This is a genomic window from Psychrobacter luti, from assembly GCF_014192115.1.
Lineage (GTDB): Bacteria > Pseudomonadota > Gammaproteobacteria > Pseudomonadales > Moraxellaceae > Psychrobacter > Psychrobacter luti.
The window spans coordinates 461,372-510,518 of sequence record NZ_JACHXL010000003.1; the positions used below are offsets into that span (position 1 = coordinate 461,372).

Consider the following 49,147-nt stretch of genomic DNA (forward strand, 5'->3'; position numbering starts at 1 on the left):
GGCAGACGCTCTACCAACTGAGCTAATCACCCTGAGAGGCATATCAAAAAGCAGTGCTTTTTTTAGCTTCACAAATGAAACCTCTTAAAAAGGATTTCCTAAAAGTTTTAACATTCAAAGTTGTCACCCTTCGAATAACTTTCAACAGAAGAGAACTAACTAAAGCCTCGCTCTGTGGGTGTGTATTATATACATTTACGCATGGCTGTCAAATATTATTTCAAGTATTTTTGAAATTAGGGTTAATAACCGTTATTAACGGTCAAATAAAGGTGCTAGTAGGGTGATTTTCAGACGATAGAGTCATGATACAGTTAGCTATTGCGTGCTTGCTAAAAGCTACTATACTGATAATGCTTTTAGTATCTAGTTAACAAATTGTCTACTTAATAAACCATCTAGCTAATAGATAGATAAGTAGTTTGAGTGATATAAGGTCATGGAGGCGAGCATAGATAATCTTAATATAGAAGCCCTCTCTATTGAAGACTACTTTACGACATGGTCGTTAGGAGACTTTGCGGGATTGGGTCTGATATTGCACGTGATTCTCATGATAGTCATGACACTGCGTATCGTCTCGGTACAGCGTAATATCGGCGTGTCGATTGCTTGGGTTGCTGTACTCTATACTTTGCCTGTGGTTGGTTTTATCGCTTACATACTCCTAGGTGAGCCAATGATTGGGCGGCGTTATCGTGCACGTATGAATCAGGCACGGCTACTGATGAATGATATGGCTAAGCGTGAGCAGTTGGTGTTTGACCAAGGACAAGAGCTACTGCCTGATAATTATCGCGGTGTCAGTAAAATAGGCACGCGCTGGACAGGTTTTGGGGTTTTTCCCGACCACCAAATGCAGCTGTTGACCACACCGAGTGCTATTTTTGGGCATTTGATTGAAGACATCAATGCTGCCCAGCGCATCATCCTGATGGAGTTTTATATTATTTATCCAAAAGGTCAGATACTTGAGGTCATGGATGCGTTAATTGCAGCAGCGCAGCGTGGTGTAGAGTGTCATATATTGGCAGACAGTGTAGGAAGTTTTAGCTTTTTTAATAGCAAGCAGCATCGGATGTTAGAAGAGGCTGGAGTCTTTGTGCATCAGTCGCTACCGGTGGGATTGTTTAAAACCTTGTTTAAGCGCTCCGATTTGCGTAATCATCGGAAAATTATCGTTATTGACGAACATATAGGCTATATCGGTAGCTTTAACTTGGTTGACCCGAAGTTTTTTAAACAGAATAAAAATGTTGGACAGTGGATTGATGTGGCGATACGTAGTGTCAGCCAAGAGCCGATGAGTATTGCCACGGCGATGGCGAAGGTGGTGGTGACCGATATCGGTGCGGAAAATAAAGATAATCTAGACGCGCTCAATCACCGCGTGAATACCTATACCCGTAAACTCTATGTTATGCACCCGACCATTAATGATATCAACAGCCGCGTCAAAGTTTTAGACGAGCTTGTTGATTCTGATGAGTCGCCAGAGATTGGGTCGACATCGATTTTGATACCGCGTATGCCAGTCGTCGAGGATGTGCTGGCGCAGCTGATACCTTCGGCGCCGCAAGTGACGGCGCATGTGATTTATAATACGTTGGTGACGGTGATACATCGCGCCAACAAACGTATTAGCATTACCACGCCGTATTTTGTCCCCGATGAAGCGTTATCAGGGGCGCTGACTACCGCCGCCAAACGCGGGGTCGAGGTAACGATTATTGTCCCCGAAAAGGTGGATTCATTTTTGGTGCAGCACGCCTCCCAAGCGTATTACCAAGAACTACTTGAAGCAGGAGTAACCATTGCTTTATTTAAAGGTGGGCTGCTACACGCTAAGACGGTGGTCATTGACGATGATTATTGTCTGTTTGGTACGGTGAATATTGATATGCGCAGTTTTTATTTGAATATGGAAGTAAGCTTAGCCATTTATACCCCAGAGATGGTTGCGCAGGTTGCTGATTGTCAAGAAGTCTACTTGCAAAGCTGCCATTTTTTGACTTTAGAAGAGTGGCAAGAGCGGCAAGGGGCAGAGCGCTTATTTGATAATGTGGTGCGCTTATTTAGTCCTTTATTGTAGCGCTTTCGCTTTTAAGTTAAGGTAAACTACTTATTTTTATTATCATCTCACTTATACAGTTACTTATATAACCACTTCTATGATTGTTTTTTGAAATCTTAGTTTTTAAAAGCACTCAATTTTTAAAGGATAGGCTTGCCTTATGTCTGCATCGCCCTTAACGCCCCTTGATTATATTGCAGCAGGCTATTGGCAAGATTTCTTAGCTGGCCGTCCTATTGCTGGCGGCATGGCTTATGAAGCTGAATTGCATCAATGCACACTCGATGAATCGCTGGCAAGTTTACAGCGCGTAGATACTTTGCTGTCGCAGATACGCCGCGACATGATAAAGTCTGGCACGTGGGATGAGGCAACGCTATTAACAGATGAGCGCTATCGTAATTTTATGGTATTTTTAGCGTTTTATGCAGGGCGCGTATTGGCACAGCAATGGCAGTATACGCCGCATTGGTTCGGTGAGTTTGAGCTACGGAAGCGTTATCCTGCCTTGCCACTGTTGACCGATGAGTTTTATCAGCATATGGCCGTGTTCTATCGCGATGATATTGAGGCTACTGATAAGCCTAATTCGACTGTCTCGCTATTTTTTGCCTTAGAGCCAATAGGGTTGCGGCTGTTTGGTCACATTGATCGACCGTTCCAAGCGGCGCAAGGTGGTCAAGTGGCAAGCGGGCTATATCAAGCGGTTAGTGAAAGACTGCCAAACGCCGTTGATAACAACCATGCATTACCGATATTTGCCGTTATGAAATCGGCGACTGAAGAAGTAGCTGAAAAAATAGTACCTCAACATAGCCGCCAAGATATTCAAACAAATACTGTTAATAATACTTTTTACGATGAGCTTAAAACAACACATGAACCTGTTAAAACAGACGAGCCGTTAGCAAAAACTGCTTCATTAACTGTTCCATTAGAAGCACCCTCAGTACAAACTGCGCCAGTAGCATCTTCACAAGCAGGATTAAAAGAAGTAGCGATAAAACCAACAATAAAACTAGTAGTAAAACCACTGATAAAAGAGGCGCCAACCCCAGAGATTTTTACCCAGTTGTTCACAGAGCTTGATGAAATAGACGTACCACAAACTGCTGGCAAAACAGAATATGAGCAAGCTTCTAAAGTTTTAGCTCAATTTGAGCAGCATATTGCTAAGCAAGATAAACCACGCACGCAAGTTATATTTTCACAGCAGCATTTGGCAGCAAAGCAGCAAGCCTTGGTAAAAATGCAAGACGCTGCTCATGCGGGTCATAGCGCTGCGATGCTACGTTTAGCGATGTATGAGCTTCTTGGTGAAGGGGTAAATACGGATAAAGTGGCTGGTATGGAAGCAGGCGTTGAATGGGTGAAGCAAGCTGCTAGCAGAAACGACAGCCGTGCCCAGCGATTATTAAGTAGGCTCTACTATCAAGGCTTTGGCGTGCCGCAAGATATGACCAATGGCAAATATTGGCTTGAGCAAGCGGCGCAAAACGGTCATGAAGAAGCGGCTAGTTTGGTTAGTCAATGGCAGCAAGCGCAAACGTTAATCAGCACACAAAAGCAAGAGCAGCATAGCCTTAAACGTTATCAGCTATTGTTTGTGGTGATTATTGTCGTCGCTATATTAATCTTCATTATTGTCTAAGCGATTATTTTAAATTCTGGTTTTAAATTCTCGTTTTTAAATTCTTGTTTCTAATAACGAGTGCTTAAAAACTATTGTTTAGCATTAAATTCAGGTAGAATTGGCGCGCTTTTTATCGCCACTTCTTATCGTCCGATCCATTACTAATCTGGGCTTCTTCATGCCATCTTCTGATAATTCCTTACCCTCTTTTGATAAGTCGACTCAGCCAAGCCGAGCCGTTTATAAGCCACCTGTATATTATCAGGTGACGATTGGTTTGCTGAAACCGCTATACCGCCTACAGGTATGGCATCGCTCGCATAAGCGCGATAATTATCAGCAAGAAGTGGAGCAGCGTTTTGGTAAGCGCTATCCTGCGCCGCCCGTGCCTGATGCAAATATTCAAGGTAGGACAGCAGATTATCAATCTGCTGCGAAAACTGAAGATAATGCCAATAATCAAAATGGCAATGGCAAAAAAGTCATCTGGTGCCATGCGGTGTCTTTAGGCGAGACCAATACCGTCGCGCCTTTGCTCGACGTGCTATTAGCAAAAGGCTATCAGATATGGTTGACCAATACCACGCAGACGGGGTTTGCACGTGGTGCCAGTCGCTTTGCCGATGATATTGCGCAAGGCCGTTTGAGTCATAGCTACGTTCCTGTCGACAGCCCTGCGGTGATTGAAAAATTTTTAGCACATGTGCAACCGGTTGCGGCAATGTTTATAGAGACAGAGCTTTGGGCGAATATCTTGACCAAGTTGTCCGAGCATCATATCCCAAGTATTTTGGTCAATGCTCGGTTATCTGCTGCTTCTTTTAAAAGTTATCAAAAAATTGGCGCGGTCAGTGCCAGTATGATGAAAAACTTGAGTCTTATCATTGCGCAGGATAATGAATCGGCAAAACGCTTTCGGCAATTGGGCGCTCATAGTGCACAAATCCGCGTGGCAGGCTCGCTGAAATGGGTGATTAATACCCCGAAGCTGAATAGTAATGATGCCAAAGAAGCTGAAATATCAAATGATGCCGAAGATTTAGGCGTAGCAGGTCGTCCGATGTGGGTGGCAGCAAGCACTCATAGCGGTGAAGAAAAGACAGTATTATCATGGCAACAGCAAATACTATCTAATCCTTTATTAGCGGATACGTTATTAATTATCGTTCCAAGACACCCAGAACGCTTCGATGAGGTGGCAGAACTAATTGAAAAATCAGGCTTGGTCATGACGCGTCGTAGTGATGATGATGCAATCAGTCCAAATACCCAAGTTTATTTGGCTGATAGTATGGGTGAATTGATGAAATGGTATTCGCTTGCAGATGTGGCATTGGTGGGTGGCTCATTAGTCGATATTGGCGGGCATAATCCCGTTGAGCCGTCAAGTGTGGCAACGCCGGTATTGATGGGCAGTTATACCCAATCTTGCCAAAGCGTGGTTGATAAATTGGCGAGCGTCGGGGCGTTATACCAACCACATAATGCATTTTATAGTGCTCTTGGTACTGACGAGCAGCTATCTCAGCAGCAGAAAATTGCGAGCAATCAGCCATCTAGCGATGACGATAATCTTCTTTATCAGCAGCTACAGTTCTGGCTTAGCCATTTGGAATTGGCAAAAAAAGCAGGGCAAGCGGGTGCAGAAATGACCGAGCAGCAGCAAGCGGTCTTGCATCGGCAGTTATCAATGATTGAAGATGTGATTCAGCAATACGCAAAACCGTCTTTCAATCAAGAACTGGATCAAGACGTGAATCAAGAGCTGACATAAGTGATGCTATGAACTGTATATTATTGCCAGATACCAGCTTTCAAAATGGCTCTGCCTACATTAATGATTTAACGCAAATTGCCCATGTTAATAAAGTACTGGATGCCAAGGTGGGCGATACGTTAAAAATCGGTCAATTGGGTGGCAAACTTGGCAGCGCTATTATTAAAGATATTGCGCCCGATAGTATTGAACTGGGTGAGATAAAGCTAACCATCAATCCGCCACTAAAGCTCAATCTTACAGTGGTGCTGGCATTGCCACGGCCAAAAGTGTTACGCCGCCTAATCATGGATATGACCGCGCTTGGCGTCAACGATATTATTCTTATCAATAGCTACCGTACGCAAAAAAGCTATTGGCAAAGCCCAATGTTAGATCGCCTTGACGAGTTTGTACTAGAGGGGCTGCAGCAAGGTATTGATACAGTTGCGCCGCGCATCAGTCTACAAAAACGCTTTAAACCCTTTGTTGAAGACGAGCTTGCAAGCTTAATAACCAATCGCGCCATCGTTGCTCATCCTTATAGCGCGCTGTCTTTTGCGCAATATGTACAACAACAACGAGAAAATCCTGAACTACTTCATAACTCAGCGCTGCCGAGCATGGTATTTATCGGTGCTGAAGGCGGCTGGATTGATTATGAGATTGATTTACTTGCCGAGCAAGGTTGCACGGCAGTCAATATAGGTCCACGTATATTGCGTACGGAAGCAGCGGTTAATGTCATTTTGGGGCAGTGGCTTCTCTCAGATGCTAAGATGCGGCTGCTTTAGAATATGGGTGCTCTAATGTCAAAGCAAACCCGTAAAAGTTAGTTAGAATTCTGCTTAAATATGGCTGTTTAAAGGTGTTTATTAGACGATAATTTTGCTGCACGGTTGCACTAAATAAATGTATTGATAATTAATCTCATTTCGATTAGTATATTGTCTCTCAGACATTAATGTCTTATTAATCCCGCTATTCAATCATTTTCTAATGATTTTAATGTCTTTTTATCTCACTTATCCGTAGCACCATTATGGGGAAATCCATGTCATTAACTGCTATCAGTGCAAATCTATCTTCTACTAAGCTTATTTTACCCGTTGCTGTATTTGGTCTGATGTTAGGGCTGACTGGCTGTAATAATGCCTCGGCACCAGAAGAAGGTGCTGAAGCTGTGACAGCTGATGCTGAACAATCTAGCACTGAGCAAGAAGTGGCTACAAATGATGATGCGACGGCAGCTGGTGGGCAAACGGTCACCATCTACTCATCACGTAATGAGCAGTTAATCAAACCATTATTAGATCGTTATACTGAGCAGACAGGCGTTAAAATTGAGCTGGTCACTGATAAAACTGGCCCATTGATGGCGCGCTTACAAGCGGAAGGTAAAAATACCCCTGCTGATATGCTATTAACTGTCGATGCCGGTAACTTATGGCAAGCAGCTGAGCAAGGTTTATTGCAACCGGTTGCCTCTAGCGTGCTAGAAAAAAATGTCCCTGCTAAATATCGTGATCCAGAAGGTCAGTGGACAGGTCTGTCATTACGCGCCCGTACGATTTTTTATGACCCAAGTAAAGTCAGTGCCGACCAATTATCTACCTATGCCGATTTGGCCGATCCAAAATGGAAAGGCAAATTGTGTCTACGTACTTCTAAGAAAGTTTATAACCAGTCATTGGTTGCAAGCATGATGGAGCACTTGGGCGAAGAGAAAACCGAGCAAGTTATTCGTGGTTGGGTAGATAATTTAGCGACCGACGTATTCAGCGATGATACCAATTTGTTAGAGGCGATTGCTGCCGGTCAGTGTGAAGTGGGTATTGCCAATAGCTACTACTATGGTCGTATGCTTGATGAGAAACCAAACTTCCCTGTAAAAATATTTTGGGCAAACCAAGGTACGACTGGTACCCACGTTAATATCTCTGGAGCTGGGGTAGTAACAGGTTCAGACAATCCAGATGGCGCGCTTAAATTGATGGAGTGGTTGTCTTCTGATGAGGCGCAAGGTTTATATGCCAGTGCTGATAAAGAATTCCCAGTCAAAGCGGGTATTGATGAATCAGAGATGCTCAAATCATGGGGTCCATTTAAACAAGACGATATCAACGTCCAGAAATTTGGTGAGCTACAAACCAAAGCCATTCAAATGATGGATAAAGCGGGTTATAAATAATAGACTGGCAGTAGCTGAGCGGTTGATTTTTAGCTATTAGGTGTTTATTAATTCAGCATCTAATAGCGTCATTATGCGTATGACACGGTAACAATCTATGATAACAATGCCAGAAGCGTCTGCTAAGCAAGACAATACTGTCAATGAAGCCAGTAATGACAAAAATAGCCCATCTATTAGTCACGACCATGTCGTCCGCAAACGTATCCTCTCAAAATCAGTCTTAGGACTGATTTCGTTGTTTATGCTAGTACCGATTTTAATCGTACTATTATCGTGGACGCAGCCGGTCGCCGATATTTGGACACACATGCGCGAATATGTACTGCCGCAAGTGTTAAAAAATACCGTCATTTTATTGATGATGGTGACGGTGATTTCTGGCGTTATCGGGACGGGGCTTGCCTGGGTGACCAGTATGTACCGCTTCCCTGGACAGCGGTTTTTTGCGTGGGCGCTCATGTTGCCATTAGCAATGCCAGCTTATGTCTTAGCATTTGTTACTGTCGGTATCGTTGACTTTAGTGGGCCGCTGCAAACTGCCTTAAGGGAGTTTGGTTTTACTACTGCTATCCCATCGGTTCGTAATGTTTGGGGTGCAGGTTTAGTATTGTCGTTGGCATTTTATCCTTATGTCTATTTGCTTGCACGCCAAGCGTTTTTATCACAAGGCAGGCGGGCGATTGAAGCCGGACAGATGCTTGGGTTAAGTCGTAGCAAGGTGTTCTTTCGGCTAGCGTTACCACAAGCACTACCGTGGGTCATTGGTGGTTTGCTACTTGCTAGTATGGAGACACTGGCAGATTTTGGCGCAGTGTCAGTATTTAATGTCGATACTTTTACGACAGCGATTTATAAAGCGTGGTTTGGATTTTTTAGTTTAACCACGGCCGCGCAGCTGGCAGCATTATTAATTGGCGTGGTTTTTATCGTCGTTTTGTTTGAGCAGTACTGGCAAGCAAAGCGCGGCAATACCATAACTCAGGGTAGCAGTAAGCGATTTGAAGCCAGTAAACCGGCAAGGTGGGGCATGGCGCTACTTTGCACGTTGGTGTTTTTAGTGGCGTTTTTGGTTCCGTTTTTACAGCTGCTTTATTGGACTGCAGAAAATTTCCAGCAAGATTTTGATGCGCGTTATATTGATTTTGTCACCAATAGCCTTATGATTGCTAGTATGACCACGATATTTATCGCATTTTTGGCGATTATTATTGCGTGGGTCAAGCGACAATATCCAGATAAATCTACCAAGCTGATGACCACCTTAGCTAATTTGGGTTATGTGGTGCCGGGTACGGTATTAGCCGTTGGGATATTTATTCCGATTGCATGGCTTGATAATCAGCTGATAGCTTTTGGTATTACCTCAACGCAGTTTTTTTCTGGTAGTGTCATCGTCATGCTACTTGCTTTATCGACGCGCTTTATGACCGTGAGCTTTCAGCCGGTAGATCGTCAGCTACAGCGCTTGACGGTCAATCAAGAAGCAGCCGCTAAATTACTCAGTGATAGTCCGTATCAGCGCTGGCGGCAAGTGATGCTGCCCGTCCTTAGTCCAGGGGTGTTGACCGGATTATTAATGGGCTTTGTCGAAGTCATGAAAGAGATGCCGATTACATTGATGACGCGGAGACAGGGCTGGGATACGCTGGCAGTAAGAGTGTTTGAGATGACCAGTGAAGGTATGTGGGGACGCGCCGCCTTGCCTAGTTTATTGATTGTGCTGGTTGGGCTTATTCCTGTTTGGGTATTGCTGCGTCAAAGCGATAAGCAAGGTTAAGCGTGTTTATCATTAAAGAGCAAGTTTAAAAAACAACCATACTGAAAAAAGCCATATTAAAAACCGCGTTAATGATGGGTTTTATTCACTAATAGCTTACTGGTACCGTCTATGTATACTGACTTGATGAACGATTCAACCAATCCAGCAGCGTCTAAATCTTTAAAGCCTGAATCCTTAAAGATAGGCGGCAAGCCAAGACCGGAGTATGTGAAAAAACCGCCCGTCACGCTATTAACCAAAGCTCAGGTAGCACAGCTGCAAGCGGATAAAATTTTGCCTCACAGCTCATCAACACAAGATACTTTAAATCAAAGCATATTAAATCAAACTACCTTAAATAAAGAAACAGCAGGACAAATTCACTTGCAAGATAACCATGTTTTTAATTCCTCTAAAAAGAACACTAGCGTTGATGATGCTTATTTTAGCGTGCAAGATTTAATAGTTGGTTATGACGATACGATTATCGTTAATGGCTTATCGCTTGATTTGCAACAAGGTGAAATCGGCTGCTTTTTGGGTTATAGCGGCTGCGGTAAAACCACGGCCTTAAGGGCGATTGCAGGCTTAGAGCAAAGCCGTGGCGGCAAGATTCGCTTAAGCAATCAGCGTTTAACGGAACAAACCGCACGTACTACCTTTGCGGTCGCGCCAGCCAAGCGCGGCATGGGCATGGTGTTTCAGGATTATGCCTTATTCGGACATTTAAGCGTGGCAAAAAACATCGCTTTCGGCCTTAATAAATGGTCGGCTGCTGACAAAAAAGCCCGTGTTAAAGAGATGCTAGAGCTTGTCGAATTATCTGAACACGCGGATAAGCGTCCTAGCGAGCTATCAGGCGGACAGCAGCAGCGGGTAGCGTTGGCACGTGCATTGGCACCAAAACCCAAACTTTTGCTACTTGATGAACCTTTTTCTAACTTAGATGTGGTGCTACGTGAATCACTGGCAATGAACGTCCGTGATATCCTTAAACGCACCAATACCACCGCTATTTTGGTCACTCATGATCAGAACGAAGCCTTTGCGTTAGCCGATAAAGTCGGGGTAATGGATAAAGGTAAGTTGGTTCAATGGGCAACGCCAAGTGAGCTATATCATGAGCCAGTCAGTCCGTTTGTCGCTGAATTTGTCGGTGAAGGGGCAATGATAGACGGTATTATCAAAGAAGGTCATGTTGAAACTGCACTTGGTGATATTTATCGGCGTATGGAAGTTTATGATGCGTCAGGTCATCCGCAGTATTGCGAGTATGACTATCCGAATGGTACGCCGATTAAGGTGTTAGTACGTCCTGATGATATCATTCATGATGATGAAAGCACGCAGACCGCCTTAGTCGTTGGACGTGTATTTCGCGGGGCAAACTATCTTTATCGCTTGCAATTAGCGGATGGTCAAACCGTACTATCTCTCGTTGCCAGCCATCATAACCATGAGATTGGTTCACAAATTGGTATCTTACCTATCCTAGAGCACGTGGTGGTGTTTGATGAAAAAGACATCAATGCCACCACATGGTCAGAGTATGATAGGTCTGAGCGCGTGGAAGAAATTAGATAATTGTTATAATTAGATAATTGTTATTTTTAAGCTTGGCGAGTGGCCAGTATATGTAAATAACGTCCCAGCCATTTATAGGGCTCGAGTTGTGAATAGCGCAGCTCCATGCGTATGACTGCTTCAGGATCATTATGACCACCCCGTTTCAACGGCGAATAATCATGAAATACGCGCAAGCCACTGGCAAGTATCGTTTGATAATGATGAGCTTCTAACCAAGATTCAACTTCTTCTTTAGCTACCGGATGATTGGGCGTGAGGCTTTTTTTATTGTCCGCTTTATACTCGGTATTATCCAATAAATTAAAGTTACCCATAATAAGATTGCGATAATCAAAACTCGCCGGATTATAAAAGCACAGCGAGAGCGCGCCATTTTCAGTCAAATGCTGATTAAAAAAATCCATCACTGCTACAGGCTCTGCTAACCATTCAAGCAGCGCATGGCACATAATCAAATCAAACTTTTCTGTGTTACTTGCTAACTTCTCTTCAAGCTCTTGATACGGGCATACATACCAATTGATAGCCAATTTTGCATTGTCTTGATTGCTTTCACCGCATTGTGCAGCATTTGCTTGAGCTTTCTCTAACATATTGGATGAGATATCATTAATAATCAGTTCATGCCCTTGGATAGCAAGCTCAATCGCAATTTGCGCCAGCCCTGCGCCTACATCCAAAATCCGTAACGGTCGCCCAATTATTTCCCTCATCTGCGTGCAATAGGCAAAAATATCACGGCGCAATACTGCCAGACGAATGTCACCCTTTAAGCCACCGTAAACCTTTTTTTCAAAGTGGTCAGCAATCGCATCAAAGCTACGATCCGTACGCGTATCGGGTTGGTTTATTGACGGCGTGATTGCTTGGTTCACTGACTGGCTGCTTTCGTGATTCATAATAGGCTCTGTTTTATCTAAAGTATTTGAAATGCTTTTTCATCACTTTTTATTGGATTTTAATAGGGTTTTAGCGTATAAATAGTAAAGCTTAAGTATTGGTATTCATTGATTGTCACATTGATTGTCACTAAGTCATCTGGTTTAGAAGTTTGATTTAAAAAAGCGAGTTATAAAAAGTATTTATTAAAAATGTCAGCTAGGTCTGATTTATCTATTGCCAAGGATTTTAGGCAATTTTTTTGTTTTACTACTGCTAAGGATAGCAATCATGGTCTTACCCCATTCATCCATTATAAACAAACCCATCATGACACGCGGTATATTATCGCTAGCGATTGCCAGTAGCTTATTGCTTGTTGGTTGTGGTGATGATAATGAGCGTTTCGTTGAATCACCTTCGTCTTCTGCCAGCGCTGTATTTGTAAAAACCTTTACGGCAAACGAGGTCAATAGTAGTTTTGGTCTAGCAAATACTGCAACGCCTGTGGCTAAGTGCGGCGTTACCATAGAAAAAGTCAGCTATGATACCAAAGGTGCCGCTGACGAAGATACCAATGCTACGGCCGCTTTGATGTTACCAACTGGCGATGCGGCTGAATGCAAAGGTGATCGCCCAGTATTATTATACGCGCATGGCACAACGACTGATAAAGGCTATGATTTTGCCCAAGTGGGCAATATCGAAAACCCTGCGGTGGGGGAAGCAAACTTAATTGCCGCAAACTTTGCTGCACAAGGCTATATCGTTGTCGCACCCAACTATGCGGGCTATGATACCTCAAAACTTGATTACCATCCTTATTTGGTTGCCCAGCAGCAGTCGACCGACATGGTCGACGCTCTAGATAGCGCGCGCAGCATTATCGAACACAAAAAACGTGCCAATGATGCCAATTACAGTAAAATTGATGATTCAGGTAAGCTATTTATCGCTGGTTACTCGCAAGGTGGTTATGTCACTATGGCAACGGCGAGATTACTAGAATCACAAAAAAAACCAGTGACGGCGATTGCACCATCATCTGGTCCTTATGCATTGGCGGCTTTTGGTGATGAAATCTTTATGGGCAATGTCAATATTGGGGCGTCGCGCTTTGCGCCCTTACTTGGTATTGGCTTACAAGAAAAATACGGCAATATTTACAATAAAAAATCAGATATTTTCTTAGATAAGTATGCCGACGCACAGCTACCTAGTAATATCCCATTTGGTGAGTTAGTTCAAGCAGGAAAACTGCCTAATAATGCTTTATTCCAAAAGAATCCTAGCGATCCAAGGCTGGCAGGTCTATTACCAGGTAAGCTGTTTTCTAGTTTTGCTGGTTATGATGACAATGATTATCTGATTAAAACGGATTTCCGAGCGACTTATGTAGCGGATACGCAAAAAAATCCTGATGGTCTATGGGCAGAAAATGGCAATGGGCTTACAGCAGTTACTCCTGAGAATAATCTGCGTAAAGCGCTCAAGGATAATGATTTACGTGGTTATGTGCCTACTATGCCAACGTTTATTTGTGGTGGTAACCAAGATCCGACTGTATATTTTGATACTAATACCGGCTCAATGGTAAAACTGCTACAGGCGGAAGTGGCCAAAAATCCCACCAAAAAACTTAATATTACGGTTTTAGATGTGGATGCAGATAATAAAGCAGATCGTCCCGACAAGCAGGACTTTACTATGATTGGACAGGCGTCAATGAACAAATGGGATGCAGTTGCTGTCAAAAATAGCGTGCAAACCAATTTTAGTAATAGCGTTAAAAAAGTCAAAGATGATGCAGATCCAAACGGTGGTGTAGCGTCATTATTAGCGTTTTATACCAATTATCACGGCGGTTTGGTCAGTCCAGCCTGTACTGAAGCTACGCGTGAATTCTTTAATCAGGAATTCAAACCTGTTTAAAATGTTTTATCATTAAACATATAAGTAGTTTCAATCTTACTCGCGAAAAAAACTGTGTCCATCGGATGCAGTTTTTTTATACAACAGCCTTTAAAAACGGCAAAGGCAACACTCTGTTGTTAAAGTCGTTTTTATCCTTATTGCCATATCCAAAAATCAACGCTAATGAGCTGTTTTGCTTGATTTTAATAGCACCTAGAACCCCCTAAATCGACAAAAATGTGCTAAAATAGCTTCTTTAATTAAACATTACTTTTAACAAAAACCGTATCGCCATTTTCCTATGGTTTTGCTCGTTTGATAGTGCTTTTTAGTGTTGATATAGCAATCATAGTTGCGCGTTTGTGCAGCTATATTTTTATATTAGCTTAAGTGCTTTTAAGGCGGTCAACCCTTAGAGAAAGTATGTGAGTGAAGGAGTGTATATGAGCGACTCGATCAGTCCTATTGCCATCGTGGATGAATTAAAGCAGTCCTATTTGGATTATGCGATGAGCGTGATCGTCTCGCGCGCGCTGCCTGATGTGCGTGATGGGTTCAAACCGGTACACCGCCGCGTGATGTACGCGATGCATGTGCTGTCTAACGATTATAATAAAGCTTATAAGAAGTCGGCGCGTGTGGTCGGTGACGTCATCGGTAAATATCACCCGCATGGCGATAGTGCTGTTTATGATGCGATTGTACGTATGGCGCAGGACTTTAGTCTGCGTTACCCTATGGTCGATGGTCAAGGTAACTTTGGTTCGATTGATGATGATCCACCGGCAGCGATGCGTTATACCGAAGTCCGTATGACCAAGCTGACTCATCAAATGCTTGCGGACTTGGATAAAGACACCGTCGACTGGGAAGACAACTACGATGGCTCTGAGCGTATGCCAAGCGTGTTGCCTGCGCGTATTCCAAACTTATTGGTCAACGGTGCCACCGGTATTGCAGTTGGTATGGCAACCAATATGGCGCCGCACAACCTGACTGAAGTGATTAATGCTTGCCTAGCTTATGCTGAAAACCCGCAAATATCTGCCGAAGAGTTGATGTCGCATATTTCAGGTCCTGACTTTCCAACAGGCGGTATTATTTACGGTCGCGCGGGTATCTTAGATGCTTATCGCACCGGTAAAGGTCGCTTGCACGTACGTGGTCGTTATATCATCGAGCCGATGAGTGATACCGGTGTCAACCGTGACCGTGAGCGCATTGTCTTTACCGAAGTGCCTTACCAAACCAATAAAGCTAAGTTGATTGAGCGTATCGCTGAACTGGTACGTGACAAAAAAATCGAAGGTATTACCGAAATTCGTGATGAGTCTGATAAAGACGGTATGCGTATCGCTATTGATTTACGTCGCGGTGAGACGGCAGAAGTGATCGTTAATAACTTGTTCCTACAAACGCCACTCGAATCTAGCTTTAGTATCAATATGGTGGCGCTAGATAACGGTCAGCCAAAACTATTGACTTTACGCCAGCTGATTGCGGCCTTTGTCCGTCACCGTCAAGAAGTGGTTACGCGCCGTACGATTTATGAGCTTAATAAAGCCCGTGTTCGTGGTCATTTGCTCGAAGGTTTGGCCGTGGCACTTGCCAATATTGACGATATTATTGCGACGATTAAAGCGTCTGCTAACCGCGGCTTGGCACGTGAAAGCTTATTAAGTAACACTTGGGGTTCAGGTAGCGTCGTTGCGATGCTAACCGCTGCAGGTAGCCAGTCAGTACGTCCAGATTTTATCGAAGGTGAAGATCCAAAAGCGCCGTTTGGCTTAATTGATGGTTCAGTTGAAGGTGAGCAACGCTATCGGTTATCACTTGAGCAGGTCAATGCTATTTTGGACATGCAGCTGCATCGTCTAACCGGTCTTGAGCAAGACAAATTGACCGAAGAATACCAAGACTTGCTGCGTGAAATTGCAAATTTAGAGTCCATCCTTGGTGATTTTGATAAGCTAATGACCATTATCTCAAACGAGATGATTGAGATTCGTGAAAACTTCGGTGATGAGCGCCGTACCGATATCATTGATTCACGCATGGACTTCAACCGTGAAGACCTTATCCCAGAGCAAACTGTGGTAATGACAGTTTCTCGTACGGGTTACGCAAAAACGCAGCCGATTGATGACTATGTCGCGCAAAAACGTGGTGGTAAAGGCAAATCTGCGACTGCGATGAAAGAAGATGATGTGATTGATCACTTGGTTGTGACATCTACGCATGCCACTGTATTATGTTTCACTGATACGGGTCGTGTGTTTAGCTTACGTGGTTTTGAAGTACCGATTGCCAGTCGCGGCGCCCGTGGTCGTCCATTGGTGAATTTAATTGGCTTAAATCCTGATGAAACGGTCACCACGATACTGCCTATTCCAAAAATCGTAGAAGATTTATATAGTAAAGGTGAGACATCAGCAGATGCCTTAGTAGATGGCGATGACAGCTTATCAGAAGATAATAATTTAGATGATAGCACGCAAGCAGAGCCGCCTTTTGTATTCTTTGCAACCGCCAATGGTACCGTGAAGCGTGTCGAGCTGAAACAGTTTGCCAATATTCGCTCGAATGGCCTGATTGCAGTTGGTTTGGAAGAAGGCGATAAATTGGTCAGCGCTCGTATCACCAATGGTAGCCAAGAAGTTATGCTATTTGCTTCAAGTGGTAAAGCGATTCGTTTTGATGAAAATGATGCGCGTGCAATGGGTCGTACTGCTAAAGGCGTTCGTGGTATGCGTTTGGCGGCTGATGAGTTTATTAAATCATTGGTGGTTATCGAAGATGACGTACACGAGATTCTGATTGCTTGTGAAAACGGCTTTGGCAAACGTACCTTTATCGATGAATTTAATACACAAAATCGTGGCGGTGGCGGTGTGATTGCGATTAAAACAAGCGCACGTAATGGTGCGCTGGTACGTGCGACTAAGGTTGACTCTACAGACGATATTATTTTAATCTCAGACAAAGGTACTTTAGTGCGTACCCCAGTTGAGCATGTTGCTAGCTCTGGTCGTAATACGCAAGGTGTGACGCTGATTCGTCTTTCAAAAGATGAGAAGCTGGTTGCTATGGCGCGTGTTGAGCACGAAGAAAGCGACGATGAGCTCATTGATGCCATGAGAGAAGATGGAACGTTTGCAGTAGAAGGTCAAGAGCAAATCGATATTGATGCCGAAACTGGCAACACAGCGACGACCGATATCAATGACGTTGTTGATGGTGCAAACGACGACTTAGTAGATAACGAAAAATCGAATGATGAAGCAGATGAAAACACAGACGATGAAGAGTAAATATCTCAGTTGTTAGCTTTTTAGTTTAGTTAGCAATACTGCTGTAGAAAAAGCCTCTGACGATATCGTTGGAGGCTTTTTTTCTGAGTGCTGTTTATTTTTAAAGTCTGTTTTTTAGCTTTTAATCTATACATCTTAGCTTTTGTCTTCTAACCTTTATAAACTGGTTATAAATTATAAAAAATACTCATTAAGCGTTATTTTTAAGGCTGTTGTTATGCTTACGACCAATCAAACTTTTCAGGGAACCTTAGCAGCCGTATCATCTAGTTTTTTATTTTCATTGATGTTCTTGTTTGGGTTATTTATGTTGCCCTTAACGGGTACACAAGTGGCGTCATGGCGGGTGCTGATGATGTTATTGAGCTTACTGATATTGGTCAGTTTTACTAAGCAATGGCAACACGTTTTTGATTATCTAAAAACCTTAAAAACCCTGAAAGAATGGCTGATATTTATATTGCCCACACCTATATTGGGTGGACAGATTTGGCTGTTTATGTGGGGGCCAGTCAATGGTTTTGGTCTTGATGTCACCTTGGGTTATTTTTTATTGCCGCTGGTGATGATAGTGCTGGGGCGCTTTTTTTATCATGAGAATATGAGTGCATTGCAGTGGATGGCAGCGCTACTTGCAGCACTGGGGATTGGCTATGATATATTTCAATATGGGACGGTATCATGGGTGACGTTATTTGTATGCTTGGGTTATCCGCCTTATTATCTCCTGCGGCGTAAGCTTGCCGTACCGCCGATTACCGGTTTGCTTTCAGATTTGACCTTGCTGACGCCGGTGGTACTCATCATGCTCTATAGCAGCGGCGGCTTTAGCGTGGCGGCAGAAAACATAAAGTTTTGGTATTTATTGCCACTGCTCGGTGCTTTTAGTGCGCTCGCAATGTCGCTGACCATGGTTGCCAGTAGTAAGCTGCCAGTGTCGTTATTTGGTGCATTAAGTTATGTAGAACCGATGCTGCTGTTTGTTTTATCCATTACCGTTTTAAACCAAAGCCTCGATGAAGGCGGCTCGTTATTTATGTACGGCATGATTACTTCGGCGTTATTTATCATGATTGCTGATAGTGTGATGGGTTATCTTCGTCGTCGCCGTGACAATCATTTGCATGGCTACCGCGAGCCACAAGTGGGCGGCTTTCCACCGCGCCGCCGTTTGATAAATCGCCGTATCGATGGGGTGTTAGCTGCCCATCGTTTCCGTAAGATACGTCGTTATCAAAAAAAGATGGATAGAATACAGCGTAAAATCGAGCAGCTAGATACTAAGTAAGCAGAGCGATGGATATGAGTTAAATAGGTAGAGTTAATAAGCCAAATATCAAAATGAATAGACGGGTTAAGTCAATGTATTGCTTATCTATTCTGACTTTGACATAATGTAAACCTTGATATAAACACTCAGTATTTACAGCGTTTATCTCAACATTATACGATTGATTTATCAGCAAAAAATTCTATAGATAGAAACTTATAGACAGAAGGCCTCCGACGTTCGCGTCTGAGGCTTTTGTTTTTTTTCAAAATTGCCAAGGACGTGCGCTTATCTCTAAAGGCTGTTGTTATGTTCCCCACCAATCAAACGTCGCAGGGCACCATCGTTGCAGTAGCAGCAAATTTTCTTTATGCATTGCTATTTTTATTTGGTCTATTGATGCAGCCATTATCGGGGACGCAGGTCGCTTCTTGGCGCGTGCTGATGATGCTATTGAGCTTGGTGCTACTGGTCAGTGTCCTTAAACAATGGCAGCATATTTTTGATTATCTCAAAACCTTAAAGACTGCAAAAGAGTGGTTTTTATTTATCATACCCACACCGATTTTGGGCGCACAAATTTGGATATTTATGTGGGCACCCGTCAATGATTTGGGTCTAGAGGTGACCTTGGGTTATTTCTTATACCCTATGATTATGATTATCGTGGGACGCTTTTTTTATAATGAAGACATGACGCTGCTACAGTGGTTGGCTACCATCTGTGCCGCGCTCGGTATTGCCTATGATATCTTGCAATATGGCGCTATTTCTTGGGCGACTTTATTTGTTTGTTTGGGATATCCGCCTTATTACCTGTTGCGTCGTAAACTTGCCGTACCACCGATTACAGGGCTTATTTCGGATTTGGTTTTATTAACGCCGGTGGTTATCATCGCCTTGTATATGAGCGGTGGTTTTGAGCTTGCGATAGCGACGGATAAATTTTGGTATCTGTTACCGCTACTGGGTATCATCAGTACGGCGGCGATGGCTTTAACCATGGTCGCTAGTCAAAAGCTGCCCGTCTCGTTATTTGGTACTTTATGCTATCTTGAGCCGATATTTTTATTTATATTTTCCATCACTATCTTGCATCAAAGCATCGATGAAGGTGGCTCGTTATTCATGTACGGCATGATTTTTATCGCGCTGCTGATTATGATTGCCGATAGTGCGCTTGGTTATGTGACTCGTAAGCGTGACGACCGCTTGCATGGGTATAACGAGCCACAAGTCGGTAGTTTTCCGCCACGCCGCCGTTTAAAAAATCGCCGTATCAAAGGCGTATTGACCGCGCATCGTTTCCGTAAGATTATAAAGTATCAGCAAAAAATAGATAAAATGACACGTAAAATTGAAGAGTTACATGCTAAATAACACTGGCAGATTAAGGGCGATAAGTTTGACTTGCTAGGCATGGTTTTGTAGCCGTGCTCTACACAGTTTCTGTGTTAAAGGCTGGTTAATTGCGCTATTATCGACAGCAGTGCTGCTACGCTCAAAACAATGTCTAATCATGCCTAATGCTGCTCAAAAGGCTTAGCAATGGAATGCGGGCGCTACCTATCATTATTATCGCTTATTCATACTATAACTAGGATGGTTTATGTTACACCTTCATCATTTAGCAAACTCACGCTCGTTTCGTATCATCTGGCTATTAGAAGAGCTTGAAGTTGATTATAAACTGACCTGCTATGAGCGTAACAAAGCTTACCGCGCGCCTGACAGTTTAAAACAAATACATCCGCTCGGTCATGCGCCGATGTTAGAAGTAAATGAGCGTGTGCTCATTGAGTCAGGATTTATCATTGAGTATTTGCTTAAGCATTATGATAGCGAGAAACAGTTCAAGCCTGCGGATGACAATGAAGCAGCGTGGGAAGCGTATACGTTTTGGCTGCATTTTGCCGAAGCATCAGTGATGCCGCCATTGGTCATGCGTTTGGTGTTCACCAAGGTGGTTGAGCAGTCGCCCATGCTTATCAAACCTGTGAGTAAAAGCATTCGTAATCAAGTCGAAAAAAGCATGATCAGCAAAAGCTTAGATACCATATTGACCATGATGGAGCAGCATCTGCAAGACAATCATTGGTTTGCCGGTAGCGAATTCAGTGCCGCTGATATCCAAATGCATCTTGCTGTTGTCGGTGCCAATGCTGGTGCCGGTTTAGATAGCAGTAAATATGCCAATATCTTAAACTGGCTGAAACGCTGTGAAGAGCGCGATGCCTTTAAGCGTGCAGAGGAAAAGGGCGGTCGTTTAAAGTTCTAAATGAAGCACATTTAATCGTTAATCAATGACTAATTTAATATGATAATAAAAGGTTTTGTTTATTTATAGACAAAACCTTTTTTAGGATAAAAAATGACAGACTTGAATAAATCAAATAAAGAAAATAATGATGTTGATCATGATATTAATACTGGCATTGCTGCTAAACGGTCGCTGAATACTGCTGATGGTAGCGTGCATAGCCAGCAAGTATCTATCAAAGCATGGTCACAAAAATTGTTGGTAGTGATTTTATGTGTTGCCAGCTTTTATGGTGGCTGGAAATCTTATGAGTCCAATATGGTCAATGAATGCACAGCCAATGGCGGGCAAATGATTGAAGGTCAAAGAACCATGCTATGCCAGTCGTTATAGCAAGTAAGGATTTAGATAAAAGAGGGCGTCTATGTTAAAGCTCACCTTTTTGGGTACTTCCGCAGGGGTACCAACCAAGCAGCGTAACGTCACAGCACTTGCTATTGAGTGCCTAAATCCTTATAGCTCGGGGGCAAGTCGACAGCAAAACAAAAAATCGCGCCCTTGGGTTTTAATTGATTGCGGTGAAGGCACACAGCAGCAACTGTTACATACCAAGCTATCTTTACATCAGCTCCAAGCGATTTGTATTACACATGTGCATGGCGACCATTGCTATGGTTTGCCAGGACTGCTGGCGAGTGCAGCCATGTCAGGACGTACTGCAGCACTGACGATTATTGCGCCAAAAGCGATAGCAATGCTGCTTGAGGCCATTACGGTAACGACTGAGCTATACTTTCCATTTGCCATTAATTTTATGGCGATAGAAGACTTGTTGTCTGAGCCAAGTGATGAACATAAAGGTGAAATAACTATCAATTTAGACCACCAGCATCAGCTGGTCATAGATATTCATCCTTTATCGCATCGTGTTGCCTCTTATGGATTTGCTATGACTGAAACTATCAGCCGTCGCACGCTCAACACAGAAAAATTAACAGCAGCAGGTATTCCAGCAAGCGCCCTGTGGGGCAGACTGCAACAGGGCGAGGATGTTATGACCAAAGACGGACGCAAGCTTTACTCAGCAGATTATGTCGATAATGATAGCCAATGTACTCGGGTAGTGATTGCAGGCGATAACGATACACCAGAATGCCTAAGTGCTGCGGTAGACGATGCAGACTTACTGGTGCATGAAGCCACTTATACCCATGAGGTTTTAAATAAAATTCAGGCAAAAAATCCAGATTTTGATCCGATGCATAGCAGCGCACAGCTGGTAGGTAGGTTCGCTCAAAACAATGAGGTTAAAAATCTAATTTTGACCCATTTTAGTGCTCGCTATCAGAGTTTTGATAACCTGCAGAGTAGTACACCGAACATGGCGCATATTCGTTTGGATGCCCAAAGTGCTTATACAGGCAATCTATGGTTGGCAGCAGATTTCGACCAATATATGGTGAATGGCTCAACTGATTTGATAGACGAAGAAGAAAGTAGCGGCGTGCAGTATCTAGGCTCTGCACGCTCTCATAAAAAATGACTTGTAGGCAGTATTTAAGATTGACTGTCCTCAACTGCCAGTCGTGTCTGTCCTATCCAGTAACGGCTAAACTGATACGCCACTCGTCCCGAACGTCCGCCGCGCTCTGATGCCCAACGTAAGGCCGCTGCTCTTATATTATCAGTTAGCGTCTTATTTTCTTCTTCATTATTACTTTCTTCGTCATTCGCATTATCTAGGCTGCGATTTGATGAAAGTGATAAATAATGACGCACGATGTGTAAGTAAGTATTTTGATCCATTGGATGAAAGGACAGCCATAGACCAAAGCGATCAGATAACGATACTGTCTCATCAATGGTTTCATAAGGATTGACTTCATCGGTTTGACCATTATAAATATTGACATTGTCTTTCATTAGCTGTGGCAACAGATGACGGCGATTACTGGTGGCATAGACCAGTATTTTGTCTTGCTCTGAATCCAGCGAGCCGTCCAGCACACTTTTTAACGTCCGATAACTCTCATCTTGCCCGTTAAATGCCAAATCATCACAGTACACCACATAGTGGCAGCCACAATCCGCTGGCAGCGCATTAATGGCGGCACGTATCTTATCAAGCACCCGTAGGTCATCACGGGCAATTTCAATAATACGCAATCCTTCGCTATGATAGGCTTGTAGCAACGCCCGAATTAACGATGATTTACCGGCACCGCGTGTGCCTGTCATCAAGACGTGATTGGCAGGATAGCCTTTTAGGAATTGTCGCGTGTTCTGTACCAGTTTTGCCTTTTGCGTATCGATACCATGCAAGTCATCTAAACTTAAAAACAAGTTAACAGCAAGCGGCTCTAGATGACCCTGATGACCGCCAACCCAGCGATAGGCCAACTTTTCAGGATCAATCTCGATAGTTGGTGTGACATGCTCTTGCAGATACTGCCCAAGTAAATCCAATAAATGATCGGGCAGGGCATAATTCATAACGGTCTTGGTGGATTGGGGCATGATACTTGGTCGCTCATATAAATTAAAATGTCGTTTGGCATACTAGACGTATAAAGGTTTCACTTTACCATGAAAAATAGTGCCAGTAATCCATCTACAATACAAGCCGGTACAAAACAAGCGTTAAAAATGCAAGCGCAGCAAATTCTACCACTGCTGACCACTTTATTCTTAAGCTTGCATTATAGAGAGATAGCACACCAGCGTATCAGCCAGCAAGATCATAATAGCAAGAATGACTGCCAAGGTTTAACACGCGCCCAGCATGCACAATTTGGTCAGGTGATGATTAAATGGCAGTTAAGCGCTGACACTAATAAAAACTCGGCTGATTTAGCTTATGAGGCTGAGGTTTTACAATCTATAAATAGCTTATCAACCAGTAAAAACAACCTTAAAAGCCGTCTTCCCGTTATTGCTCCACCAATACTAGCCTACGATAACTTCACGATTAAAATACTAAAACCGTCTTCGCAGCTGACGATAGTTGTCATGCCTTCTTATCCAAATGGCAGCTTGGCAACTCATCTAAACTGTCGAAGTCACTCGCTATTGACCGCTCAAAAAAAGCATCATTTTATCATGCAGTCTGCTCATCTCATCGCTAATTTACATAACATTGGCTGGCTACATAATGATATTAAGCCTAGTAATATTTTGCTAGATGGTTTCATGCCAAATCAGGCGGATAATAGCAGTATCACACCTGATTTATTATTGATTGACTTTGCTTTGGCAGAAGCAATTAATGACATTGCTCAAAACAGCGATACAAATACTACGGAAAATAGTGCTGGTACGCCAGCCTATCTTGCCCCTGAACGATGGCAAGGGAAGGGTGCAAAGCTGCAAAGTGATATTTATGCGTTTGGGATAATGCTGTATGAAATATTAACGGGCGAGCGACCCTTTAATATAGACTCACTAAATGATGAGCCGTTAAGAGAGTGGGCGACTCAGCATTGCCAACAGCCAATTCCAAAATTGCCATTAGAATATAGTTGCTATCAAAGTATCGTTAATAAGGCATTGGCGAAGCGGGTAGAGAATAGGTATCAAAGTATGGCTGAGATACTTTGGGATTTAGAAAGGACTAGAAAGTAGCTGAGTTCAACAACTGAGGTTGAGAACACAAAGTAATTAAATGACAGACACAAAAAAACCTGCTCAAAGGCAGGTTTTAATATTTGGTCTAAGATGTACTATCCGAAAATGGTGGGGCTGGAGAGACTCGAACTCTCACACCTTGCGGCGCCAGAACCTAAATCTGGTGCGTCTACCAATTCCGCCACAGCCCCATTTTCGTTACTCTATCATCAAAAGTGTTGAAACTCAAACACCATCTAGATAAATAACTGATTCGGTAGTGCGTCTCAGTGGTTGGCTATTATATAGAGTTTGATTAGTTTGGCAACCCCTATTTGCACTTATTTTTAATTTTTTAGCAATTAATTTTGACGGTTCTCGTAAATAATTGATATTAATGCGTTTTTAATCAGGTAATTTGTCGCTTTAGTCAAGGTTGTTTTGCATTGCTGATGATGAGATATCTAACTGTTGTAATTTGCGGGTCAAAGTATTGCGTCCCCAACCAAGTAAGTTGGCGGCTACTATTTTCTTTCCACTACTATGATTGAGTGCGGCCTTAAGTAAGACGCGTTCAAACTCTGGCGTTGCGGTTTGTAAAATATCGATTTCGCCAGTTTGCAAAGACTGCTCAGCCCATATGGCAAGTGCCTGCTGCCAGCTCTGGTTTTCATTGGTTTGGCTGACTGGATTGTTTTGAACGTTTTGCTTGTTTTGATTGAGACTATACACGCCATCATTGTGCTGCTGATTTTGAGTGGTTTCTATTACGGAAAGATTTTGCTGTGGACGCGGTTCTTGAAGCGAGAGCGTATTTTTAAGCAGTTCTGGTGGTAAATCCTCGACCATGACTGTCTCGCCCGTTGCCATCACTGTCAACCAAAGGCAGACATTCTCAAGTTGGCGGACATTACCGCGCCACTCAAAAGATTGCATCACCTGTAGCGCCGTAGGGTGGAGTTTTTTCTCCGCGCTATTAATCTGTTCAGCGGCGCGCAGCATAAAGTAGCTTGCTAATGCTGGAATGTCTTCAGGTCGTGTCCGTAATGGCGGTAATGGCAGGCGAATAACATTGAGGCGATAAAATAAATCTTCACGGAATTTGCCTTGTTTGACGAGCTCTTCTAAGTTTTGGTGGGTGGCGGCAATGATGCGTACATCTACTTTCACCGGCTGTTGTCCGCCGACGCGAAAAAACTCGCCATTGGCCAGTACGCGCAGTAAACGCGTCTGGGTGCTATACGGCATGTCACCGATTTCATCTAAGAATAGCGTTCCGCCATCAGCTTGCTCAAAACGACCTTGCCTAGTCGTCGTTGCGCCAGTAAACGCGCCTTTTTCATGACCGAATAACTCAGATTCAATCAAATCATGTGGAATTGCTGCCATATTAAGAGCAATAAAGGGTTGCTGCGCTCGCGGAGAGTGCTCGTGGAGTGCGCCTGCAACCAACTCTTTACCTGTGCCTGATTCTCCCGTAATCAAAACCGTAATAGGTGAGTGTGCTAAGCGTCCAATAGCGCGAAATACCGTTTGCATGGCTTGTGATTGACCAATAATGCCGCTGGGGTTGTTATTAGCATTGGTGTTAGTTTTGAGCTCAGCTTTGTTTTTGGTAGTTTTATTAGGTTTGCTAGTAGCATTAACCTTGCTAGCAGTTTGAATCGTTGGCTTTGTCTTATTAATGACTTTTGAATGAATATTGAGTTTTGAGTCGGCCTCAGATGGAGTGTCAATCGTTATATCGGTAGCAACGGTTGGCTGAGTTACTAACTCCTGATTCGGCTGATAGTTAATGGCTTTATAAATCGTGGCGACGGCATCATCTAAATCAAAGGGCTTGGGCAGATATTCAAATGCGCCTGTTTGATAGCTATTGATCGCAGACGTAAGGTCGGAATGTGCCGTCATAATGACAATCGGCAGCTTAGGAAAGTGCTGATGTACCCAATCACTAAAGGACAGACCATCCATCATAGGCATACGAATATCGGTTAATATCACATCTGGCAATTGGTCGGCTACTTCGTGCTGTTGCAAGACATCATTAAGGCGTGTCCACGCGGCTTGCGCTTGGGTAAAGCTGATAACGTTGAGACCGGCATCCTCAAAAGTATCTGCCAATACCAAACGCAGCGCCACATCATCATCGATAAGCCATAACGTCGCAGGATTATCATCAGGCGCGTTATTCACAGTGACCCTTGAAATTTGCTCATTGCTCGTAAGGTGTTGAGTATCATTATACTGAGTCATGTGTTTCGCCTAATAAGCAGTAACAGGATGGAGGTGGCAGCATTAACTTTCAGCGTTTGGCTGCTGAAAAGGTAGGTAAAGGGTGAAACGGGTCTGATTGTTATTATAATTATAACTGGGATTATCCCTTTGTAATGAATTTGAGCTGACGTCAATCATACCATGATGGCGGCTGATGATATCTTGCACAATAGATAAGCCAAGCCCAGTACCGGTGGCGCGGCTGGTCACCATCGGAAAAAATATCTGACCAATCAGCGCATTATCTATTCCTGAGCCATTATCAGTAATGGTAATTTGCAACACCTGCTTGTGCTGTTGGCTACCGATGGTATGCTGAAAGGCAACCCGCGTTTGAATATGCAGTTTTGGTTGGTAGTTATCATCAACAGCAAGATGATACTGCGCAATATCTGACAGCAAGTTATTGGATGCGGCTAGCCTGCTTTGCTGCAATGTTTGCTTAAACTCAGTCATGGATTCGCAAGCATTATTAATAAGGTTTAGAAACACTTGGATTAATTGATCTTTGTCAGCGCATAACTCAGGCAACGACAAATCATAATCACGCTGTAGCGTCACTTCTGGATATTGATTAACTACTAAGGCCAAAACATGCTCTAGCGGCTCATGAATATTTAGTATTTGCCAGCTTGGTAGTTGATTAGAGCCAAGGAGTTGTCCAATTAACTGGGTCAAACGATCGGTCTCTGAGATGATGATATCGGTATAATTGCGGAGCTTTGCTCCGTTTTTTTGTAGATTGTTATTATGATTTAAATCTGTATTTTTATTGGGAATATCAGCGTTAGTGTCTTTGTCAAAATAAGACATATCGCTAAATTTGATAAATTGCCGCTGCAATAATTGCGCCGCACCGCGAATGCCCGCCAATGGATTTTTTATTTCATGGGCGACCGAACGCAGCATGTGACGGGCCACACTATATTGTTGCTGCTGGCGTTGTTCTTCTGAAATACGGCTTTGACGATCTTTGCCCCACATCTCAATAATAAAATAAGGCTGCTGCTCATAAATGACGGGCGTCACGCTATAATCTACGGATAGTATGAGTCCGCCGTTGAGCTGGGTATGGATGAGGTGATCATGATCGATAAAGGGTTGTTGATATTTCTTTGCTTGAGAAAATCGCTCAGTCAAAGAGCAAGTTTTATCTTCTCGATTGTTACTAATAAGACTGTCTTTTAACGTTAACTCATCGGGTGCAAGCAGCGTCAGTATTGATTGATTAAGCAAGCGTCCGCTACTGATTGCCAGTAATTGTTCAGCTTGGGCATTTAGCCAAGTGATAGAAAGCTCATCGTCAATCCATAAGATAGCTGTAAATAAATGCTGCGATATAAATGCCAAATCTGGTGTCGGTTTTTCGGTGATCAAATCAGCTGTCATGAGTGCTGCCTAGAGTAAAGAGATGCTCGATATAATATTTAACCATAAATCAACACTATAGAGCGGCAAAACTGGCGGTTTTTGCAAAAAAAACGTACAATGCGCACAGCCATTTTTCTCTAGCAAGGTTAGCCATGCCCAATATTTCTACCGAGTCCGTTAATACGACTATAGCCCCTTCACAGCCAGCTTCTTCACCATCAGCTTCTATGCCAAAAGACACTGCCACTATTTTTAATCCTGCCAAGCCGACGGCAACGCCCGCGCAAAGCTCGACGGACAGTGTTCAACCTTACCACCATAAAGCCAACCACAATCAAAATCGTAGCATTGAGCAAAGTAGTGATGTGGTTGCAGCGGCATCAGCTAAAGCGACAGCAGCGACTATGAATGCGCCAGTGAACGCAGCGCCAAAGATTGGCTTTGTGTCATTAGGTTGTCCAAAAGCCTTGGTCGATAGTGAGCGCATTATCACAGAACTTAGCCGTGACGGTTATCAAGTGGCCAGTGATTATGAAGGCGCAGACTTGGTCGTGGTCAATACTTGCGGCTTTATTGAGTCCGCAGTGCAAGAGTCATTGGACGCTATTGGTGAAGCCATTAGCAAAAACGGTAAGGTGATTGTCACAGGCTGCTTGGGTAAAGAGGCGGAAAAAATCCGTGCCATGCACCCAGCCGTACTAGCCGTGACCGGCGCGCATGCTTATGATGAAGTGATTACTGCCGTATCGCAGCATGTGCCCAAGCCGAATCGCAGTCAGGATGCAAACTACGATCCAAAAATAGATTTGATTAATGAGGCGGGTATTAAATTGACCCCAAGTCATTATGCGTATCTAAAAATATCGGAAGGCTGTAACCACCGTTGTACTTTCTGCATTATTCCAAGCTTACGTGGCGATTTGGTCTCGCGTCCGATTGATAGCGTGATGAATGAAGCCTTGGCGCTAAAAAACGCTGGCGTGAAAGAGTTGCTTATTATCTCGCAAGATACCTCTGCTTATGGACTGGACTTAAAATATAGAACCAGTTTTTGGAATGGTATGCCGCTCAAGTCGAAATTCTATGACTTATGCCAAGCATTAAATGACTTGGGTATTTGGGTGCGCTTGCATTATGTTTATCCATATCCGCATGTTGATAAAGTCGTTGAGCTAATGGGCGAAAAGAAACTGCTGCCTTATCTTGATATTCCATTCCAGCATGCTAGCCATCGCATCCTAAAAGCGATGAAGCGTCCGGCGCATAGTGAAAATACCTTGGCGCGTATTAAAGCATGGCGTGAGATTTGCCCTGATATCGTCATTCGTTCAACCTTTGTGGTTGGCTTCCCTGGTGAGACAGAAGAAGATTTCCAATGCCTGCTTGATTGGTTGGTCGAGGCACGCCTTGATCGCGTCGGTGCCTTTACTTACTCAGAAGTCGAAGGTGCGGTCGCCAATGACTTGCCAAATCATGTGCCTGAAGACGTCAAGCAAGAACGCTATGAGCGTTTGATGACGCTACAGCAGGACATCTCAGCACAGAAACTACAAGAGAAAGTCGGTAAAACCTTAATGGTATTGGTCGATGAGATTGATAGTGAAGAGGGCATTGCGATTTGCCGTAGCTACGCTGATGCACCAGAGATTGATGGTCATGTCTACGTTGATGAAATCACTGCACAAGTTAAAGTCGGACAGTTCCTAACCGTTACTATCGATGACGCTAGCGAGTATGATTTGTTTGCCAGTTATAAAGGCTAAGTAGTCACAGTAGCTGATTATTCACTACAATATACGAGTGAAAATTGCCCAATCACAGGCAGTTTTTGCTACAATTAGCGCAATTTAGCCTTTTGACCCGTTTGCCATCCGCTATGGTGCTTTTTATTATGTATAGTACTTCGGGTTATGGCAGGTCGGGTAAACCCAACGGCAAACTCTATTTGTGTTTTACCGCTCATTTTAATTATAATTTAATGCTAACAAGGTGACCTCATGTCTGACAAAAACCCGCGTTACTCTCGTATCTTGCTGAAACTCTCTGGTGAAGCCTTAGCAGGTGGCAAAGAGATGGGGATTGATACCGAAGTGCTCGATAAGATGAGCTTGTCTATCGCCCACTTGCGCGGACTTGGGGTACAAGTCGGTATCGTCGTTGGCGGTGGTAACTTATACCGCGGCGCCCAGCTACAAAAAGAAGGCTTGGTCGGCCGAGTCACTGGTGACCAAATGGGCATGCTTGCCACTGTGATGAATGGTTTGGCGATGCGTGATGCCCTTGAGCGTCGTAATATCAAAACGCGTTTGATGTCAGCATTGCCAATTGGTGAAGTCACTGAAAGCTATAGTAGCCGTAATGCAATTCGTTATCTCAAAAACGGCGAAGTATGTATTTTTGTCGCGGGCACGGGAAATCCTTTCTTTACCACCGATACTGCCGCTTGCTTACGTGGTATTGAAATCGAAGCGGGTTTGATTTTAAAAGCGACCAAAGTAGATGGCGTTTACGATAAAGACCCAAGCTTACATGCCGATGCCAAAAAATATGATGGCTTAACCTTTGATGAGGTGCTTGAGCAAAAACTTGGCGTTATGGACTTAACGGCAATCGCTTTATGCCGTGAGCACAATGTACCGCTACAAGTATTTGATATGACCAAGCCTAACGCATTATTAAACGTTATTATGGGCGAAAATGAAGGCACGCGCGTTTATCATTAAGCTTAAGCGTAGGCTTTATCATTTATATGAACATGAAATCACTGATGTAGTCAGCATCAATCTTTGAATAAGATTTATACCTAACAGTTTTATACCTAACAGCAATGAATGATTTATCGATAGCGATAAATAAGGATACATGATGATTAATGAGATTAAGAAAGACGGTGAAGCACGTATGGCAAAGACGTTAGAGGCGCTCGAAAGTACCTTTAGTAAAGTACGTACTGGCCGTGCCCATCCAGGTATGCTATCTGGTGTGATGGTTAGCTACTACGGCACAGATACGCCATTGAATCAAGTTGCGAGTGTCAACGTTGAAGACTCACGTACGTTATTGGTACAGCCATTTGAGCGTACTATGGTGCAAGCGATTGATAAAGCCATTCGCGAAGCAGATTTGGGCTTAAACCCGATGACAGCTGATGTGATTCGTGTGCCGATGCCAGCATTGACCGAAGACACGCGCCGCGATATGCAAAAGCTTGCCCGTAGCGAAGCTGAAAACAGCCGCGTTTCTATCCGTAATATCCGCCGTGATATGATGAATGACATTAAAGAGTTGGCAAAAGAGAAAGAAATCTCAGAAGATGATGAGCGCCGCGCCAGTGATGATATTCAAAAAATTACTGATAAATATATTGAAACGATTGATAGCCGCTTAAGCAAAAAAGAAAGCGACTTAATGGAAGTATAAGAAAGAAACGGTGTCTTTTCATCTACTTTCTTCAGTTAAAGACAACGCAATTTTGTCAAAGATAATTCGTCATCCGCATCCTTGCTCTAAATAAACAGCCAATACTAAATGGTGATTGGCTGTCTATTGCTTTATAAGAAATTAAGATTTTATTTTGCCATAAAACTTATATACAAGATTTTTTAATACTTATATGTCTTTTAATACGTCTAAGTCTGTTAATAATTGCTTTGGCAAATAGGCAATAATTGTTGCAAGGCATAAATTTAGTTCGCGTACCATCACTTTACCCAAATAACAAGCAAGTTAGCCTATGTCTATTCCAGATGCTTTAACTCCCGCTCTTCTTCCTCGTCATATCGCTGTTATCATGGATGGCAACAACCGTTACGGTAAAATCAATCATTTAGGCAAAGGTCAGGGACACATCGCTGGTAAAGATGCGCTAGATCCTATAGTCGAATACTGTGTCAGTACGGGCATTGAAGTGCTAACCGTATTTGCCTTTTCTAGTGAAAATTGGCAACGTCCACCGAGTGAGGTGGCATTGCTGATGCAACTGTTGAGCTTAACCATCAATGAGCAAATGCCACGTATGCTCAAATATCGCATTCGCCTGCGCTTTATTGGTGATCGCAGTCAGCTTAGTGAAGATTTGCAAGTATTGATGCTAGACGCTGAGGCAAAAACAGCCGACTTTGAAGCCATGGCTTTAGTCATTGCTATTAGCTATGGTGGTCAGTGGGATATTGCTCATGCTGCCAAACAGCTGGCAGAGCAAGTCGAAGTGGGTGAGTTGCGCGCGGAAGATATTAATAAAGAGATGCTTGGCGAATATGTGCAATTAGCAGATGCACCAGCAGTCGATATGTTGATACGCACGGGCGGCGAATACCGTCTGTCGAACTTCTTGTTGTGGCAATCTGCCTATGCTGAATTGTTCTTTACCCAAACACTATGGCCGGACTTTAAAGTAGCAGAGTTGGCGGCAATGATAGCTGAATTCGCCCAACGTCAACGTCGCTTTGGCAAAACGAGCGAACAAGTGGTGACAGAGCAGCAGACGCGCTAACATGATTAAAGTTCATAACTGATGCTCATAATTAAAGCTTATAATCGTTTTAAAAATGGTTTGTTAAAATATGCTAGACGTTTGAATTACACTTGTTTGGTCAATGATAAGCTGCTTTAATGAGCGTTAATCATAATTGATAGACTATTATGGTTCACGGATATGATGTATTTTGACCAAACATTCTTCGTTATATAAGGCTCGATAAGTATGTGGCAACGAATTAAGACGGCAATTGTTCTCGTTATTATCGTTGGTATTGCAATGTTTGCGAGCCAAACCCCTATTTTATTTGCACCGCTGCTAGCGATTGGTGTCATTATCGCCGCTCATGAGTGGACGAAGCTGATGCCAAAATGGCAGCAGCCTGCATTATTTGTACTCTTAGTTTTAGCACTGACCATTGTATCGTTAATGTTTAAAGTCACTTGGCTATTTTGGTGGGTGGCGTCACTGGTTATTTGGCTGATGGCACTGTCTTGGGTACGGGTATTTCCCACTCATACCAACTGGTACGGTAAGAAATTAGCATTGATGGGTGCGGTGATATTAACCGCCGCCATTACCGCTATGTTCTACTTATGGCAGCTATCAGCATGGTGGCTGTTATATGTATTCTTGCTAGTCTGGTGTGCCGATAGTGGCGCTTACTTTGTTGGGCGTAAGCTCGGTCGCCGTAAGATGGCGCCAAATGTTTCACCCAATAAAAGTATGGAAGGGCTGGCAGGGGGCCTAGTCACAGGCTTGCTTGTGGTCATCGTCATCAGTGTCTTTAAACTACAATTGACTGGTCTACCATTAATCGCTTTTGTAGCCTTATCGGCGTTAACGATTTTAGCGTCCGTATTGGGCGATTTGTTTGAATCTATGCTCAAGCGCCGTGCTGATGTTAAAGATTCTGGAACGATTTTACCTGGGCACGGTGGTGTATTAGACCGCATTGACTCGCTATTGTCTGCCACACCGATATTTGCACTGGGTTTTTGGGCAATACAGCAACTTGGTTTAATTGTCGTATAAGAGTAAGTAGTTTAAGAGTAAAAAGCTATCAGGCTAAAAATATAAAAAGAGGTAGGGCTTACATATTTGGTAGCGACTAGGCTGCCTCGTATTAGGTTTTATAACTTATATTTATTTCTCATTTAATTTAACCGTATTATAGGCACAGATGGTTATGACCCAACGCATCGCCGTACTAGGCGCGACAGGCTCGATTGGCGATAGCACGTTAGCAATATTAGCGGCGCAACCACAGAACTATGAAGTTTATGCCTTATCAGGCTATCACCGTTTAGATAAACTATTGGCACTCTGCCAGCAGTTTTTGCCCAAACGCGTCAGTGTGCCGACAGCAGCGGTCAATAACTTTGCTCAGCGTCTTAACGCAGCAGGTCTCGATATCGACGTGGTCGGCGGTGACGCAGGGCTGGTCGATATTGCGACTGACACGCAAACTGATACCGTCGTTGCGGCTATCGTAGGCGCAGCAGGTCTGCCTTCTACCTTAGCTGCTGCACGGGCAGGAAAGCGCATCTTATTGGCCAATAAAGAAGCATTGGTCATGGCAGGGAAAGTCATGATTAATGCGGTTAAAACGTATAATGCGACCTTGTTGCCTTTAGACTCAGAACACAACGCCATTTTTCAGTGTTTACCATTAGCAATTCAGCAAGACAATACCCAAGTCCATCAGCCAAATCATGGTGTGCGTAAATTATGGTTGACGGCATCTGGCGGACCTTTTTTACTGCAGTCATTTGAGCAGATGCAGCAAGCTAGCGTCGCAGCAGCGGTGAAACATCCGAATTGGTCAATGGGTCAAAAGATATCGGTCGACTCGGCAACGATGATGAATAAAGGGCTTGAATTAATCGAAGCCTGCCATTTATTTGATTTGCCAGAAGATAAGATAAATGTGGTCATTCATCCACAAAGTATTATCCACTCAATGGTAGAATACAGCGATGGTAGCTTCTTAGCGCAGCTAGGCAGTCCCGATATGAAGACGCCTATTGCCCACGCGCTCAGTTACCCTGACCGTATCGATAGCGGCTCGCAGCCGTTAGATTTATTTGCGTTAAGTGGTTTAGAGTTTATTGAGCCTGATTTGCAAAAATTTGCCTGTTTGCGTTTGGCAAGGCATGCCATGCAAGCGGGTACACAGGCAACGATTGTGCTAAACGCTGCTAATGAGATTGCGGTTGCGGCATTTTTAAACGGGCAAATTCGCCTTACTGATATTGCGAATATTAATTCGCAAGCATTAGATGAGATACAAGTGTCCGTATTAGATGAGACTGCCGATATTGAAGATATTTTAGCAATTGATAAAATAGCGCGTCAGCATACTAATACGTTGGTGGCGAAGTTGGCCTAAACCTATAAAATTTAGCTATTTGATAAATACTGTTAAAAGTGATATTGACAGGTAACGCTAAACAGTATGCTAAGAAATGATAGTGATAAACGATGTTAAGAGACAATACTAAGAGCTAATACTGAGAAAAGATAATGACGTTTTTATTAACGCTGCTTGCGGCAATATTTGTCTTAGGTCCGCTCATCGCCTTACATGAGTGGGGTCATTATATTGTGGCGCGTCTTTGCGGCGTTAAAGTGTTGACGTATTCTATTGGCTTTGGTCCCAAACTCTTTGGTTGGACCAGCAAAAAGAGCGGTATTGATTATCGTATCTCGGCATTGCCGCTTGGTGGTTATGTCAAAATGCTCGATGAGCGTGAAGGCGAGGTAGCAGCCGATGAGCAGCATCTAGCCTTTAATTGTCAGCATCCGCTGAAGAAAATTGCGATTGTTGCTGCTGGTCCTATCATGAACTTTGTTATTGCTATTGCACTATTTTGGGTATTGTTTATGACCCCGTCTGAGCAATTAGCGACAAAGATTGGTCAGGTATTACCCGATACTCCAGCAGCGATGGCACAGTTGCCCGTTGGTGATAAAATCGTTGCAATTGATGGTCACAAAGTACAAACGTGGGAAGGTATTAACTATCGTTTGGCAGGGCGTATGGGTGAAACGGATAATGTCAGTGTCACCTTGCAGTCTGATGCAGAAGGTAATAATACAACCAAAACTTATCAAGCACCAGTTAAAGAGTTTATGCAAGGTAATGCGCAAGGCAAAGATGCGTTATCAAGTTTTGGTATGATACCGTGGCAACCAAACATTGCACCGATAGTTGGCGATTTAACGCCCGATGGCGCTGCCAGTCGTCAAGGCTTACAGGTGGGTGACCGCATTACTGCTATTAACGGTGAAGAGATTAGTGATTGGATTAGTGCCACGCGCATCATTCGCGATAGCCCTGAGACTTTGCTTAGTTTTACCGTACTGCGTGACGGAAATTCGGTACAGTTATCTATTATGCCGCAAGGTAAAAAAGACAATTTAGGTAACGATTACGGGCAAATTGGTGCTATGGTGGCAGAGTCTGAAATCGTCATTCCTGATGCCTATAAGACCACTGTTGTTTACGGTCCTGGTGAGTCGCTGGTTAAGTCATTTAAAAAGACGGAGCAGTTGGCAGTCATGACGGTGAGCTCAATGGGCAAGATGCTGTCTGGCATGATAGGTTTAGAGAATTTATCAGGTCCCATTACCATTGCAAAAGTTGCCAAGCAAAGCTTTGATATTAGTTGGCAGATGGTATTATCTACTGCAGCTTTGATTAGTTTAAGCCTTGCGGTATTGAATCTTTTGCCCATTCCAGTGTTAGACGGTGGACATATTGTCTATTACGTTATTGAGTTGATACGCGGTAAACCACTCTCTGAAGGTGTGCAAATGGTTGGACTTAATATCGGTTTACTCTTGCTGGCAGGTTTCATGGTGTTAGCAATTGGTAATGATATCAGCCGGCTATTTTGACAAAGGACGCTGTCGCTTGGCAAGTAATCCGCTATAGACTAATGGTTGCGCCCTTATCAAGTACTGATGATTGAAGCGATACGATGTTTATTTCATAATGTCGCCACTGTACTAATTTTATTTTTTAGTTTATTTTATGATGCGTTTTATATAAAGTGTCCTGAGTCTCCCACGCTGAAGTTTACGACTTTATGCGAAATGGGCTAGACAACACGTGCTTTTTACCTTAACTTAAGCAAGTTTTTTATTGACGGATAGTGTTTATGCGTACGCCTTTATTTATGAGCGCGGCTGGGTTGCCGTTAGTTGTAGCGATGATGAGTATGCCGGTTCAGGCTGCAGAATTTGTAGTGACTGACATCGGTTTCAATGGTCTACAACGCCTAACTCCTGATAGTCTCTATCCGGTTCTGCCTATTACGGTGGGTGATGCGGTTAATGATGGTAGTTTGGCTGCCAGTATTAAGGCGCTATATGCGACTGAAAACTTCGCCGACATTCAAAGTCGTATTGAAGGTGGGAATCTACGCTTTGATGTTGTCGAGCGTCCTATCATCGCTGAGGTAAACTTTGAAGGCAATAAACTCATCCCAAAAGAAGGGCTTGAGCAAGGACTTGGTAATGCCGGTTTGTCTGTCGGTGATGTGCTTAAACAAGCAACGCTACAAGGCGTGGCCAACGAGCTACAGCAGCAGTATATCAGTCAAGGTTATTACAACAGTAATATTGAAGTCGATCAAACGCTGCTTGATGGTAACCGCGTAAAACTTGATGTGCGCTTTATTGAAGGCAAGCCTGCTAAAGTCGTTGATATCAATATTATTGGTAATAAACACTTTAGTGATGAGCAGATTAAAGATGTCTTTGCGGTAAAAGAGTCGTCATGGACACGTCTGTTGTCTAAGTCTGATCGCTATGCGAAAGAGAAGCTGGCGGCCAGTTTAGAGAATCTAAAAGCCCTTTATCAAAATGATGGTTATGTACGCTTTTCAGTAGACAATGCGGTGCTTAACATCAGCGAAGATAAAAGCAGCATATTTATCGAAGTCAGCTTAAGTGAAGGCGAGCAATATCAGTTTGGTGAAGTGAACTTCTTAGGTAAGCCAACCTTTGAAAACAGTGAGCTAAAAGAGCTGGTTACTTTTGCACCCAATGAAAAATATTCACAAGCTAAGCTAGATGCTACAACAGCTGCACTTAAAAGTCGTTATGGTAATGAAGGCTATTATTTAGCCCAAATTAGACCAGTGCCGCGTATCAATGATGAGACTAAAGTAGTCGATGTCGATTACTATATTGATCCTGCGCGTCCTATTTATGTTCGCCGTATCAACTTTACAGGTAATATAAAAACCCAAGATGAAGTACTTCGCCGTGAAATGCGTCAGTTAGAGGGCACCCTTGCCTCTAGTGATAAGATTCAGCTGTCACGCACGCGCTTGATGCGTACCGGTTTCTTTAAAGGCGTCAATGTTGATGTGAAGCCAGTGCCTAACCAGCCAGACCAAGTCGATGTGAATTATACGGTTGAAGAGCAGCCTTCTGGTAGCTCAACCATTGCTGCGGGTTATTCGCAAAGTGGTGGTGTGACTTTCCAGTTAGACTTGACCCAAAATAACTTTATGGGCACGGGTAACCGCGTTAAAGCCGCACTCTCACGTTCAGAGACGCGTGACTCTTACAGCTTGGGCTATACCGACCCATACTTCACTGAAAACGGCGTATCGCAAGGCATCAGCGCTTATTATCGTGAAACCAAATACGATGACAGAAACGTTAGTAACTATGTCACCGATGCTTATGGTGCCACCCTGAACTATAGTTATCCTGTTGATGAAACTAAACGCGTGAGTGCGGGCTTGAACGTTGATAAAACTACTGTACGTGGTGGTAACCGTCTTGGCGTCTCAAACGTTCAGCAAATTATTGACGATGGCGGTACGTTTGAGCCCTTTAGCGGTGATTACGAAGGTCGTACCGGTTTTAAAAATGAGTATCAAAGCTATAACTTATTATTCGGCTGGGATTACAGTACGCTAGATCGCCCAGTTTTCCCAAATAAAGGGATGAGTCACACAGTCGATGCGACTATTGGTCTTGGTGATGCCAGTTATCAGAAACTGGTTTATCGTGGCAATATTTATCAACCTATCTATAAAGATTGGGTCGCACGCGGTTATACCAAGCTTGGCTATGGTAATGATTTGCCATTTTATGAAAACTTCTATGCGGGTGGTTATGGTTCAGTACGTGGCTATGAAGCCTCAACGCTTGGACCTAAATCGCAAAGCTACTATGATGCCGTTAGTGATGAGCCTGGCACATTGAAACCAGAAGAGATTGGTGGTAATGCGTTGGTTAGCTTTGGTACAGAACTGATTTTACCAATGCCCTTTAAGGGTGATTGGGCAGATCAGGTACGTCCAGTCCTATTTGCTGAAGGCGGTCAGGTATTTGATACATCAGATAAAGAAGATCGCACCTTTATTGATCCAGATACGACGAATCCAGATAGAGATACTGGCGTACCATTATTAACCCAAGACAATAAGTTCCGCTTTAGTGCTGGTTTGGGTGTCACTTGGTATACGCCAATTGGTCCAATTTCTCTCAGTTATGCGGTGCCGATTGGTGATAAAGAAGGCGATGAAACTGAAAAAGTTCAGTTCCAAATCGGTAACACTTTTTAATCCCATAAAACCACGTAATGATAAGCTATGTAACAATGTTTAATTACTTTAGTTTATGCAGCTAACTAAATTAATAGACAATTAAACTTTAGCAGGTCGCCAAGATGATATCTCAACTTGGCGACCATCTTATTCATATGCATACTAACAGCAATTATACTAATAACAATTATGATAACGATTGAGCAACTCATCACTCGGATCGAGCAGCGTCAGCCTGTTCTTAACAAGGGCGAACTTAGCGCTGCGCAATTATGTCTAAATTTAGACGGTGTTGGTAATTTAACCACTGCCAATCCGCAGCAATTAAGTTTTTTAGCCAATCCGCATTATATTCCCAGTTTGGCTGATAGTCAGGCAGGGGCTGTGCTGACCACTACAGAACATCAGGACAAAGTTGGTCAAAATACTATTGCATTAGTCGTTGCTGCGCCTTATTTGGCTTATGCTAGCGCTAGTCAGCTTTTTGCTCATCAGTCCTTGATGAGTGGTATTCATCCAAGTGCCGTAATAGCCGAAAGCGCCGTAATTGGTAATGGGGTGACTATTGGACCTTTTTGTGTCATTGGTGAACAAGTACAAATTGGTGAACGTAGTGTGCTTGATGCAAATGTGGCTATCGAAGCAAATACTACGATTGGCAGCGATTGTGTGCTCAAATCGCAAGTGGTCATCGGACACGATTGTGTACTTGGTCATCATGTAAGGTTACATGCGGGAGTTTGCGTAGGGGCTGAAGGTTTCGGCTTTGCCCCAACAAGCAACTCAAGCGTTACTGGTTGGGAGCGTATTGCTCAGCTAGGACGTGTGGTGATTGGCAATCATGTGCGGATTGGTAGCCAAACCTGTATCGATCGCGGTGCTATTGATGATACGGTGATTGGCAATCATGTTATTATTGACAATCTTGTACAAGTCGCCCATAACGTGCGTATCGGTGATGGTACTGCCATCGCGGCGCAAACTGGCATCGCAGGTAGTACGACGATTGGCAAGCGCTGCATTATAGGGGGCGCTGTTGGTATTACTGGTCACATTGATATTACCGATGATGTGACGTTATCTGGCATGACCATGGTGACCAAGTCCATTACAAAGGCGGGTTCGTACTCTTCTGGAACAGCAGCCATGCCGACTGCCAATTGGCGGCGTGCAGCGGTACGTTTTCGTCAGCTTGGGCGTGACTAATCCAGCATGAAAGGTACAGCATGACTATTACAGAGTGATTAGTACCTAATAATAAGCACTCAGTTAACGCGACAGTCAATTATTCTTAGAGTTTATAAACACAGCAACGCTTAAAGACAAAGTAAAGCTTAGCATACAGCAAGGAAGCCTCATTATGAGCATAACTGATATTGATAGACCTACTGATGAAGACATCAAAAGTTTGGCGGAACAAGGTTTAACATTGCCATTAACTTATCAGACTCTAAAGCATTATCTGCCGCATCGTTATCCCTTTATGCTAGTAGATAGAGTGATATCTTGCACCCCTGGTGAATGTATTACCGGTATCAAAAATGTGACCATTAACGAAGAGTTTTTTAATGGGCATTTTCCTGATGAGCCGATTATGCCAGGCGTCTTGATGGTTGAGTCGATGGCACAAGTATCAGGTGTCCTTGGTTTTATTAGTGCCGGTTTAACAGCAGAAGATGGTTATTTATATCTGTTTGCTGGAGTAGATAAAGTGCGTTTTAAGCGCCGCGTTATCCCTGGTGACCAGCTGATTATCCGTGCTAAAACCGTGATGCAAAAGCAGGGTATCTACAAGTTTGATTGTACCGTCCATGTAGAAGATGAGCTTGCTGCTAGTGCTCAAATTATGATTGCACGTCAGGAACAATAAAATAGCTTTATAGATGTTGCGCAGTGGGTCGGTGAGATTGTTTAGACCTGCCACCAATAGTAAAAATTAGAGTCATATCTATATTTTAGACAGAATGATAGTTTTAATCACAGTGGTTTCTAAACGCAGCTGGTATTAGGGTGATTATTAACGCTAAACTGTCTGTATTTGTTTTACCATTTACTCGCATTAGATGATACAAAGGCCCTCATTATGAGTCAGATCCATCCAACAGCACTCATCTCACCGTCCGCTAAGATTGATGAAACTGCCACCATTGGTCCTTATTGTATTGTCGGTGATGAAGTTTCCATTGGCGCCCATACGGTTTTACACCGTCATGTGGTCGTGGCACGATTGACGCGTATCGGTGCGTACAATCAGTTCTATCAGTTTGCCAGCATCGGTGAAGACCCACAGGATTTGAAGTACGCTGGTGAGCGCACTTGGCTTGAGATTGGTGATCATAATACCATTCGTGAGGCTTGTAGCTTACACCGTGGTACTGAGCAAGACGGCGGCTTGACTAAAATTGGCAATCATAATCTCTTGATGGTCAATACCCATATTGCCCATGATTGCTTAATTGGCGACCATAACGTGTTGGCAAATAACGTCGGCATTGCCGGCCATGTGACCATCGGCAATCATACGATTATCGGCGGTAACTCAGGTATTCATCAATTTTGCACCGTTGATGATTATAGTCTAGTGGGGGGCGCAAGTCTTATTCTAAAGGATGTGGCTGCTTTCACCATGGTATCTGGTAATCCTGCGAAAGCACATGGCTTAAATGTCGAAGGTATGCGCCGTAAAGACTGGTCTAAAGAGACGATTGATGTCTTGCGTCAAGCGTACCGCACTGTCTATCGTTCGGGTTTAACGACGGCTCAAGCGCTAGAGATATTAAAAGAAGAGCTATTACCTCAAGAACCAAAAATTACCCTTTTAATCGATTCGCTGCAAAAAAGTCGCCGCGGTGTTGTGCGTTAATATCATTTAACTAAATATATAAGCAGTAGCTAAAACCAATATCAAGCAGGCATATATAAAAACGATGTTATAACTTAAGCCTCATACGTAATTCTAAAATCGGCGAACTCTTGTAATTTTTTCCGATAAATATAAAAAGCCATAACTATTTGTTATGGCTTTTTATATTTATCGCTACTTGACTTTTTTGGCCGCTTAGCAGAAACTGAGCGTTTACGATATTGTAAACAATTCTTTCATAATGTTGCTAGATGTGTCACATTGGCATGTTAATTAAATTACCGCATAAAATAGTGGCTGATTTATAATAATCAAGGAAGATTATAAGCAGCATTAATTGAGGCATGAGGAAGGCAAAATGGCTATTAATAAACAAGAACATGCTCAGTGGAGCTCAAGTTTTGGCTTCGTACTGGCAGCAGTAGGATCGGCAGTTGGCTTAGGAAATATTTGGAAGTTCCCTTATATGGTTGGGGAGAGCGGTGGTTCAGCTTTTGTTATCGCCTATTTATTTTGTCTTGCCCTTATTGGTTTTCCAATCTTGGTTGCAGAATGGTTAATTGGTCGCCGTGGGCAAAAAAACCCTATCAATACATTTTCTGACGTTGCAGCAAGCGAAGGCAAATCACGCAGTTGGGGTATTGTCGGTGCGACTGGTATCTTAGGTGGTTTTTTAATTCTATCGTTTTATAGTGTCATCGGTGGTTGGGCGCTTAACTATATTACCAAAGTTGGTTCAGGAAGCTTTGCGGGTCAAGATAGCGACTCTGTAGCTGCAACCTTTGATGCGATGTTAGCGTCAGCAGGTACCTTAACTATCTGGCATACAGTTTTCATGGTCATTACCGCTTTGATTGTTGGCGTGGGTGTGACGAAGGGTATTGAAAACACGGCCAAAGTTCTCATGCCATTATTGGGTATTATTTTATTCGTCATCGTCGGCTATAACGTTATGAACGGCGGTTTTGGTGAAGCGGTTAATTATCTGTTTGCTCCAGACCTTAGTAAGTTGAATGCCGATGTGATGCTAGCAGCACTCGGACATGCTTTCTTTACCTTATCTATCGGTATGGGTATTATGGTTGCTTATGGCTCTTATCTGGGTCGTGATGTCAATCTATTAAGCACCGCGCGTACAGTAGTGATTTTAGATACCATTATTGCCTTGGCTGCTGGTTTAGCTATTTTCCCAATCATCTTTAACAACGGTCTTGATCCGGCTTCAGGTCCTGGTCTTATCTTTGTCAGTCTGCCCATCGCGTTTGGTAGCATGGGTGCCGGTGCCGTTATTGGTACGTTGTTCTTCTTACTAATTACCTTTGCCGCCGTGACATCATCAATCTCATTGCTTGAGCCAACGGTTGAGCTTTTAGAAGAGCGTACGCCAATGAGCCGTACCGTATCGACCATCGTAGCCAGTATTGCGGTTTGGTTATTAGGTATTGCAGCTTTGTTGTCATTCAATTTATGGTCTGACTTCACTATCATGGGTAACGGTATCTTTGATGTGTTAGATAAATTAACCAGTAAATTCATGTTACCTTTGACCGGTCTTGCCGCGATTATCTTTGTCGGTTGGCAAATGGATCAACGCAGCATTCAGCAAGAACTTGGATTGTCTAACTTTACCTGGCAGTTATGGCAAATCGTTGCTAAATTCATTGCGCCGATTGCTGTAATCATCGTTTTTGTAACCACTTTAATGAGCTAATGGATAGACTTTCTCTTACTTATTAATAGTATTAGTATTTTAGGTTATAAAAAAGGGCTTAAGAAATATCTTAAGCCCTTTTTGTATGCTAACTAATTTATTTAATGGTTGTTAATTATATCGAATAGCCCTGAAAACGCCTAACGTAAATTAAGTTCAGGGACGGTTTGTCCACGTTTACTATAGAACTCATTCACAAATTCATCAAAGGTATCTTTTTCAATCGCGTCTCTGATACCTTGCATCAAACGTTGATAGTAACGTAAGTTATGAATGGTTGCCAACTGCGCACCTAGCATCTCTTTGCATTTATTAAGATGAGATAAGTAAGCACGGCTAAAGTTTTGACAGGTATAGCAATCGCATTCAGGGTCTAATGGACCTTCATCGGTGCGATATTGGCTGTTACGTATACGTACCACGCCCGCATTTTCAGCGTCGCCTGCGACAAAGTAATGACCATTACGGGCGTTACGAGTCGGCATGACGCAATCGAACATATCGACGCCGCGGCGTACGCCTTCAACGAGGTCTTCAGGCTTACCAACACCCATCAGATAGCGCGGCTTGTCAGCTGGCATATCATCTGCAATATAATCTAAGACATCTATCATCTCTTCTTTTGGCTCGCCAACGGACAAACCACCGATGGCGTAACCGTCAAAGCCAATCTCAAGCAGACCTTCAAGTGATTGCTTACGCAAATCGGCATACATACTGCCTTGGATGATGCCAAATAACGCATTGGTATTACCAAGCTTATTGTGTTTATCAACGCAGCGCTGTCCCCAACGTAGCGACAACTCCAATGATTTTTTGGCTTCATCATGAGTAGCAGGATAGGGCGTACACTCATCGAACTGCATGACGATATCTGAATTTAAGCTATATTGAATCTGCATCGATTTTTCTGGCGATAAAAATACTTTCGCGCCATCAATAGGCGATTTAAAGTTAACGCCTTCTTCGGTAATTTTACGCATCGCACCCAGACTGAATACTTGGAATCCGCCTGAATCAGTGAGGATGGGTTTATCCCAGTGCATAAATTTATGCAGACCGCCAAATTTATCAATGATATCCGTACCCGGACGCAGCCATAAATGAAAGGTATTGCCCAAGATAATATCTGCGCCAATGGCTTCGATATCACGTGGTAGCATGCCTTTAACGGTACCGTAAGTACCTACTGGCATAAAGGCTGGCGTTTGTACGTCGCCATGATTGAGGTGAACCGTACCACGGCGCGCACGCGTGATGCCGCTGGCTGTTTTATGTAAGACAAATTGCATAAGTTAACCGCTATTTAAGCTAAGAAAATAGCGTCAATTATAGCATTGTTAGGTATTTTTTTGGACATCGATATTTAAGGTAGCGTCATTTTGAATAAGGAACAGAGACATCCATAAAATAGCCTAAGCATGTTTAAAGTTAATTTAAAAGATTAATCTTTTTTATTACTACGCTATGACCAAAAGACACAGACAGTTCCACCAAGCCATTGCTGCAGTAAATAAATAACTGCTGCAAATTTAAGAGTATCAAATCCTCTTTTTGTACGCAGGAGAGATGATATAAGCAAAGCAACCTACTTCTTATCGAAACGTTCGTTATTGAATGGAACGCTATCAAGTGGCGTGTATTAACCAGTGCATTATTGCTATCAGGAGCAGCTATGGCTACCGAAGAGCCGAAATACACGGTATTGTCGCAAGTAGAGGATTTTGAGTTGCGTCGCTATGATAGTCAGCTGGTGGCACAGACTTGGGTATCTGGTAACCAAGATGAAGCTAGCCGTAAAGGGTTTAAGATATTAGCGAATTATATCTTTGGTAATAATACGGTATCAAACGGGGAGAGTAGTAAAATCAGTATGACTGCTCCTGTAGCCATGAAATTCGAAGCAAAGCAATCTGATACTAAGAATAATGGAGCGTCGCAAAAAATCGCTTGTGAGTATGCAGCAGACTGATGGTCAATGGCGTGTACAATTTACTATGCCAAGCCAATACAGTATGCAAACGCTACCGAAGCCGAATAATCCAGACATCACAATTATCGAAGTGCCGCCGCAGACTTATGGGGTAATTAAATTCTCAGGACTTGCTGGCAGTGAAAAGGTAGCTACTAAAACAGTAGAATTACAGTCTTGGATGCTGTCGCAAAAATTAACGATGACAGGTGTACCTGAACTGGCACGTTATAATCCACCATGGACGCTGCCATTTATGCACCGCAATGAAATCATGATTGCTTATCAGCAAAAATAGTTCATAAAAAAAGACAGCGATTGCTGTCTTTTTTGTATCTAAATTCAGAGTATCGGGTTTAGCTGTTTTGCTCGCGAATGATATTCAGCATGCGACGCAATGGCTCAGCAGCGCCCCATAATAGTTGGTCACCAACGGTAAATGCACCTAGATACTCAGGACCCATATTAAGCTTACGCAGGCGACCTAATGCGACAGTCAAAGTGCCCGTCACTGCAACGGGTGTTAAGCGATTCATAGTGGCTTCTTTATTGTCTTCGACCACATCTAGCCACTCATTACCGCTATTCTTCAGTGCCACTTCAATCTCTTCTAATGGAATGTCTTTTTTAAGCTTAATCGTTAAACCTTGTGCATGACAGCGCATTGCGCCAACGCGGACACACATACCGTCGATAGCAATCTTATCTGCTTCAGAATTACCAAGGATTTTATTGGTTTCGACGCCACCTTTCCACTCTTCACGTGACTGCTTGTTTTCCAGTTGCGCGTCGATATAAGGAATTAAGCTACCGGCTAGTGGCACACCAAAATACTGCTTAGGGAAATCGTCTGAGCGTTGAGTCTGGGCAATTTTCTTATCAATTTCAAGAATGGCGCTGGCAGGATTGGCAAGCTCGTCTTTAACAGCATCATGTAGCACACCCATGCCTTCGATAAGCTCACGCATGTTGTTGGCACCAGAACCGCTAGCTGCTTGATACGTCATGGCGCTGACCCATTCAACCCAACCTTTATTAAATAACTCACCAATCGCCATCAGCATGAGTGACACGGTACAGTTACCGCCAATAAAGTCTTTTTTGCCATTCGCAAGCGCACTATCGATGACGCTGCGGTTAACAGGGTCAAGAATAATGATGCTGTCGTCTTCCATGCGTAAGGTGCTTGCCGCATCAATCCAGTAGCCAGTCCAGCCACTATCGCGCAGTGGTTGATGAACTTTTGAGGTGTAGTCACCACCTTGGCAGGTAATAATCACATCACAAGCAGCAAGTGCTGCAATATCATGAGCATCTTTTAGTTGGCTGGTCTTGATACCATCAAAGCTTGGTGCGTCGCCGCCGGCGTTACTGGTTGAAAAAAACACCGGTGTCATACCGTCAAAGTCTTTTTCTTCACGCATACGCTCTATCAATACTGACCCGACCATACCGCGCCAGCCTACCAAGCCTACTGTTAAATTACTCATGAAACTTAATCCTTTTTACAATAAATTGTTGCATCGCCAACCAATAACAATGCCGTGAATAGCCCGAAAAAGCAAGGTTTTTTAGAGAATTTCCAGTGTTTTATAGACATAAGTATGATGTTCACTATCACGCTGGGTGATGATTTTAAATATAGTTTCAATAAATCTTGCTGCTTGTTCTACGGCGAACTATTTATGACAATTATTGTTGATTAGAGTGGCCGTTTATCAATCACTTTAGATTGTAACTTTTTATAGTGGCTATAGCGTAATTTATGTTCAATAGTAGGCGTTGCGGTCATGAAATGCTAAAGTAAGCAGCTATTACTCAACTTTATATTAGATTTTTACTATGTGCAGTTTGGGTAGTGGTGATTTAAGCAGCAACAATTTAGATAACAACGGTTTATATAGCAACAAGTTGAACTTGGTCACTGTCAGTTAGTGCAAACAGTAAATTAATATAACCCTTGGCTTCATCATTCATTTAAGAAACGGTCGATACACATTATGGATTTCTCCCTATTATATTATGGCGCGCAGTGGTTGGCGGGGCTAATCGCATTTGTCACCATTTGGGGCTGGCTACCACTTGATAATTGGTGGGTACGCGGCGTTGAGTTCCCACGTATTCAAATTATGATACTTGGCATAGCCGCTTGGATTGGGATGCTGGCATTTGGCTCAGATTGGCAACAGGGACAGTGGCTACTATTTATAGTCTTGAGTATCACTTTAGCCTTTCAGCTGCGTATGGTATTGCCCTATACCAAACTATGGAAAAAAGAAGTAAAAAATGCCAAAGATAAGCCGGAAGTTCAGGAATGTCAGTTAAAAATCATGGTCTCAAATGTTTTGACGCCTAATGATGAGACCCAAAAACTGGTTGATTTGGTCAAAGACAAACAGCCTGATATTTTAATAACTTTAGAAACGGATAAGAAATGGGAGAAAGCGCTTAATCAAATTGAAGTTGATTATCCTTATACCGTAAAAGTACCATTAGACAATCTGTATGGTATGCACCTCTATTCCAAGCTTGAGCTGATAGATCCTGAAGTTAAGTATTTGATCATAGATGACATACCTTCTATTCATACGCAGATGCGCTTGCAAGGCGGACAAATCATTTGGCTTTACTGCTTACACCCGATGCCACCCAGTCCGACAGAAGCGGATAAATCTACTACCCGTGATGCTGAGCTATTGATGGTTGGAAAACATATCAAAGAGAATAACCAGACTGCTATATTGGCGGGTGATCTAAATGATGTTGCTTGGTCAAAAACCACTCGGCGCTTTCAGCGTATCTCAGGCTTGTTAGACCCGCGTATCGGGCGCCATTTTATCAATACCTTTCATGTTAAGTACCCCTTTTTACGCTGGGCTCTAGACCACATTTTCCACAGTGCGTGCTTCACCGTAGTCGATATCAAGCGCATGCCGTCTATTGGCTCTGATCATTTTCCGGTGATGACGACGCTACAATATGAGCCAGAGCAGGCGAGTAAACAAGAAAGCAATGCCCCTACCGAAAAAGCAGAGGATGTCAAAGAGGCAAAAAATACCATTGAAGCGGGCAAGAAAGAGGGCTGCAAAGTATCAAAAGAGCACGCAGAAGCAGAAGAGAAGAGCGATTGTTAAGACGTTGAAAGTGTTTACGTGTATTGAACGATTCAAACGTAAGCAAATGCTTACGCTAAATAAGGTCATTAGCCTCTATGCGCTATTAATCAATTGGCCTAGAATACAACCATCAACACAAGGATATGCAAGGATGTAGTGTTGAGGCAGTACTAATAAAAGCACAGGTCAGCCCGCTGTCTTATAGAGTACTGTTTGTGACTTAGGATGAGTCAACACGGAAGAGATAATAACAATAATATGAAACGCCATAGCCCTGAACCCATCGCCCTAGGTTCGGGGCTTTTCTTTGGGTACGATTTTTATAGCTATAACTCTATGCTATTAGCACTGTATTTATTTTATAGTGGAGCGAATACAGAATAAAAAAGTAAGTATATTTAAATTAACACTATTTCTTATTATATTAAAAAAGGGTATATGCATCGGCATTGAACTGACCCCCAAATGTTGGACGGTTTAGTTTATAACAAGGACTGAGTTCTGTATTGCACAGGACTCAGTCCTTTTAATTTAAGTTGAATACG

At 43.2% G+C, this 49,147-nt stretch carries 37 protein-coding genes and 2 tRNA genes (1 of these 39 only partly in view); 30 read left to right on the forward strand and 9 right to left on the reverse strand.

Annotated features, from left to right (window positions below; genetic code table 11):
- Positions 1 to 32 (reverse strand) — tRNA-Val (locus tag FHS24_RS08890) (it extends 44 nt beyond the left edge of the window).
- A gap of 407 nt (positions 33 to 439) precedes the next feature.
- Between FHS24_RS08890 and FHS24_RS08895 the strand changes: the two genes are divergently transcribed.
- From FHS24_RS08895 to FHS24_RS08925, 7 genes are all read left to right on the forward strand, one after another.
- Entirely contained in the window at positions 440 to 2,092 is a 1,653-nt protein-coding gene (locus tag FHS24_RS08895) for a cardiolipin synthase (RefSeq protein ID WP_183620755.1), read from the forward strand.
- A 142-nt stretch (positions 2,093 to 2,234) separates the two neighbouring features.
- Complete coding sequence (locus FHS24_RS08900) at positions 2,235 to 3,725, forward strand: tetratricopeptide repeat protein (protein ID WP_183620757.1); 1,491 nt, start codon at positions 2,235 to 2,237, stop codon at positions 3,723 to 3,725.
- Positions 3,726 to 3,885: 160 nt separating this feature from the next.
- Entirely contained in the window at positions 3,886 to 5,481 is a 1,596-nt protein-coding gene (locus FHS24_RS08905; protein WP_183620759.1) for a 3-deoxy-D-manno-octulosonic acid transferase, read from the forward strand.
- A gap of 8 nt (positions 5,482 to 5,489) precedes the next feature.
- On the forward strand, positions 5,490 to 6,257 hold the full coding sequence (locus FHS24_RS08910) for a 16S rRNA (uracil(1498)-N(3))-methyltransferase (RefSeq protein ID WP_183620761.1): 768 nt from the start codon (positions 5,490 to 5,492) through the stop codon (positions 6,255 to 6,257).
- A gap of 260 nt (positions 6,258 to 6,517) precedes the next feature.
- Positions 6,518 to 7,654, forward strand: coding sequence for a Fe(3+) ABC transporter substrate-binding protein (locus FHS24_RS08915; protein WP_183620763.1), 1,137 nt, complete (start codon positions 6,518 to 6,520; stop codon positions 7,652 to 7,654).
- A gap of 97 nt (positions 7,655 to 7,751) precedes the next feature.
- Complete coding sequence (locus FHS24_RS08920; RefSeq protein ID WP_183620765.1) at positions 7,752 to 9,434, forward strand: ABC transporter permease; 1,683 nt, start codon at positions 7,752 to 7,754, stop codon at positions 9,432 to 9,434.
- Positions 9,435 to 9,545: 111 nt separating this feature from the next.
- The gene (locus FHS24_RS08925) at positions 9,546 to 11,000 is read left to right on the forward strand and encodes an ABC transporter ATP-binding protein (RefSeq protein WP_183620767.1); all 1,455 of its coding nucleotides are present in this window, start codon (positions 9,546 to 9,548) and stop codon (positions 10,998 to 11,000) included.
- A gap of 26 nt (positions 11,001 to 11,026) precedes the next feature.
- On the opposite strand, the gene FHS24_RS08930 is transcribed toward FHS24_RS08925, so the two are convergent.
- Positions 11,027 to 11,902 (reverse strand): methyltransferase, encoded by an 876-nt coding sequence (locus FHS24_RS08930; protein WP_183620769.1) that lies wholly within the window; start codon positions 11,900 to 11,902, stop codon positions 11,027 to 11,029.
- Between the two features lie 271 nt (positions 11,903 to 12,173).
- Here FHS24_RS08930 and FHS24_RS08935 point away from each other — a divergent pair, with 271 nt between their 5' ends.
- The 7 genes from FHS24_RS08935 (at position 12,174) to FHS24_RS08965 (ending at position 22,180) form a co-directional block, all read left to right on the forward strand.
- Positions 12,174 to 13,814: an alpha/beta hydrolase family protein gene (locus FHS24_RS08935; RefSeq protein ID WP_183620770.1), complete on the forward strand. Its 1,641-nt coding sequence runs from the start codon at positions 12,174 to 12,176 to the stop codon at positions 13,812 to 13,814.
- Between the two features lie 425 nt (positions 13,815 to 14,239).
- Complete coding sequence (gyrA, locus tag FHS24_RS08940) at positions 14,240 to 17,107, forward strand: DNA gyrase subunit A (protein ID WP_183620772.1); 2,868 nt, start codon at positions 14,240 to 14,242, stop codon at positions 17,105 to 17,107.
- Between the two features lie 217 nt (positions 17,108 to 17,324).
- Positions 17,325 to 18,395 (forward strand): EamA family transporter RarD, encoded by a 1,071-nt coding sequence (gene rarD, locus FHS24_RS08945; protein ID WP_183620774.1) that lies wholly within the window; start codon positions 17,325 to 17,327, stop codon positions 18,393 to 18,395.
- A gap of 291 nt (positions 18,396 to 18,686) precedes the next feature.
- Positions 18,687 to 19,757 (forward strand): EamA family transporter RarD, encoded by a 1,071-nt coding sequence (gene rarD, locus FHS24_RS08950; RefSeq protein ID WP_183620776.1) that lies wholly within the window; start codon positions 18,687 to 18,689, stop codon positions 19,755 to 19,757.
- Positions 19,758 to 19,986: 229 nt separating this feature from the next.
- Positions 19,987 to 20,655 (forward strand): glutathione S-transferase, encoded by a 669-nt coding sequence (locus tag FHS24_RS08955; protein WP_183620778.1) that lies wholly within the window; start codon positions 19,987 to 19,989, stop codon positions 20,653 to 20,655.
- Between the two features lie 93 nt (positions 20,656 to 20,748).
- Positions 20,749 to 21,030 (forward strand): hypothetical protein, encoded by a 282-nt coding sequence (locus FHS24_RS08960; RefSeq protein ID WP_183620780.1) that lies wholly within the window; start codon positions 20,749 to 20,751, stop codon positions 21,028 to 21,030.
- 31 nt (positions 21,031 to 21,061) lie between these two features.
- On the forward strand, positions 21,062 to 22,180 hold the full coding sequence (locus FHS24_RS08965) for a ribonuclease Z (RefSeq protein ID WP_183620781.1): 1,119 nt from the start codon (positions 21,062 to 21,064) through the stop codon (positions 22,178 to 22,180).
- Between the two features lie 14 nt (positions 22,181 to 22,194).
- Here FHS24_RS08965 and FHS24_RS08970 read toward each other — a convergent pair whose 3' ends face one another.
- Complete coding sequence (locus FHS24_RS08970; protein ID WP_183620782.1) at positions 22,195 to 23,154, reverse strand: ATP-binding protein; 960 nt, start codon at positions 23,152 to 23,154, stop codon at positions 22,195 to 22,197.
- A 69-nt stretch (positions 23,155 to 23,223) separates the two neighbouring features.
- Between FHS24_RS08970 and FHS24_RS08975 the strand changes: the two genes are divergently transcribed.
- Complete coding sequence (locus tag FHS24_RS08975; RefSeq protein WP_183620783.1) at positions 23,224 to 24,258, forward strand: protein kinase domain-containing protein; 1,035 nt, start codon at positions 23,224 to 23,226, stop codon at positions 24,256 to 24,258.
- A 109-nt stretch (positions 24,259 to 24,367) separates the two neighbouring features.
- Here FHS24_RS08975 and FHS24_RS08980 read toward each other — a convergent pair.
- The 3 genes from FHS24_RS08980 to FHS24_RS08990 form a co-directional block, all read right to left on the reverse strand.
- Positions 24,368 to 24,452 (reverse strand) — tRNA-Leu (locus FHS24_RS08980).
- A 214-nt stretch (positions 24,453 to 24,666) separates the two neighbouring features.
- On the reverse strand, positions 24,667 to 26,496 hold the full coding sequence (locus tag FHS24_RS08985; RefSeq protein ID WP_183620784.1) for a sigma 54-interacting transcriptional regulator: 1,830 nt from the start codon (positions 26,494 to 26,496) through the stop codon (positions 24,667 to 24,669).
- A 42-nt stretch (positions 26,497 to 26,538) separates the two neighbouring features.
- Positions 26,539 to 27,906, reverse strand: a complete 1,368-nt coding sequence (locus tag FHS24_RS08990) for a two-component system sensor histidine kinase NtrB (RefSeq protein ID WP_183620785.1) — start codon at positions 27,904 to 27,906, stop codon at positions 26,539 to 26,541.
- 134 nt (positions 27,907 to 28,040) lie between these two features.
- Here FHS24_RS08990 and rimO point away from each other — a divergent pair, with 134 nt between their 5' ends.
- The 12 genes from rimO (at position 28,041) to FHS24_RS09050 (ending at position 43,514) form a co-directional block, all read left to right on the forward strand.
- Entirely contained in the window at positions 28,041 to 29,651 is a 1,611-nt protein-coding gene (gene rimO, locus FHS24_RS08995) for a 30S ribosomal protein S12 methylthiotransferase RimO (protein ID WP_183620786.1), read from the forward strand.
- Between the two features lie 234 nt (positions 29,652 to 29,885).
- Positions 29,886 to 30,611: a UMP kinase gene (pyrH, locus tag FHS24_RS09000; protein WP_149489717.1), complete on the forward strand. Its 726-nt coding sequence runs from the start codon at positions 29,886 to 29,888 to the stop codon at positions 30,609 to 30,611.
- A gap of 142 nt (positions 30,612 to 30,753) precedes the next feature.
- Positions 30,754 to 31,308, forward strand: coding sequence for a ribosome recycling factor (gene frr / locus FHS24_RS09005; RefSeq protein ID WP_183620787.1), 555 nt, complete (start codon positions 30,754 to 30,756; stop codon positions 31,306 to 31,308).
- A gap of 313 nt (positions 31,309 to 31,621) precedes the next feature.
- Positions 31,622 to 32,380, forward strand: a complete 759-nt coding sequence (gene uppS, locus FHS24_RS09010; RefSeq protein WP_183620788.1) for a polyprenyl diphosphate synthase — start codon at positions 31,622 to 31,624, stop codon at positions 32,378 to 32,380.
- Between the two features lie 210 nt (positions 32,381 to 32,590).
- Complete coding sequence (locus FHS24_RS09015; protein WP_183620789.1) at positions 32,591 to 33,400, forward strand: phosphatidate cytidylyltransferase; 810 nt, start codon at positions 32,591 to 32,593, stop codon at positions 33,398 to 33,400.
- Between the two features lie 148 nt (positions 33,401 to 33,548).
- On the forward strand, positions 33,549 to 34,757 hold the full coding sequence (gene ispC / locus FHS24_RS09020; protein ID WP_183620790.1) for a 1-deoxy-D-xylulose-5-phosphate reductoisomerase: 1,209 nt from the start codon (positions 33,549 to 33,551) through the stop codon (positions 34,755 to 34,757).
- A 134-nt stretch (positions 34,758 to 34,891) separates the two neighbouring features.
- Positions 34,892 to 36,268 carry an RIP metalloprotease RseP gene (gene rseP / locus FHS24_RS09025; protein WP_183620791.1) on the forward strand — a complete coding sequence of 459 codons (1,377 nt, stop codon included), beginning with the start codon at positions 34,892 to 34,894 and terminating at the stop codon, positions 36,266 to 36,268.
- Positions 36,269 to 36,531: 263 nt separating this feature from the next.
- Entirely contained in the window at positions 36,532 to 38,958 is a 2,427-nt protein-coding gene (bamA, locus tag FHS24_RS09030; protein ID WP_183620792.1) for an outer membrane protein assembly factor BamA, read from the forward strand.
- A gap of 171 nt (positions 38,959 to 39,129) precedes the next feature.
- On the forward strand, positions 39,130 to 40,146 hold the full coding sequence (gene lpxD, locus FHS24_RS09035; protein ID WP_183620793.1) for a UDP-3-O-(3-hydroxymyristoyl)glucosamine N-acyltransferase: 1,017 nt from the start codon (positions 39,130 to 39,132) through the stop codon (positions 40,144 to 40,146).
- 154 nt (positions 40,147 to 40,300) lie between these two features.
- Positions 40,301 to 40,810 (forward strand): 3-hydroxyacyl-ACP dehydratase FabZ, encoded by a 510-nt coding sequence (gene fabZ, locus FHS24_RS09040; protein WP_183620794.1) that lies wholly within the window; start codon positions 40,301 to 40,303, stop codon positions 40,808 to 40,810.
- A gap of 213 nt (positions 40,811 to 41,023) precedes the next feature.
- Positions 41,024 to 41,803, forward strand: coding sequence for an acyl-ACP--UDP-N-acetylglucosamine O-acyltransferase (gene lpxA / locus FHS24_RS09045; RefSeq protein ID WP_183620795.1), 780 nt, complete (start codon positions 41,024 to 41,026; stop codon positions 41,801 to 41,803).
- A 358-nt stretch (positions 41,804 to 42,161) separates the two neighbouring features.
- Entirely contained in the window at positions 42,162 to 43,514 is a 1,353-nt protein-coding gene (locus FHS24_RS09050; protein ID WP_183620796.1) for a sodium-dependent transporter, read from the forward strand.
- Between the two features lie 140 nt (positions 43,515 to 43,654).
- On the opposite strand, the gene tgt is transcribed toward FHS24_RS09050, so the two are convergent.
- A complete protein-coding gene (gene tgt, locus FHS24_RS09055) occupies positions 43,655 to 44,806 on the reverse strand; it encodes a tRNA guanosine(34) transglycosylase Tgt (RefSeq protein ID WP_183620797.1) in 1,152 nt (383 codons plus the stop codon).
- Positions 44,807 to 45,189: 383 nt separating this feature from the next.
- Here tgt and FHS24_RS12510 point away from each other — a divergent pair, with 383 nt between their 5' ends.
- Positions 45,190 to 45,486 (forward strand): SOUL family heme-binding protein, encoded by a 297-nt coding sequence (locus tag FHS24_RS12510; protein ID WP_265088153.1) that lies wholly within the window; start codon positions 45,190 to 45,192, stop codon positions 45,484 to 45,486.
- The gene (locus tag FHS24_RS12515; RefSeq protein ID WP_265088154.1) at positions 45,473 to 45,784 is read left to right on the forward strand and encodes an SOUL family heme-binding protein; all 312 of its coding nucleotides are present in this window, start codon (positions 45,473 to 45,475) and stop codon (positions 45,782 to 45,784) included. The genes FHS24_RS12510 and FHS24_RS12515 overlap by 14 nt, the downstream gene beginning before the upstream one ends.
- Positions 45,785 to 45,842: 58 nt before the next feature.
- Here FHS24_RS12515 and asd read toward each other — a convergent pair whose 3' ends face one another.
- A complete protein-coding gene (gene asd / locus FHS24_RS09065) occupies positions 45,843 to 46,976 on the reverse strand; it encodes an aspartate-semialdehyde dehydrogenase (protein ID WP_183620798.1) in 1,134 nt (377 codons plus the stop codon).
- Between the two features lie 510 nt (positions 46,977 to 47,486).
- On the opposite strand from asd, the gene FHS24_RS09070 reads away from it, so the two are divergent.
- Positions 47,487 to 48,620, forward strand: a complete 1,134-nt coding sequence (locus tag FHS24_RS09070; protein ID WP_183620799.1) for an endonuclease/exonuclease/phosphatase family protein — start codon at positions 47,487 to 47,489, stop codon at positions 48,618 to 48,620.
- Between the two features lie 464 nt (positions 48,621 to 49,084).
- Here the strand turns inward: FHS24_RS09070 and FHS24_RS12635 are convergent.
- On the reverse strand, positions 49,085 to 49,147 hold a 63-nt coding region (locus tag FHS24_RS12635; RefSeq protein ID WP_221185040.1), incomplete at its 5' end, for an IS3 family transposase.

Coding starts and splice junctions, on each gene's coding strand:
- FHS24_RS08895 (WP_183620755.1), top strand. CDS start 440: ATGGAGGCGAGCATAGATAATCTTAATATAGAAGCCCTCTCTATTGAA.
- FHS24_RS08900 (WP_183620757.1), top strand. CDS start 2,235: ATGTCTGCATCGCCCTTAACGCCCCTTGATTATATTGCAGCAGGCTAT.
- FHS24_RS08905 (WP_183620759.1), top strand. CDS start 3,886: ATGCCATCTTCTGATAATTCCTTACCCTCTTTTGATAAGTCGACTCAG.
- FHS24_RS08910 (WP_183620761.1), top strand. CDS start 5,490: ATGAACTGTATATTATTGCCAGATACCAGCTTTCAAAATGGCTCTGCC.
- FHS24_RS08915 (WP_183620763.1), top strand. CDS start 6,518: ATGTCATTAACTGCTATCAGTGCAAATCTATCTTCTACTAAGCTTATT.
- FHS24_RS08920 (WP_183620765.1), top strand. CDS start 7,752: ATGATAACAATGCCAGAAGCGTCTGCTAAGCAAGACAATACTGTCAAT.
- FHS24_RS08925 (WP_183620767.1), top strand. CDS start 9,546: ATGTATACTGACTTGATGAACGATTCAACCAATCCAGCAGCGTCTAAA.
- FHS24_RS08930 (WP_183620769.1), bottom strand. CDS start 11,902: ATGAATCACGAAAGCAGCCAGTCAGTGAACCAAGCAATCACGCCGTCA.
- FHS24_RS08935 (WP_183620770.1), top strand. CDS start 12,174: ATGGTCTTACCCCATTCATCCATTATAAACAAACCCATCATGACACGC.
- gyrA (WP_183620772.1), top strand. CDS start 14,240: ATGAGCGACTCGATCAGTCCTATTGCCATCGTGGATGAATTAAAGCAG.
- rarD (WP_183620774.1), top strand. CDS start 17,325: ATGCTTACGACCAATCAAACTTTTCAGGGAACCTTAGCAGCCGTATCA.
- rarD (WP_183620776.1), top strand. CDS start 18,687: ATGTTCCCCACCAATCAAACGTCGCAGGGCACCATCGTTGCAGTAGCA.
- FHS24_RS08955 (WP_183620778.1), top strand. CDS start 19,987: ATGTTACACCTTCATCATTTAGCAAACTCACGCTCGTTTCGTATCATC.
- FHS24_RS08960 (WP_183620780.1), top strand. CDS start 20,749: ATGACAGACTTGAATAAATCAAATAAAGAAAATAATGATGTTGATCAT.
- FHS24_RS08965 (WP_183620781.1), top strand. CDS start 21,062: ATGTTAAAGCTCACCTTTTTGGGTACTTCCGCAGGGGTACCAACCAAG.
- FHS24_RS08970 (WP_183620782.1), bottom strand. CDS start 23,154: ATGCCCCAATCCACCAAGACCGTTATGAATTATGCCCTGCCCGATCAT.
- FHS24_RS08975 (WP_183620783.1), top strand. CDS start 23,224: ATGAAAAATAGTGCCAGTAATCCATCTACAATACAAGCCGGTACAAAA.
- FHS24_RS08985 (WP_183620784.1), bottom strand. CDS start 26,496: ATGACTCAGTATAATGATACTCAACACCTTACGAGCAATGAGCAAATT.
- FHS24_RS08990 (WP_183620785.1), bottom strand. CDS start 27,906: ATGACAGCTGATTTGATCACCGAAAAACCGACACCAGATTTGGCATTT.
- rimO (WP_183620786.1), top strand. CDS start 28,041: ATGCCCAATATTTCTACCGAGTCCGTTAATACGACTATAGCCCCTTCA.
- pyrH (WP_149489717.1), top strand. CDS start 29,886: ATGTCTGACAAAAACCCGCGTTACTCTCGTATCTTGCTGAAACTCTCT.
- frr (WP_183620787.1), top strand. CDS start 30,754: ATGATTAATGAGATTAAGAAAGACGGTGAAGCACGTATGGCAAAGACG.
- uppS (WP_183620788.1), top strand. CDS start 31,622: ATGTCTATTCCAGATGCTTTAACTCCCGCTCTTCTTCCTCGTCATATC.
- FHS24_RS09015 (WP_183620789.1), top strand. CDS start 32,591: ATGTGGCAACGAATTAAGACGGCAATTGTTCTCGTTATTATCGTTGGT.
- ispC (WP_183620790.1), top strand. CDS start 33,549: ATGGTTATGACCCAACGCATCGCCGTACTAGGCGCGACAGGCTCGATT.
- rseP (WP_183620791.1), top strand. CDS start 34,892: ATGACGTTTTTATTAACGCTGCTTGCGGCAATATTTGTCTTAGGTCCG.
- bamA (WP_183620792.1), top strand. CDS start 36,532: ATGCGTACGCCTTTATTTATGAGCGCGGCTGGGTTGCCGTTAGTTGTA.
- lpxD (WP_183620793.1), top strand. CDS start 39,130: ATGATAACGATTGAGCAACTCATCACTCGGATCGAGCAGCGTCAGCCT.
- fabZ (WP_183620794.1), top strand. CDS start 40,301: ATGAGCATAACTGATATTGATAGACCTACTGATGAAGACATCAAAAGT.
- lpxA (WP_183620795.1), top strand. CDS start 41,024: ATGAGTCAGATCCATCCAACAGCACTCATCTCACCGTCCGCTAAGATT.
- FHS24_RS09050 (WP_183620796.1), top strand. CDS start 42,162: ATGGCTATTAATAAACAAGAACATGCTCAGTGGAGCTCAAGTTTTGGC.
- tgt (WP_183620797.1), bottom strand. CDS start 44,806: ATGCAATTTGTCTTACATAAAACAGCCAGCGGCATCACGCGTGCGCGC.
- FHS24_RS12510 (WP_265088153.1), top strand. CDS start 45,190: ATGGCTACCGAAGAGCCGAAATACACGGTATTGTCGCAAGTAGAGGAT.
- FHS24_RS12515 (WP_265088154.1), top strand. CDS start 45,473: ATGCAGCAGACTGATGGTCAATGGCGTGTACAATTTACTATGCCAAGC.
- asd (WP_183620798.1), bottom strand. CDS start 46,976: ATGAGTAATTTAACAGTAGGCTTGGTAGGCTGGCGCGGTATGGTCGGG.
- FHS24_RS09070 (WP_183620799.1), top strand. CDS start 47,487: ATGGATTTCTCCCTATTATATTATGGCGCGCAGTGGTTGGCGGGGCTA.